Below are 57,671 nucleotides of genomic sequence, written 5' to 3'. Positions count from 1 at the left end.
GTAATCTAGCCCAGGGAGATCTTCGTAGTGGTTCTTGAGCGCTGCATCTGAGTCTGGTGGCGTCGTCGCAGCGAGTTCAGTGCAACCGATAGGGAGATCAGGGAGATCTGAGAGCTTCATACTCTCAACTTTCTCAGGGGTATGTAAGAGGCTTCGTCAGACATGGATTATCTAGGAGGGGTCTTTACATGGTTGTACTCCGTTCCAGCGAGATTCCGAATATTGACGGCCGTGATCTCCCGCGCATTCCGGCTACTACCGAAGCCTTTAATCTGGACAGCCGGTATCTGATTTTCAGAGACGGTGAATGTGCTCCTGGTAGTATCGAAGGCAGGAGTCTTGGGAACGAACTGATGGGAGATCTGACGAAGCCTTAATACGACTATCATATTAGTAAAATTCGCTATGATATGTGTACAACATCTATCTGCTCAATTTGCGGTCCAATCATCTATCGAACAAGGGGGTGGTCAGTCATGAAGACGCCCCCTTGGACGAACTGCGAATTGAGTTTCAGGATGTCATCACTGATGCTGTTCCTCGCGTCTCTCGTGGTGATACATATATGCTTGATGAGTATGTCCTCCTTCTCCGGGAACTCGGTTATGATGTCGATTATGAGAACATCTACGATGGCAATGGGTTCCTCGCACAGGTGACGATCAACGGGGAAAACCACGCCCTCTGGCAGGGAGGTATCATGGGTATTGACCACAGTGTATTGGTGGTCCAGAAGTCGATCGGCAGGTTTGAAAAGTAACAACAGATATTGACATAGGAATTTCTCGTCCGATTCCTCCTGATCGGAGTGACTTCGGACTATCAGTATGTTTCCCAAGCCCTTATACGTGACAACTGTTCCTGTATAGAATGCTAGTCATGGAAATAGTACAAATTGGTAACGAAACGGTCGATCTGGAGGACTATCTCTTTGACTTCTTTGACCCGAGTATTTCACAAGAACAGTTGGCGGCGTTCAACCGACTCTACTGCCCGACTTGCCAGATTATGATGGGGCCATTTTCGATAACTTCATCTGGAAGCTTTCGATGTGACGAGTGTGAAACTGTCTTTCAAGAAGTAGACTGGGCAGGAGATGATCGCGTGGCGATTCGCTCCTACCCGTTCAAATGCCCTGAGAAGTGCCAGGGGCGGACGCTGGCAGATCGGGTCCGAATACACGTCTACGATGGATATTACGAGTCGATATGTGTTGACTGTGGAGAGACGTGCTACTGCGGGAATACATCTCGTAAGAAAGCTATGGAAAAACTCCGAGAGGTTGCTGAAGGGATGAGCGACGTTGATCAGTTCAAAGAGTTCGTTGAATCCAAAGATTTCAGTGAGACAATTCCACTCAGTGAAGTAAAGGGATAGAGTCTATCGGCTGAGCCTTCCTATAACAGAAGGCGGTCACTTTGAGCCGGACTTGTAGCGTAAGTAGAGGGTGTCATAGAACTCTTCTCACACCGTGATGATCGTGCTTCCCGGATTGTCTCCTCGTTCGTAGTTGGTGATTGCGACGACGAGACGCAGACACAGCGCGAGGAACACCTGCGCTCGTGCATGGACGCAGCCTCGGGCGTGCGTTCGCCCGAGGCCGCAGCCCTTGACCGATTCGCTGGAATTCGTTCTCGATGTACTCGCGGCCGAATGTTGGTCTCATTGTGGTAGTGGCACCTCGTAGTCAGCCGCCAACTCCTGGAACTTGTCCCACTCCGGGAGCCGGTCGTCGTCGACCTCGCCGTACGTCTCGAGGTAGCGGAGCAAGGCGTCGATTTCGTCTTCGAGGCCATACTTCGCCGCCTGCTTTCGGAGATCCTCCTCGTCGACGTCGACGTGGCTGAGCAGGAGGAGACAGTACGAGCGGTGGCGGCTGCCGTCGTCGATCAGTAGCGTGTGACAGCAGAGCTCCGCCGGCGAGACTGCGTCGAGGTCTTCGGAGTAGACGTAGTAGCGGTGGCCGGTGAGCAGGAGCTGGAGGTCATAGGCCGCGAATCGAGCAAGGCCGGTTTCGTGGAACGCCTCCGCGTCGATCTCCATCTCGGCCTGGAGGAGGAATTCGTCGTAGTCCTCCCAGAGAATCGTGCCCTTCGGGGCAACGGCTTCGAGGCGTTGGCGATGCAGATGGTGTGCGAGTTCACGGGCGAACGCGTGTAGGCGGTCGAAGTCGGCATTGAACTCGTAGCGGCCGTCGGCCGTCCCGACAAGCCCACGGTCGCGAAACCGCTTGAGGATGCGGTTGACCGTGTTGCGGTAGTTGTCGCTCCGGTCGGCGATCTCGGAGACGGTTCGCGGCTGGTCGAGGTAGTACAGCACCTCGAGTGACTTGCCGGTCAGTAGCTCGGGGAACTCGATGTGGGAGTGCTGGCGGACGAGGTCCCGATAGAGTTCGACGGCGCGAGCATCCGACGGGACGACTCGTTTTCGCCGCCCGTCGCGTTCCGTGTAGATGAGCCCTTTCTCAACGAGGTCGGCGACGGCACGAGAGAGGTAGCTCTCGCTGTGGTCGAGCTTCGTCGCGAGTTCGGAGATCGTGTCGCCGCGGTCGACCGTGGCGAGGACCTCGAGTTCGATGCGCCGGAGCACGGTGTAACATAGTACGAAACTTGTGTATAAAGAAGTTTCGAGTAGTGTTACAGCCAGCAATCGCGAGAACCGTCCCCACCGTCTCGCTCTTATGCAAAGCTGCGGAAAGACCGTATTGTTACACTGAGCCGGCGCTAATCTGGCAATATGTCTTCTGCTCAGCCAGCGTTCGGAGCGATGTTTCGAGAGCTGATCGAGCTGGGCGTTGTCGAGATCGACACGGAGCCGCTCGATGTCCGCATCGAGCGGCGACTCAAGGAATTCTGGGAGAATACGTCCTGTCCACGGTGCGGCCACCAGAGCATCGTGACCTGGAAGAGTATCGACCGAATCTGGTGCCGTAACTGCAATTTTAAGCCGGTTTTCACCTACGGAACGCCGTTCCACGAGAAACACCTCGCCTGCGGGGAGGTGCTTCTCGCGTTCACGCTGTACGCCGATACGTTGCTCAGTATCAACCAGATCGCGCCGTTTCTCGGTCGAGCCTATAGAACCGTCTACACAGCCATTCGAGACGTGGAAGCCGCGGTTCAGCGCGGCTTCCCCGTCGTCTGGAGCCTCCTCGATCAAACCATCGACGGACCGACGCAAGTCGACGAATCTGGCGAGGTCTGTTCGGGCTACAAAGGCCAAGAGCCGCCGCGGAACAGCCGTTCTCGCGGCGGCTCGTCCCAAACTGGTCGATCTCGTTGGCGAGGCCGCCACGGTGATCAAATAACGCTCGTCGCGGTGTGCCGCGACTCGCTTCGCGTGATTCGCGGCCAACTTGGGATCGACTACAGCAGCGATCTTGAACCGGTGATACAGGAGGCTAAAGACCTCTCCCAGCCGCTGAGAGAGGTCTGGACCGACGGACTCCAGGCGTACCGACAGATGGACTTTGACCACCGAACGGTCATCCACAAAGAGAGGTATGTATCGCCAGAAGGCGTTCATATCAACCAAGCTGAGTGCCTGTTTTCGCTTGTTCAGCCGTGGTTGCGGAAGTTCCGCGGCCTGTCCAAGCAGGGCTTGGAACAGGCCGCTCACACCTTCGGAATCGTTCGCTCATTCAACATAGCGGGTGAATCCGTCGAGTCAATCGTTGATTGTCTCGTTATCGGGGTTTTCCGCAATTCTACATAAGAGCGAGAAGGTCTCACTCACAGTTGTGGCACGGTTTTTGATTTCGAATCAGAGCGTCAAGTCATCAATTTCCCAGTCACTGGCCAGGCCGTCATCAATTCTCTCCTCAGCTACGAGATCTCGGATCCGTTGCTCAACGTCGTCGTCCAGTTCAAACTGATAGTCCACCTCGTCATTCCAGTCCCAGTACCGTGGGATGGTCGGCGAGAAATCACTCACAGCTCCAGCGGGTGCATCTAAGAGATTTCGTGTTTCGGATATTTGCCCACGAGAATATGTGATACGCTCTTGAATCGAGTCATCACGTGCGATTCGCTCCAGCAAGTCCATAGCCAAGTGTTGGTCTGCGTAGAATGCGTGTTCGAGCATTGCATTTACGACGAAGATGTCCGTGGAGGCGTGTTGATGGATGTCCTCGGCAACCGAGTGGTTGGGATGTCCAATCCCCCATCCGTACGGGTGCATCCCTTCGAGGATGTAGTCGTATCCTTCTCCATCGAGTCGGTCGAGAATCGAGCTAAAATACTCCAACGCTTCGACTGGAATTGCCTCCACACCGTCTGACAGTCGAGTACGAATGAGGTAACGACCTGTCACGTTCTGCAGTATGGTCGTCACGTGCGGGAACTCGTCTGCTATCTCTGGATGGTATGCATCGAGAAAATCTGCAAGAAACTCCCAGCCTTCGGACTGTGTCACGTCGTCCAATACGGTAATGAGTTGCCCCCTATATGCTCTGGAGATACCTCGGTAGCGGTCGGATTCATCCGCTTCATGTACTGACGCCAATCGTGCTTCGTAGATTGCGACCGCTTGTGTGAGTGCGGTTACGTCTCCGTTATCAGCATCTGCTAACTGTTGTTCGAGCCCCTCCAGCTCAACCTCATCAGGTCGGCGATCTGGTGTCATTACCCTTGGGTACAGCAACTGGAGCCGTAACGTTTGTGCCACAGAACGATGACGATAGCGTATGACAGAAACGTATGCTCTCAGTATTACTGTACAGTCGTACGAGTTCAGCGGTGAGTTCTACATCGTCGGTGATGGGTACGGAACTGGTGGAGAGGTACTGAAGTACGTTGCATCTGACCACATCTTGGTAATGAAGCAACGCCCACACGTCGCCGAATACCTCCTTGAGACACTCCAAGATGGTGAGAATGTGAGTGAGTCCGAGTACAAACAGGCAGACCCAGATGTCTCCTGTGGACTGCACTTCGATGTTGACCACCAGCAGTTTCGGTTCTGGGTTGGTGACCACGGGGTCGAGATCGGAAGACAGCCGACAAAGAGCGAGCTTCGGTCAATCGCTGATGGCCTTTAGGTATAGCTCACCCGTGCGTTCTGTTTCCTCCAGCAAGGACAAGTAGCTCGCCTACCGTAGGTGAGACTGAATGCGTCTCTTGTTTGATGATGGCACACTCCTGCTCGAAGACGCCTCCGAGACTGTCCCGTATGCCGAGTGGGACGACCGTGTCGATGAGTATCGGGCACGGGCACAGCATTACCGTGACATTCGAGTGGGCGACAGAACCCGATGGGCAGGCAACGCTTGAAGAATCCACAGCGACTGTGGCTGACCGAAGACGACGCCCGTGCCTACTCCGAGTTCTACCTCACGCCGTCTGTCGCTATCGAACCACGAGACTATCAGCAGGAAGCCCTCTCGGCGTGGCAGGACAACGACCGTCAGGGAAGCGTCGTTCTACCGACTGGGAGTGGAAAGACGTTCCTCGCCGTCCAATCGATTGCCGATGCAGGTGTCAGCACCCTCATCGTCGTGCCGACTATTGATCTGATGAATCAATGGCACGCAACGCTCACGAATGCCTTTGGCAACCAACTTCCAGACGGCGTCGGCGTCCTCGGTGGGGGCGGCCACAACGTGACGGATATTACCGTGACGACCTACGATTCTGCCTACCGCTACATCAACGAGTACGGCGACCAGTTCGGGCTTCTCGTCGTGGACGAAGTACATCATCTCCCTGCCCCGACCTACCAGCAAATCCCCGAGATGACCATTGCTCCATACCGACTCGGACTCACAGCCACGTATGAGCGTGCTGACGGCAAACACGACGAACTGGAGGATCTGCTTGGTACAGTCGTTTATCGAGAAGCAGTGGACGAGCTTGCAGGCGAGTATCTAAGTGAGTACGAGACAATCCATCTCAGCGTAGAGCTAGCTTCCGATGAACAGGAACAATACAACGAGGAGTACCAGATCTACCGTGACTACGTGGACAACCACGATTTTGACCTCTGGAAGGAAGACGGGTATCAGGAGTTTCTCAAGCGAACATCCTACGATCCGCAGGGACGGAGAGCCCTCATCGCCAAGCAACGAGCAGAGAACATCGCCCGCACAGCCGAGAAGAAACTCGATACGCTCGATAACCTTCTTAAACGCCATTACGACGACCGAACCATCATCTTTACTGCGAACAACGAGTTCGCCTACGAGATCTCTCAAGAGTTCGTCATCCCCTGTATCACGCATCAGACTGGCACCGAGGAACGCACGGAGATTTTGGAGCGGTTTCGGACGGGGGAGTACTCGATGCTTGCTACCTCGCAAGTACTGGACGAAGGGATTGACGTGCCATCTGCGAATGTTGGTATCATCCTCTCGGGGAGTGCGTCGAAACGGCAGTACGCCCAACGGCTGGGACGGATTCTGCGTCCAACAGATGACCGCCAGCCAGCCCGTCTCTACGAGATTATCACCGAAGACACGATGGAGACCTACGTCTCTGAACGGCGACGACAGGGGTGAATACAAGTGCTGACAGCTGACATCGCACGCTCACGCACGTACGAGGATACCATCTCCCCGCTGTTCATCGACACCGACGACCAGCGGTATCGAGACACCGCTGACGAACTTATCCAGATATTCGAAGAGCATCTCGGCGAACCAAAGGGCGAACTTGAAGACACTATTGACCAACTCACTATCGCAGACACGGACTACAAAATCGTACAGGGGTTGGCGAAACTGCTCAAAGACGAGTGTGAGTTCGAGACGATTGCTGCAGTTGAGCCACGAGATATTCGGCAACGCCTCTTTGAGAAGGCGAACGAGTCGTATCCGATTGTCCGCCAACCAACACTTGGCGAAGACACGCAAAAGTTGGAGGTGTACAGCTCGGTTACTGACCAGTTGGACATCACGCTCGAAGAGTGCTATCGAGGGATGTATGCTGATCTGGAGGAGAACAAACGACTCGTGCGATTCGGACGCGGTGTTTCCGATGAATATGACGATACGGACGACTCATCTACTACGACACGACTCACGGGTGATAGCGAGGAATCCTACGCTGAAGATACGATCACCGTCGATTGGCTTCTCACACGGTATAATCTTGCACTAGCACAGACGGTGCTGTACGATGCCACTGAGATGCGGATACGAGTCTGGGACTCATTCGGAACGGTGTTCAGCTATGTCAAACTGTTCGGGCTGATGCACCGTATCTATCCAATCGACAACAACGGGAATCGTGTCTCAAGTTCCGACGTTGCTGACGGATATGAGGCGATTCTGGATGGGGCAGCTTCCCTGTTCTCGAAATCACGGAAGTACGGCATTCGTATGGCGAACTTCCTGCCCGCTCTCCCCCTGTGCGACCGCTGGGAGATGGAAGCCGATATTCTTGATGACGAAAGCGGGTCATCCCGTCCAACACTCTCGTTTGAGCTTGACCACACTGATGACCTCTCTTCACATTACTCTGCTCAGGGTGACTTCGATTCTGATGTCGAACGGACGCTCGCACAAAAATGGGACCGGTCGAACACTGACTGGGAGTTGGTACGAGAGGACGATGTGCTGGACTTGGGGGCGGAGGTGATGCTCCCTGATTTCGCCATTGAACACCCAGACGGACGACGAGTCGTGTTCGAGATCGTGGGGTTTTGGACGCCCGAATATCTCGATGAGAAACTGCACAAGATACGAGAAGCTGAGCAGGACAACCTTATTGTCGCGGTCTCAGAGCGGTTGGACTGCTCGCCAGGGGATTTTGCGGGGATGGATGGCCGTGTCTTGTGGTTCAAATCGGGGATTCACGTCTACGATGTGGTCGAGTTAGCAGAGAACTACGCTGTTGAAGTCTCAGCGTCAGAATAATGTCGGGGTCCTCTATCACTTTCACCGTGCTCTCCTGAGAGATTTAAACGTTCAGTGTGAACACTCAAATGGAACTTGGAATCTTGTCACACGCTCCAAGTTCCTCTTCCCACCCCTATGTCAAACACAGCCTCGGAACTTGGTACGTGTCCGTTCTGCGGGTCGGCTATTTTTGAGGAGCTCTCCTCGTCGAATACGAAGCTGAGGGGGAGGCACGAGTGTTTGCGGAATGCTTCAGAATGCGAAGAGCCCGTTCAGCCACAGTAGCTGTGGATTGTGAGATGGTTCGTTCGCCTCAATCACCGATACCTGTCCCTCAACGGTTTGTACTCAGGAACTACAGGGTGAAGTATGCCCAATCTGGACACACCAATTTCCTCGCTCCCAGCTCACCCGATTGAGATGGAACAGCTCCAAGAGAGGCTCGCTACCGCTACACAACCGAGGTCTGAGGCTTAGCTAAGTACAGATACTCATTGGGAACAATGTACGAAGCAGCAACAGTCTGTACAGGGTGTCATAGAACGGTTGGCATACCCCTCTTTTGCACTCCCGAATCGTTCAGTACAGGGCGCACACATACCGTGTCAGGAGACAACCTGTCTGGAATCCATCAGAACATCGGTGAAACATACAGAGGATCTATTCGGCAGCAAACACGACACCGGTAATTTCAAACCGCGCACCACCATCAGAACCTTCAGTTAGGTGGATCTCCCAGCCGTGGGCATCGACAACCTGCTTGACGATGCTCAGCCCGAAGCCAGTCCCCTCATCGCTTGTCGAATACCCCGCGTCGAACACGTCCTTATGTTCGGCAACTGGAATACCTGGGCCGTCGTCTTCGATGTAGAAGCCGTCGTCCAGTTCGCCGATTCGTACCGTCACTTCGCCACCTCCGTGTTCGACAGCGTTACGAATGAAATTCTCGAATACCTGACTCAGTCTACCTTCATCGGCTCGAATCGTCCGATCGATATCGGTGACGATGCTGGCGTCTTTGGTATCGACGTTACGCCAACAGTTCTCCGCAAGCCTTGAAGACTTGATCGAAGTTATATCAGTCGTACTTTTGCCCTCCCGAGCGAGCGCCAGCAAATCAGTGATCAGTGTATCCATCCGACCAAGTGCTCGACCGATTGGATCGAGGTGGTCATTGTCGCACTCTTTGTTCACCATCTCTAAGCGACCTTCAGCAACGTTGAGTGGATTCCGCAGATCGTGGGACACGACTGACGTGAATTGGTCTAACCGTTCGTTCGTCTGTTGGAGTTGTTCTTTCGCTTCTCGGTGTTGAAGCTCATAGCTCACCCAGCGACTCATGAGATCTACCAGCGTGACTTGCCACTCGGAGAACTGATCGGAGCGAGCCTCGGTCCCGTAGAAACAGAACGACCCATAGACCTCGTCCCCGGTAAACACTGGGGCTCCGAGATAACATGAAATTCCCCACTCGGTGAAGCCCGCCCGGTCAGTCTGCTCCGGGGCATCGCGTTCGATATCACCGGCCACGAGGGTTTCTTCGGAACTGGCGACGAGTTCACAGTTCGTGACTGAGACCGGGACTACGTCTCCCGACCGAATGCTGTCATCGTCCGTCGCAACGAACTCGAACAGGTACTCGTCACCGCGGATCTCTGACAGCGTCCCGTACTCCGTGTTGAGTTCACTTCGACCGAGTTCCAGGAGTGCCTGCACTTTGTCTTCGAACGACTGGTGTCGATCTGAGATAATATCATACATCTCGCGGAGGGCGCGATCGCGTCGTCGTTGGTCGGAGATATCCTGCTGGAAGCCAACGTAATTGACGACCGACCCATCATCATCACGGACGGGTGCAATCGACACCCGGTTCCAGAACTCCGTGCCGTCTTTCCGGTAGTTCCGGAGTTCGACGGAGACGCTGTCTTCGTTGTCAACGGCCTCTCGCATCCTCGCAACCAGTTCGGGGTCGGTGGCTTCGCCCTGGAGAAAGCGACAGTTCCGACCGAGAACCTCCGCGTCCGAGTAGCCAGTCAGCTCCTGGAATCGGTCATTCACGTAGATGAGGGGATTGTCCGCTTGGCTCGGATCGGTAAGCGTGATGCCGATGGGTGCCTCGTCCATCGCGCGGGTATTGCGTGTTAGTACCTTCTGTTGTTTCTTGCGCTCTGTTACGTCCCGGGTGTAGAACGTAAGCCCTCCGTCAAACTCAGGATAAATCGCAATTTCCAGACCGGTGTCTATCTCTTCCAAATACCCTTCGACACTCGTTGATGAGCGCGATTCCATTGCGTTCCGGATGATCGATTGGAATTGCGTGTCTGCAAGAGTCGGAAACACATCCCACAAACGTTGACCCAATACTGTAGCCGCCTCTTTGTCGTAAATGCGTTCAGCTCGTTCGTCGAGCTGCGTGACGGTAAAATCGGCATCGACTTCGATTATCGCATCGGTCATCCGATCTTTGATCGTCTGCAACCGCTGTTCACGCTCTTTCAGCGTGGTGATTTCTTGCCCAGTCGAACCGATTTTGGCAAGGGACGGGAAATCAACTGTAACGCGTGTCCCTGTGTCCGTTATCTCGATGGATAGCTCTCCCTCGACTCCCTCGATCAGCCATTTACTGAGCCATAAGCCGACACCCTGACTGTGTGTGAGCGGTGTTTCGGTCCTCTTTTCGAAAGCCTCCATTTCCTGAGTATTGATTCCCGGCCCGTTATCCTCGATTACCAATCGTGCACCGTCATCGTCTCGGACCTGAATATGCACCCACGGTTTCGTCGCGTCATTATGTCGTGCAGCATTGTCGATCAGTTCCTCGAACGCACGTTGAATTCCGTCTCGGGCACGAATTTCACACGTTTCGGGAACATCGAGTTCGAACGTCACGTCAGAATGGTCTTGTCGGACTCGTTGAACCGCCTTTGTAGTGATTTTCGAGAGATCGAACGTAGACAACTCGGTATCTCTTCCGAGTAGTGAACTGTAGGTTCGAGCAGTATCGCTCATCTCGGAGAGGGCGTCCGCGTTCTCGATAATCGTCTCTACTGACTCAATTTGCTTTTGTGATAGTGTTTCATCTTCCGTTAGCAACTCTGCATTTCCTTGGATGACGTTGAGGGTGTTTCGCATATTGTGGCGGAGATATCGCGTCAAAATCTGTCGAAGCAGATCGAGTTCCTCTTCTCTGTCCTCCAAGTCTTGTTCTCGCTGGATCCGCTCGGTGATGTCACTAAGTACGATGACGAATCCCTCGGTTTCGTTTTTCACATCCTGAAGTGCGGTAGCCGTCGCATTGACCACCAGCCGTTGAGAATCCTTGCCTTCGATAATGAAATCACCCTCCCATTCCTCCTGATCCGCCAACGTCTGCCAGAACTCCTCGTCGAAGACTCCGCCAGCCCCTTCGGGCAAGAGTATCTGTGGGGACTCCCCGAGGACTTCGTCTTCAGTATATCCGGTAATCGATTCGAGAGCCAGGTTCATGTACTCGATTGTGCCAGCGGAATCAGTCATGACGATCCCGTTTCCGGTCGATTCGACAGCTTGCTCGAAACGGCGGAGGCGTTGCTCACGCTCCTCCAATGTCGAGACCTGCTGCATCAGCTCCTGAGACTGCTGACGGCGGACGAGTAACGAGTTCAGTCGCCGAATCAACTGGGGTGGGTCGATCGGTGCATCCACCACCTCGTCGTAGGGGACCCCTCCCCCGTGGGCAGATGGGTCCTTGTTTTCCTGCGTTAGATCCGTACTCTCGCGTTGAATCAGAACCACTGGACAGAACGCCGGGTCCTCTTGCTCGATCCGGTCGCGTAACGCCACTCTATACTCGGAGAAACGGTGATCTTCGATGAGATATAAATCGGCGTCCGTTACTGTCTGGCTCGTCTCCACCTCGAATCGGTCGTCGAGCATTCTACTGATTGCCGACCGGTTTCCAGCATCGGCGACGAGTAATTGAACCGTCTCGGATGTTTCGCTCGGTCCGATGGGGGTGTCCCTGGTTGCGTCATTATTCTGACTTGTGGCCCCTTTGCTGTGGTTCACCGGCCTGTGGTGAGCCGTGAAGGATTCCGCTGTATTCCGTGAGGGTTCACCAATTTGGACACCGTTCGCGGTGATTTCGAATTCACGAAAACTGGAGTCGAACCCACCAGTTCGCTTTTTGAGCACGCCGATAACTTTTCGAAGCGAACTCTGAATTTCCACGTAACTGATAAATGTGAGATTGTCTGCGATTTGACTGATATCGTGGCTCGTGGCGGATGAGAGTCCTGTTACCTGGTGGGTTGCGTCGGTCACGAAGACGGTCACTTCCCTGTTGATAAGATAGCGAGTCAGAGACTGGAGATCCCGATCAAGACCGTCTTCGCTGCCTTTGATTACCGAGGTGTAGCCGCTCACGCCATCAATCATCACCGTCTCTGCATTTTCTTCCTCAACCTCTCGTCGCACCTTGTGGGCGAACTCTTCGGCGGAGAGTGTCCCCGGTTCGATTACGTTGATCGAGAGGCGTCCCTCTTCCCGCAATTCGTCGATCGGAATCCCGAGAGATCGGCATCGGTGTTCAGAATGTTTCGATCCGTTCCTCGAAGAGATAGATCACCGATTTACCCAGCTGTCGTGCCGCTTGGGCGAGATATACTGTCGCAAGCGTGGTTTTCCCGACGCCAGTTGGACCGCTAATGAATGTCACCGTCCCACGTTCAGAACCCCCGCCAACCACCTCATCGAGTTCGGGGATACCCGACCCGACAGGGGTCGGATCGAACTCACGATCAGACGGTTCCGGACGAATGCGGGGATACACTTCGAGTCCGTTGGAACGGATTTCAGCTCCGTGATCGCCTTCGATTTGGCCAATTCCCCGATTTTTCTTTACTTCAATGCGCCGTCCATCGGCGACACGGGACAGTGTGACGACGCCATCACTCAGCGAGCGGATATCTGCGGACGCGTTTTGATTCTTGTTTAGGGTGGCTGTGGCGAGAATTGTGACGCCTCGCTTTTTGAGAAACCGGATGAACGAGAGGATCCGTTTGCGGTAATGATAGTCGGACGTTTCGAGGTAGCGGAGTTGGGTGATCGGGTCGATGACTACTCGTTCGGGGTCAATTTCTTCGATTGCCTCGTGAATCACCTCGGTGTAGCGTTCTTGATCGATATTACTGGAATCGACGAGATCGAAGGACGAATCTTCGGTGAAAAAGTCCGAGTCGGGGCCGAGATCGAGAAACTCGACAGCGCTGATATCGATACCGAACTGGGCGGCATTAGTTTTGAGTTCCTCGGCGGACTCTTCCCCGTGGATATAGAGGACTGTTTCGTCGTTGGCAAGTCCTTCGTGGAGGAAGTGCATGGCGAGCGTCGTTTTTGCGGTTCCTGGCTCTCCGGTGACCAGGTACATCCGATTCTGAATAAATCCCCCTCGTAATAGTTCGTCAAGACCCCCGACTCCAGTGCTTATCTGCGAAATTGGTGTGTCATTTAGGGACATAGTGGATCTCCTAAAAGAGACGATACCAATACGGATATGCCTTTGTGAAATTTATTTTGAGAGTAATTCAGAAAATTTCGATTTAAGAGAGTAAGTCCATCTACCGCGATATTCGGTTGCGCACGTTGTGGCGTAACACGCGCCCCTACACCTGCAAGCGCTCTTCCTGAAATTCCCGCTCGGTGACATTCCGTCTACGCTCTTGTGTAGAACATTGTTGGTGGAGAACTGCCCGGCGATTTTCTGCAGCTCGACTCGGTGACAATGTTTTCCAGAACCGGAGCGAAGGAGGCTGAACGAGGATATGTACCGGCTCGATTTAGACTACGGAACCATCACCAACAATCTGCTTCACAAGAGCGTTCCGTCTATACCTGCCGACGGGTGCGGTCATCGATCAGTTCGCAGTCCTACCCAACGGCTGTTTCAGTAGGAAAAGTGTCGGACTAATAGGATTTCACCTATGGAAACGCTGCAGCCGACCAAACTACGTCAGCGACAAAATGGTTACGCCGTCCGGGGATCTGCTGTTCTCACAACCGGCAGGCGGTCGGAACGTGTCTGCGGTGCGGTCGCTGTCAGCGATAGCAGATGCTAAAGAAAGGCTCCGACCGACCGCTGAGGGCCGCCGGTTTGGCGGCCCTCAGCTCCCTCGTCTGTCTGCCCGGCCAGTGGTCATCATCGTTCGGAGAGGCGATCTTGTGACTCGGGACGCCAGCACGTGAAGCAGAGATTCACCTATTCGGGCTTTCCCGGATGCCGCGGGGCGCGGCATCCGGGCTGTAGCGCCCATGGCTCGACTTCTTTCGCGCATGGACCAGTCAACAGAACGTGCTCGATGGCACGGAATCCTTATCGGTCTCTTGCGCCCCATATCTTGTTTCACGTTCTCCAGGGATAGCAGCGTTTCCATCGAGTCAACAGAGCCGATCGTGAGTATCGCAGTTATTGGCATAACCGTCGCGGTGTATGCCTGGTACCAGACCAACCTGACCGGTATACAACAACTGACCAACAGTGTTATCTCTCTACTCGTGAGTATCGGCTGTGCGGCGGCTGGAACAGTCGTTCTGAAGAAATTAAATCCAAACTGGTATGCCTCATGAGGACACACGACGAGTAACCTACATTGCCTGAGAATGATCCTATGACAGGGTTTTGTAGAAAATATATGATTTAAATAGTGTGCTGTCGATAGCAGATTTCAACCATCCATTGGGATCCTCAACTAGATCGTAATTACTGCTAAATCTCGGTCTGAGTAAAATGACATATGTCTACCACTCGTCGACGCGAGTTCATGGCACTGGCCGCTGGCGCGGCACTCGGTGGCGGCGCGGTGATGGCGCAACAAGAAGGGGAGTACGAGTTTAATATCGAGATCCATGACCGCCGGAGCTTCACCGTGAGCAGCCCGGACATGTGCGGGCCGGTGACGCTGGAAGTCGATACCGAGTTCTTCCTCGAACATCCGGATTGCGCCCCAGCTATCGATACGATCAAAGAGTACTACAACGAGGTCTGTCTGCCGTTCACAGTAGATTTTGACCAACTCGAACCGATTGGCGCAACGGACAGGATCTACACAGGAACGACTATCTTGGACCCAGAGGGCGGTGTACTCGGCCAAGTTGGGCCATCGCCAGAACAGCGGGATCAATGGTACGACGTGATCGATCAACAGCGTCTTTCGAACTGCGAGGACGACGACTCGAACGACACCGACGATCCATCCGACAACGCCGACAGGCTGGCGTTTATTACGTCAGACGATCCCGACCTCGAGGACGTGTTTCAGCAGTACGAGTTTACCGTCGCTGAGGGCGACGTTGAACGCGATCAGGACGGCTATACCCATCCGGATACTGGCGGTGGGGTACGGGGAACCTCAAACATCACGATTGACGGGAACCAGGTTGAAGGTGAGAGTGGCAACGGCTCCGGTGACTCGTTCTGGCTGTCACCGGAGGGCGAGTGGTCGCTCCAATCCATCTCGATGGACGACACCGTCTGGGTCGAACTGAATCAAACCCCCGTCGATCCCGCGGATCTGCCGGGTATTGAGGATGATATCGACCCCGGCAACGGCGACGACAGCAACGGTGACGACCCGAACGGCGACGACAGCAACGGCGACGACCCGAACGGCGACGACAGCAACGGTGACGACCCGAACGGCGACGACAGCAACGGTGACGACCCGAACGGCGACGACAGCAACGGCGACGACCCGAACGGCGACGATCCAAACGGGAACACCAATGGAAACAGCAACGGCAACAACGACGATCCGAACGGAAACGACAACGACGGGAACGACAACGGCGACAGTAATGGTTCGGACGATCCAGATGGATCGGACGACAACACGGCAGACCAACTGAATGGATTCGGGATCGGTGCTGCAATAACTGCAATCGGCGGGATCTTAGGTACCAAACGGTATCTTTCTCGTAGAGACTCAGAAGACGAGTAGTTAGTCACCAATAGCGGTTTTTAGTTTAGAGCCAGTTCACCTTCCGCCGTTCTTGCTACTGAGCCTCCGGCGAATACGTCCCACGGTAGTGTTCCAGAAACATCTCTAGTTGACTTCTCAGAGAGATGTTAGAAGCGGCGTGCAAGGCTTAGTTAGTGATGAAGTGGTGGATATGAGTACCGGCTAGTTGGCGCAGCCAGTGGTCAACCGTTTCCGCCGTGGAGAACACGGCCACAGTAGTGGAGCGGGGACGTTCAGACGAATTTCGAGCAGCCACGAAGCTTAAACTCCCAAAGCAGCCTCAATTGTGAGGTGGGATTCCTGCCGCCTTCAGGCGCTGGAGGACGTCAATTCCAATTTCCATTCTTTCGAAGGCGATACTCAGCTGCGTCTTTTTCAAACCCTTCGGATACAGCATCCGAAATAGCGGCCGCATTTCCAACGAGTTTCACTGCAGCCTGCCAGAGATCATCGTAGAGATTTATGACACCGGTGAAGTCCCCACTATCACGTGCGTGCGTCATCTGAGTGAGAATCGTTGTTCCGCTTTGCTGAAGGTGCTCTGCGCAGGCTCGAATCTCTGGTGCATTGCTGGGATTCCGGGGTAGCCGCTCAGCAGCAAGTCGCGCACCGTGGGCCTGAGTCGTCACTTCTACTTCTTTTCGGCCTGTCAGCCACCATATAGCGTCCTGGATCATTTTATCGCAGTCCCGAAGGGGATCTTGTAGTTGAGTAAGAGGGGGCTCAAGGGGCAGTTCAAGGATTTTTTGGCGGGCTTTCTCCGCTTCAACAATCGCATCGTACGCACGTCGCGCACGGCTTTCGAGAGCTCCACGTAACCCGGCAGGACCGGTCTTGTACTGGCGTTGTGTGTTATCACTCTGATAAATTCCAATTGGATCTGTTGGGGAGGGTGTTTCTGTCATCATCATCTTCGAGTGCTGAGATAGCATTAAGAGTTTGTCAGACAGCCAACTCCCAAGGGAGTATCACAGAGAATCTGGAAAGGGACCGTAATGTTCGGAAGCTATGTCCAGCAGTACCAACGCCTTACGAGTCGTAGTTTCGATAGACCGCATAACTGTCGGCTACGAGAGCGACGACACTATATATGACACCTGGGGCTCCAGCGATGACTGGTAAGAGACCGTCCCGCCACAGGACAAGTGCACCCGCTTCCGGGTGTCCTATCCAAGCGACTAATAGACCGTCCCACTATTTTGGCCGGAAGGCTATCCGGTCGGAGAACGACATAACTCTCACCCATAGCTACGAAACAGCGAGCACAGGGTTCGTCCCCCGGTGTTAGAGCTGTCATCGGAACAGGACGACGACGTGTGCACCGTCTCGTTTCGCGACGAGTGGGGATCGACGTTCTTCGTGACGTTGCCCGTCGAGGGTGGCGCCTGAGCGCGATGTCATGGCCATGCTGTGGTAGTCAGACTATATTTACGTCCGGGAAGATATGTCAGGGCATGAACGACGACGTCCCGGAGTCGATAGCCGACATCCAGTCGCTTCACGTCGGGACCTACGAGAGCAACCCGGACCGCATTGAGTCCGACGCCGGGACCGAGCGGCAGGACCGCGCGGACTACGAGGGGCGGTTCATCTTCGAACTCCTGCAGAACGCCGTCGACGAGATGGACGAGACGGCGACGCCGGCGGTCAAGATCCTCCTCACCGACGACCGGCTGCTGGTCGCCAACAACGGCGCTCCGTTCTCGATGGGGGACCTCTACGCGCTGACGCTGACGACTCGGACGACGAAAGCCGGGGACACTACGATCGGCCACAAGGGCCGGGGTTTCACCTCCGTGCTGGGTGTCACCGACAACCCTCGTGTCTTCTCAGAGTCGGTACAGGCTCAGTTCCACCGGGGGCATTCCGCCGAAACCCTGATCCAGAATCAGGTGATCGCCGGCGCGTTCGACGGGGAGGTCGAAGCAGATCAGGTTCCGCTGCTCTCGCTCCCCCACCCGGCGGAGCCGCCCGCAGATGTCCAGTCACTTCTCGAAGAGGACTTCACGACCGTGTTCGAACTCCCGCTCCGAGACTCGGCACAGCACCACGGCGCCATCCAGCGAAAGCTCCAGTCACTGGGCGCCAACACGGTCGCACTCCTGCCGGAGCTGGCACGTATCGACATCGAGTGTCCGACCTGGGAGCGGAGCTGGCGCCTCTCTCGGCAGGAGTTTCGAGATGAGGAGAACGCGACGCTCATCGAGGTGGGACGGGAGACCGTCGACGGTGGGTCGACGTCGGCGACGACCGACTGGTACTGTCTCTTCGAGCGCACAGAGATCGACAGCGACCGCGTCGCCGAGCGAGCGGAGCTCACCGACCTGGAGATCAACGCGATGGGGCAGTTACGCGTCGGTGTGGCGTTTCGCGCGACGCCCGCGACCAACGCGCCGGCGGCCGAGATGAGTGACTGGGCGCTCGATCCCGTCTACGGGGAGTCCCGGACCGCCCGCCGATGGTCCACGTCTTCCTCCCCACGAAAGAGCGTAGTCCGATCCCGGCGCTGGTCACAGGGACGTTCCAGTCGGACACGTCACGGCGGAACCTGACGCTCGATCACGACGGTGAACGTGGCTACGAAGGGCAGTTCAACGGCTACCTCTTCGAGGAGGTCGGGACGTTATTCGCCCAGCGAGTACTGCCGTTCGTCAGCGCGTCGGCGACCACGCCCGCAGCGTTCGTCGACGCGCTCGACCCCTCACTCGGTCAGCGGCGGGAGTGGTCGTTCACACCCGGCGACGTCGACCACTGCCTCTTCGAGCAGGTGAACGCCGCCGTCAGCCCGGTCCCGTTCCTACCGAGCGCGTTCGGCGACGATAGCGTGAGTATCGACGCCGTCCGTCTCCCGCCGACGTCGACCGAGCTCCCGACGCTGGGCGAGCAGTTCGTCCAGCTCCTCCAGACCGGAGCCACCGTCCCGCAGGCGCTGGAGGGGCTCCCCGAAGCGACACTGCTGGCTCACCGGAAGACACGGGCGCTCGAAGCGTATGGCGCGAGCCGACTCGACACCGCGTTGGTCCCCGAACTTCTCGCGGACGCGTCCGTCAACCCCCCGCTCCGGCTGACAAGCGAGGAGGAGTGGGAGATTTCGGTGCCCGAGGACGCCGAGCCGTGTCGGCTCCTGATAGACCCCGTGCTCGAGTATCTGGTCGCCGTGCGGAAACCGCTCGAGAGCGACGACGACCGCGCCGCGTTCGACGACGCTTGCCGTCGCGTACCGGTGTTGCCGACAGCCGTCGAGTGGGACGACGAAACGGCACAGGCGATTCGGCGCGCCAACCGTGACGGGACCGTGTTCATGCCGCCCGAGAACGACATCGCGGGCGGTGCGCTCCCGGATATCCAGTTTCTTGCAAGCGAACTCTACCACGGCAGCGACCCGAACCGGGCCAAACCGCTCAGGGAGGCGGCGCTCCCGGCGGAGTTCGGGTCGGACCTCCGGACCGTCTGGAACGTCAAGGAGTACCAGTTCGCCCAGGTGTTCGACGCAGCCATCAGCCCCCAGCTACCCGGGCCGAACTCCCCGAAGCGGACCCATCGACGCTCCACCAGCTGGAGACCCTCGGAACGATCCGTCGGATGGCAGCGGTCCAGTCGCCCGAGAACGACCGATCGCCCGACGCCCCGCTGCTCTATCAGTCCTCGCGGAAGCCGTTCTCCGCGCTCGCCAGCCTCGGTCCCGACGGTCGGCCCGGACGACTCCGTCGAGTGGCAGCCCGCCCACCGAGTCTACTTCAGTTCGGCGTGGCAGACCGCGCTCGGCCGGCCGGAGGACGCACACGTCGAGGAGCTGCTCCGGGCGGTCGGCGACGTCACCGACTCAGACCGGTTCGAACCACGCTTTCTCGCGCCGCCCGAGTGGTTCGGGCTCGACCCGGCCGAGAGCGAACCTCCCGACCAGGAGCATCTCGCCTGGGCAGCGTTCCTGCAGTGGCTCGGTGTCGCCGAACACGTCCGGCCGCTCCCGCTGTTCGCTCCGGACGCCGGGACCCGGCACCGCTACCGCGAGACAGGGGCTCAGCCGCCCGCCGCGGTCGACGATCAGCTCGCATTCGGCGCTCGAAACCGAGTCACGGCCGGTCGACCACCGCTACCGCGGGTTGACCGAGTCCGAGTGGACAGCCTACCGCGAACAGCTCGCGTCCCAGGTTGACCCGGAGATCCCCGACAGTAGCCAACAGTATCTCTCCCAGGTCAACGCCACAGAGTACGCCGACGAGCTGACGAGTGCGGCACGCGAGGAGTCGGCAGTCGGCGTTCGGCTCCTGCGCCATCTGGTGTGCTGGTGGGACAGCGGGCTCTCGGCCCACCGCCACGCGGAGGTGGCGGCGTTCACCAACAAACAGTGGCGTGGGAGCAACCTCAGCTACTTCTTCACCACGGACGAGCGCGAGCGCCTGGGACAGAACCTCTGGGTCTGGCAGCTCCGGCAGGCAGCGTGGGTCCCGACGACGTTCGGTGCGGTCCGGCCGCCCGACGCCTGGCGGCTCCCCGACGCCGACGAGGAGCGGTTCAGCCTCGACGTCTCGGGGGAACGCCCGTTGCTCCCGTTCGTCACGGCGGGGTTCCCGGCCAGGGAGACGGACGAATCCGAGGCAGTCTCGATGCTCGCCGAGACGCTGGGAATCGGCCGGCGCCTCGATCAGGAGTCGTTCTCACCACAGGATGCCTACCACGCTGTCAACCGTATCGGGGAGCTGCTCGAGATCTCCGAAGACCCCGCCCAGTTCGCCAGCACCGTCGAGCTGCTGTACACGCGCATCGCGGAACTGCTTCCCGGGCTGGAACAGGGTGAGCCGCTCCCGGCGGAGTGGCGCCCAGACGACACCGGGCTCGGGGACGTCGACCTTCTCTGCCGGGTCGACCAAGAGTACAGACTCGTCCCCGCGAGCGAGGCGTACTACGTCCGGTCCCGAAGCAGCCGTGACCGGTACGCGAACCTCGGTGTCCCCATTCTGGCGTTGTTCAAGCCGGAGGCGGCGAGCTTCGGCAGCTACTGTGGGGCGAGGGACCTGCGAACGGCCGTCCGAAGGGAGCCGGCGTACGAGGACTGCCCACCGCTCCCCCTCTCGATGGGTGACGCCGACGTCGATCAGGTGTGGCTCGAGACGTTGCTCGCTGCGCTCCTGCTCCGGCTCCGGACGAACCGGCAGTCGGCGTTCCTTGTCGACCAAGACCGCAGCGCCACCCGGACGTTCTACGAGCAGCTGACTTTCGTCGAGAACCTCGACCTCCGGATCTCGCTGGCCGACGGGAGCTGGGACGAGAACCGGCCGCCGGAGCCACAAGCGTACCACCTCGAGCGGGATGGAGACCGCATCGTCCGGGTACTGGTCGACCGGACGCTGGACCGCGGGGCGCTCGTCGATGCTCTGACCGGTGCGTACACGGAACGGCTCGACGTTCCCCAGTACTACGAGGCAGTGAACACGCTCGTCGACCACGCATTAGGTGAGCCAGAGCCCGGGACGACGCTCGAAAATCGCTTGCGGACCGTGGGGAGCGATGTCCCCTCCGGACAGGTCGAAGCGACCCGGAAAGAGCTATTTGCCGAAGAACGGGACGAGCCAGATATGGAAGAGGAGGAGCTGGAGCCTGTCGCCCCCGAGCCGTACATGGCCGACGACACCGAGGAGGACGACCGATCGGAACACGAACCAGCGGAGCGGACCGTGAGCACGGAAACCAGCGGTACCGCCCACTCCGCGCAGGTGCCGGCTATCGATTCGGTGACGAGCATCGGTGACCGACGGATAGCGGAGTCGTTGCTTGAAGCCGCTCCCGCGAGCCGTTCGTCCAGGGACTCCACAGGGGGACAGGCACAGACGAACGGAGGAGGTGGTGGCGGAGGGGCCGGCCACGGGACGTCTCAGGAGTACCGGACCGAGATCGATGCGTTCGGGATGGAGCTGACAATGAAGGCCGAACGAGAGCGGCTCCGTGAGGCGGGCGAAGCCACTCCCGACGAGCAGGTATTCGACGTTCACACGCCCGAGATCTACGATCAGATGCGGGAGGAACACCCGTCGCTCGACGATGCCATCGAACGGTTCGGGGACGAACGAGGACTTTCCAGTGCGGAGAACCCACTAAACAGAGGATTCCCCGGGTTCGACGTCCTCACGCTCCGCACGGACGCCGACGGACGAGCGATCGTTGACCGCTGTATCGAGCTCAAGACGTCTGGCGTGAACACACGCAAACCCTCCCTCTCGTGGAACGAGTGGAAGGCCGCCGGGGGTCCGCTAAGTGAGTTCTACTACCTCTACGTCGCCCGGAACATCAGGACTGGCAACAGCGGCGACGCGGAGCTCCTCGAGATTCCCCGCCCCTTCGAACGGCTCCGGAACCGGACAAGGGAGAAGCGAGAGCGGAACGTCCAGGTCGACCTGCGGAGCTTCGACTTCGACGCGGACCCGATCATCCGGCAGCCCATCGAGTGGGAAGAGTGAGCGGCGACCCGTAGCGCTCAACAACAGCCCTGCCGGGAGGGAAGATGGTACCACCCCGCCACGCCAACCCACTGATATCCCAGAACTCGATCGGATCAGCCTCTATCCGGTAAAAAGGGGTCGACAGCGTCGACGTCGTCGACGAGTCGTGTACCTGTCCCGACTGGCAGCAGCGCTCACCCGAGGGGGCTACAAGCATCTGCGCCGCGTCGATCACGAAATCAAGCGCGGCCTGTGCCTCGCCCAGATGGCCGGCTTCCCTCTGCGTAGGGGCGGAGAGAGGACTATTCTCTCGGGCGAACAGTCCCGTCATCTCGACGGACCCGGTCGAACGTTGAGAGATACGCGATCCGGTCGTGAACCTCCTCGGCATCCAGCTCCAGTTCGGCGGCCAGTTCGTCGACGGTCATCGGCTCGTCGAGTGACTGGAGGACTTCGAGCCCCCGGTAGTACCTATTCGTGAGCTCTTGGACGCGGGCCTCGATCGGCGTGGTCACCCCGTACCGCTCCTTGAGTTCGACCAGGGCCTCATTCGCGAACGTGGCGAACTGATCGTCCCCCAGACGTTCGATCTGGGCTTCGAGTTCATCCCGGACGACGTCGTAATCGAGGCCGGCCTGCACGAGCATATTCATGTCCTCGATGTCGTCGTCGCGGCCTGCGATCGCCTTGAACAGGAAGATATCCTCGTTGCTGACCAGCCGGATCGTCAGTCGATCCAGGTTGAGGAACGGCTCACTGCGCTCTTGCATACCGTCGGTGAGCACGAGCTTGTTCGCGACCTGCTGGTTGAAGATGTCGAGGCGACACCCATCGTCGTTCTCGACGCAGCTCGTCGCCCCTGCGCCCGGTAATCTGGATCCAGCGATTGAACCTCCGCATACCCGAGGTCCATCAGGACGGCCCACAGCTGGCCGTACGCATCGCCATCTGGGACGACCAGGTCGATATCTTTCGTCGCCCCCTTGAAGTCGCGCAGCGACATCGCGCCACCACCGATCAGGTAGACCGTGAGCGGTTCAGATAGCCCGTCTCCGATTCGCTGGAATTCGTTCTCGATGTACTCGCGTCCGAATGTTGGTCTCATGATGGTAGTGGCACCTCGTAGTCAGTCGCCAGCTCCTGGAACTCGTCCCACTCCGGGAGCTGCTCGTCATCAACCTCGCCGTGCGTCTCGAGGTAGCGCAGCAAGGCGTCGATTTCGTCTTCGAGGCCATACTTCGCCGCCTGCTCTCGGAGGTCCGCCTCGTCGACGTCGACGTGGCTGAGCAGGAGGAGACAGTACGAGCGGTGGCGGCTGCTGTCGTCGATCAGTAGCGTGTGACAGCAGAGCTCCGCCGGCGAGACTGCGTCGAGGTCCTCAGAGTATAAGTAGTAGCGGTGGCCGGTGAGCAGGAACTGGAGGTCATAGGCCGCGAATCGAGCGAGGCCGGTTTCGTGGAACGCCTCCGCGTCGATCTCCGTTTCGGCCTGGGCGAGGGATTCGTCGTAGTCCTCCCAGAGAATCGTGCCCTTCGGGGCGACGGCTTCGAGGCGTTGGCGATGCAGATGGTGTGCGAGTTCCCGGGCGAACTCGTGGAGGCGGCCGAAGTCAGCGTTGAACTCGTAGTGGCCGTTGGCCGTCCCGACGAGACCACGGTCGCGAAACCGCTTGAGGACGCGGTTGACCGTGTTACGGTAGTTGTCGCTCTGGTCGGCGATCTCGGAGACGGTTCGCGGTTGGTCGAGGTAGTACAGCACCTCGAGTGACTTGCCGGTCAGTAGCTCGGGGAACTCGATGTGGGAGTGCTGGCGGACGAGGTCCTGATAGAGTTCGACGGCGCGAGCATCTGACGGGACGACTCGTTTTCGACGGCCGTCGCGTTCCGTGTAGACGAGCCCCTTCTCGACGAGGTCGCCGACGGCACGAGAGAGGTAGCTCTCGCTGTGGTCGAGCTTCGTCGCGAGCTCGGAGATCGTGTCGCCGCGGTCGACCGTCGCGAGGACCTCGAGTTCGATACGCCGGAGCACTGTGTAACATAGTACGAAACTTGTATATAAAGAAGTTTCGAGTAGTGTTACAGCCAGCAATCGCGAGAACCGTCTCCATCATCTTAACCAACAAAACTATGGATTCGTGGGCCATGTTGGTTAACACGTGACGCTCTTATGCAAAGCTACGGAAAGACCGTATCATTACACTGAACCGGCGCTAATCTGGTGATATGGCTTCTGCTCAGCCGGCGTTCGGCGCGATGTTTCGAGAGCTGATCGAGCTGGGCGTCGTCAAGATCGACACGGAGCCGCTCGATGCCCGCATCGAGCGGCGACTCAAGGATTTCTGGGAGGAGACGTCCTGTCCACGCTGCGGCCACACCGCCGTTCAAACGTGGCCGCATCTCGACCGTGTCTGGTGCCGTGACTGCAACTTCAAGCCGGTGTACACCTACGGAACGCCGTTTCACGAGAAGCACCTCTCTTGCGGCGAGGTGCTTCTCGCGTTCACCCTCTACGCCGATACGTTGCTCAGTATCAACCAGATCGCGCCGTTGCTCGATCGGGTCTACACTACCGTTCACACGGCAATTCGGGAGGTGGAAGCCGCGATCCATCGCGGCTTCCCCGTCGTCTGGCGTCTCCTCGACCAGACCATCGACGGACCGACCCAAGTCGACGAGTCTGGGGAGGTCTGTTCGGGCTACAAGGAAAGAGCCGCCGCGGAACAGCCGTTCTCGCGGCGGCTCGTCCCAAACTGGGCGGTCGCGCTGGCGAGGCCGTCACGGTGACCAGCTGACGCTCGTCGCGGCGTGCCGCGACTCGCTTCGCGTGCTCCGTGGACAGCGTGGGATTGACTACAGCGGCGACCTGGAACCAGTGATCCAACTGGCTGAAGACCTCTCCCAGCCACTGGGAGAGGTCTGGACCGATGGCCTCAAGCATACCGCGAGATGGAGCGTGACCACCGAACGGTCGTACACAAAGAGCGGTACGTATCGCCAGAAGGCGTCCATATTAACCAAGCTGAATGCCTGTTTTCGCTCGTCCAGCCGTGGCTACGGAAGTTCCGCGGCCTGTCCAAGCAAGGCTTGGAACAGGCCGCTCACACCTTCGGCATCGTGCGCTCACTGACTCTAGCAGGTGCATCCACCGAGTCAATCGTTGACTGTCTCATTATCGGGGCTTTCCGCAATTCTACATAAGAGCGACACGTGAGTAGCCCATGTCCTACGAACCCCCGACCCCACCGGCGAACCTCCCGACGGAGATCGTCAACACGCTCAATGAAGCCACACCGGAGCATCTTCGGGACGTTGCCAGCTACGCTGAGGCGTTGGCCGAACACAAAGAGCGGGAAGCTCGTCTCGAGGAGGTGGTGGACGACGCCGACGTGGAGGAGCGCCCCGATGACCTCCCAGAGGACGTGCCGGCAAAGGCGACGATCACGATCAAGGAAATCAACGACAACCGCTACTACTACTGGCAGTGGCGGGAAGGAGATTCAGTGACGTCGAAGTACAAAGGGCCGGTGAATCCCGACGAGTAGACGAGATTGAACTGGAGCCAGATGTTCGTTTCAACGTGATTCATAGCATAGCAGATGACACCCCCAGAGTGTGAATGGGATCGGTTTACCCGACACCCCTCGGTGTGAATGGTCTACCAACTGCCACTCTCTAACGAGACTTCATGCCGAGAGAAGACAGAGCAACACGGGGATAGATTACGCCTCGTTTACCCCCACACCCCTCAGTGTGAATGGTCTACCAACTGCCACTCTCTAACGAGACTTCATGCCGAGAGAAGACAGAGCAACACGGGGATAGATTACGCCTCGTTTACCCCCACACCCCTCAGTGTGAATGGTCCACCACCCAGGGTACCGCGATTAAGAAGCCCTTAACAGCAGAAGTCCTCACGCCGTAGGGAGGGTTCTCGCCTCAGTGGCGAACCTTCGGCTTCGGCACAAGGCCTCGCCTTTCAGAATGCAACTACTCGGAGGACTGTTTAGACTGTAGTATAATAAAGATAACTACAGCTGCGGTGCGGTGCAGTAGCGGGTCGGGTCAGCTGCCGGGGAAGAACGTGTAAGCCGCTCTCCGTGCCGTACTAGGTTCTTCAGACAAACGACCCTGCTTCCTCGACTCCTGCTCTATCTCTACAACCGTCGTATCCTATGGGGGACCATTCACACCGAGGGGTGGGGGTGTCACCATCCCATCAACGTCTGGAGTTCCGGCGTCGAGTTGATCAGTCCAGTTCGTGTACTCTCGACGTCTCCTTGGAGCGAATACGACCTGAACTTCCCCTGATCTCCGCCTTCCTTCTTTTTCGATTCGAGAACTCCTGTCGTTACGTGCTTGTTCAGAAGCTCAAGCGCACGATTGTACCCCTTGGGCTCTACTTCGACATCCCGTGCTACTGTTTGGTAAACCTCGTGAATCTCTGACGTCCGGAACCATTCTTTCTCCGGGTTATTCCGGTCAAGACGTGTGAGAGCAAACAGGAGTAATTTCCCGGACAACGGAGTCCCTTTCACCATCTCCATAAAGAGCTCAACTTCGACGAGTTCGTCAGCTTCGAGAACGTGATTCGCGGTCACGATATCATCGCCTTCTTCGTCGGCGATCTCGCCCGCATTCCGGAACAATCGGACTGCTCGTCGAGCGTCACCGTGTTCTTCAGCTGCGAGTTCAGCTGTGGTTGGAATCACTTCCTCATCGAGGACACCGTCATAAAATGCGTCCCGTCGATTTTCGAGGATTGCAATGATCTGGTCTTCTTCGTACGGCGTGAACGTTCGGTGTTCTGGCTGGAGAGTCGATTGAACCCGTGACTCGATTTCTCCTTTGAATTCGATGTCGTTCAGAATCCCGATTGTAACGACTGGGAAGTCAACGTCGTCTTTTGATTGTGTCCGTGATAGCGTGTAGAGGACCTCGTTGACTTCTCCGTGCTTGTCGATTTCATCAATGATGACGACGAGGCCGCCAGAGAACTCCCTCTGAACAACGGGCCACAATTTCTGATCCCGATAATGCTCGGCTGAGAGGCCCTGATAGGGGACATCAAGCGGGTTCTCTGCTTTCGCGTTCACCTGCTCTGCAATCTTTCGGAAGGTGGAGGTATACGTAGAGATGGGGTCCGGGTTAATGTATGCGGTAACGATCGGGGAGTCCGTTCCTGCAGTTGCTGCTTCGAGCCGCTCGCAGACGTGTCTTGCAACTAGTGTCTTCCCCGTCCCGGTTTCTCCCCACTCCAGGACGTTATCCGGGACGCTGTTTGTCCGCATCTTTCGGAGATTCTTGGCCAAGAACGTGATACGGTCGTCTCGTCCGACAATTCGATTGGCGTCAGGAACGTTATCGATCTCGAGCAACCACGGTTTCTCAAAAATATCCGATTCATCTTCGCTATCCCCCTCGTCGACATTTAATATCTCGTCGACGGTTGTTTGCGTGGAATCGTTGTTTGGCATAAGCAGACCAATTCACCCCATTCACATATAGGTTGTCTACCCTCGGTGTGATTGATTTGCCTCCATTCACACTCCGGGGGTGTTCCAGAGAGCAGGACCCCCCAGAGTGTGAATGGGATCGACCTCGTCGCCCACTTGTGATTTTGCTCACCTCAAAAGAGATTTGAGACTACTCATCCGTTCCGGGCTGCTGTAAACTCCGTCAGCTCCAGCTCTCGTGTCTCTGCGAGTCTCCGTCGAATGTCTGTCCGATCCCAGCCAAGCGGTGCCAGCACACTCTCGACCGCTCTGACGAGTTGCGTCTCGTAGTACGCCGCATCGTACGACTCTACCTCTTCGTGGGCCAACGCGACCCGCTCTCGCGAACTCTTCTCGTCGTCGACGACCACGTACTCGATGTCCTGTCCCGGGTGGATAGCGAGGTCCTGGGCCCGAGCCCGCTTCAGCGCCGCCACGTTCTGCGTGTTCTGCGTGTACCCTTCCAGCGGCTTGGAGACACGATTCCGTTCGACGAGCTGCTCGACCGGCACCGTTCCAGCGTGGAGGCGCTTGATCGCGTCCTGGAGACAGTCGAGGACGGCGTCCGGAGATCGAGTTGCATCGAGCCGTTCGAGACAGTCCCGCTGGATGTCCTCGATGAACGGTGGGGTTGAGCGCTGCCGAGCTTCGATACCGCGTATCTTGAAATCGTCGTCGCCGGCGACCTTCCCGAAGTACTTTGTCAACGCGCCGGCGTCGCTCTCGCGCTGCGGCACGAACGCCACCCAGTCGTAGTGAGCTTCGTGTTCGAGCCGGATCTCGACCTCTTCCGTGATTGCCGTCGCGAGCGTCTCGAGGTCCTCGCGGTCCTCGTCGTCGACGTCAGGGTCCGGGGTTACCCAGATGGAGTCGACGATGCCGTGGACGACGCGCCAGCCGCCGGCTTCCAGCCGTTGTTTCGCCGTCAGCAGAATCTCGCGAGCAAACGCGTTGATTACCTCGTGACACTCGATACGGCCGAACTTCGCGTTGCTGAACCCCTGATACCCAAAGCAGGCGACGAGGATCCACTTCAGCGCTCCCGACCGCCCCTCGAGTTCCGCCAGCCGATCCTCGTCAGGATTGTCCAGATCCTTCTCGCGACGGATGGCCGCCTTGATCTCGTCGCGAGCGTCGATGACCGGCTGTAGCACGTCGACGAGGTAGCCCCGGTCGTCGCAGATCGAGTATCCGAGGCCGGGGATGTCGTCGCGGTCGCTGTGGCAGCTACATCGGATGACGTCCGGCGAGACGTTCCGCGTACAGATGATGTTCGGATACAACGAGGAGAAGTCGAGTTCGTGGACGTTCTCGTGGAGGCCGACCTCGGGCGCGAAGATGAAGCCGCCTCAGCGATGTTACGAAATTCGCCGATTTTGCACGTGCCATCATCCACATGGTGTACGAGGACACGAATCTCTACGCGTGGCAGTGGCTCACCGCTGAGGGGATTCGATACGAGCAGCGCAAGGAGATGGAAATTCACAGCGCACTCGACGACGACACGATGGGTGTTCGGGCCTTCACCGCACTCAAAAATATGCTGCTCGAACTCGGCTATACCGGTATTTTCGTCTTCGTCGACGAGTTCGAGAGCATCGCACGACTCTCACCTAAGGATGAACAGGCAACACTCAACAGTATTCGGCACCTGATGGATCAGAACAGTTCGGGCCTCTGTATGTTGTTCGGGTGTGCTCCCGAAGTCTGGCAGGACGTCATGAGCGAGTATCACGCGTTCTCGGAGCGCATCGGCGAGGAAGTGGCTCTGAAGCCTCTCACCAGTGAGAACCTCTATGAGTTGGTGAGTGATTATTTAGATCAAGAGAGGGTCACTTCTGATAAAAATGAGGGGATAGACCCATTCTCTGAGGAGGCGTTGGATTTAATTCTCCAAACATCACAAGGCAATATCCGACAGGTCCTATCTATGTGTAGCCGCATCCTCGATGATGCCGCAGAATCGCAGGAAAATAAAATTACAGCTGCTTGGGTCGAAGGAAAGGTCTGATACTCAATAATTCAGGCGTTACCATTTCGGGGATCGTCCACGAATTCATAAAGCCCCTCTGTGACCTTTGTTATCCATCCAGCAGCGATGAGTTGCCTAAGTGCATAATTTATCTGCTGTTTGTTTAGTCCGGTTTGTTCCCGTAGGAATAATGGATTCGCTCGTCCCCAGGGTTGAGATGAACTCCGCCCTTCTTTCAAAACATTCAGGATTTCTTCCTCGTTTTCGCTCGGAGCGTATTCCTCATTAGTCATGTGTGACGAATACGCATCAGTTCGTATAGTCGTATCCTTCTGCATTTTTCTAACAGAGCAATTTACTACGTTAGAATTAAGGACCTGGGAGAGAGTGGATGGTATGAAGCGCGGTCCCTCAGAAACGAGGGCGGTGCTGGAGACACCGCACCCGCGCTGCCTGAGACAGACAGCATGTCCATCCAAACCGACAAACTGCAAAAATCCGACGGTCAGAATCGGAATAAGCCACCGACTGGAACTCGAGGAGATCGTGTATGACGTCTACTGTTCATTACCCCGGTAGCGTGTCGAATGTCCTTGGAATACTCGGAAATAAACGGCGAGTCTTTCTATTAAATTACTTATTCCTATTCGGGTATGAACAGGATATCGAAGTCAGACATCTGGCAGGGTGATTGGAGGCGTCGAAAATGGGATTTCACCACGAGAAGTCACTACCGAAGATTATGAATCAGTATATAATGGGTTAATTCAGAACCACCTGCCAAAGCTTGCCAAATACGATATTATTGATTACAACGACCGCGCGAAAGTCGTAACAGTCACTCCTCGTATTGAGGAGTATGTGATCCTGATTGTAATTGCTCGAAGTATATTTCCAAATCGGTGAATGAGTATGAGTACGCTCCTCCCCGCTGCACCTTGTGGGGTCATCAGTCATCACTCCATCAACACGCCAGCATTTTGTCGTACCTTACCCGTGTACCCGATCGCGTGTGTTGACTGTCTTGGATATAGGTAGTAGCTATAGTTATAGAGTATAGTTATATTTTATACCTATAGCATATTTCTCTTCGGTGTTATTTTTCAATAGAACATGTTGTGTCTGCCAGTTAGTGATTATAGCTATGGAGTATAGTTGTAATTTGTAGTTATAACGTCTGACTGAGTTTTATATATATGGGCTACAACTATCTGGTAGATGCTCACCTATACACCTGTGTCTGAGGCGGGCGGCGTCGGCAAGACGACGAGCGCTGCGACGCTGGCAGTCGAACACGCTCGCGCCGGACACGATGTGCTGGCGATCGACATGGACACTCAGAACGGCAGCTTGACGTACTTTTTGGGCCGGAATACGACCGCGGCGACTCGTCGCTTGACAACCTCGTTCGCCACATGGCTGGTCGTCCGGGCGGCGACTTCCACGATCTCGCCCACACGGTCGAACACGGCGTCGACCTAATCCCGTCACACAACATGCTCGAGGACCTTCCCGAGTTTCTGCTCAACGAGAAAGAGCAGGCTGAACGCCTCGGGGATTCGTACAGCATGTATCACCAACTCCACCGGGTGCTGAAAGAGGCGAACGTCAGCGACCACTACGACGTCCTAATCGTCGACACGGCCGGAAAGGCAGGGCCGGTCCTGTATAACGCGCTCGTCGCGGTACGAAACGTCGTGATTCCGTTCGAGGCGACGGCGAAAGGCCAGGAATCGATCAGCGGTCTTGACGATCTTGTCAACGGCCTCGAACGCGAGGTTGATGTCGGCGTCGGCGTTCTCGCGGTCGTCCCGGTCGGCTATTCCGGAACAAATGACCAGAAGGAGATTCTCGACGAACTACAATCGAGCCCATACCCTGTCCCGGTCGTGATCGGTGAACGCCGGTCGCTCATGGAAGGATGCTGGAAACAACAATGTAGCCCACAAATGTATGTCGACAAGCACCGAACCCGCGAGCGCACGCACGAACTCGATACACTTGATCAGTTCGACGATCTTGCACGCCACCTCGAAGCGCAGGCCGACCTCGATGCGCCGGAGGTGACTGCTTAATGGGCCTCAAATCCGGCACCGAGGACGCGGGACTCGGAGAGGACTCGGACGACTCAGAGGACGACGACTCTGAATCGGAAGCGGTCGATGAGCCGATCCCTAACGAGTACGCAAGCGATACGTCCGACGCGACGTCTGCGCAGGACGCCACCCCGTCGGGCAGCTCTGATCCTGACAATCGCCTTGATCGGTCGTCGATCCCGTACACGCTTCGGCGGGAGAACGTCAACGCTGACCGCGAGCAGGTGCCGTTTTTCCTCCGCGAGCAGTTCACTGACGCCGAGGAAGATGCACTCGATAAGCTGGAGGAGGAACTCGGCGAGATGGTCTACAAGTCTGATTACCGTGAGGCGGCAATCGCGGTCGCACACGAACACCCTGATCTGATCGCGTCAAAGCTCCGCGAATGGGGCTATGATCTGTAACAGTTGAAAAGGAACAGCCCTCCGCCAGTTCAGTAATACCTGTTTTCTAAAATGTTGTTGTGACCGCCGACTAATTCCGCTATACTGGCGTCGCCTCATGTTTATCTATTAGGGTGAGAAAGGAAGCCATAGATGACAGGTGGCACCTTTGGAGGTCCGCACGGGTTCTCACTCGGCGGGGCGCACGGGGCAACACTGGGAACAGCACCAACGACTTCTCCTGCTTGGATTGAGATTCTCTTTGAAATCTTCTACCTGATGTTAGATGCCCTGACGAACCCCACGAGCGGAGTATAGGGTCTATAGCAAGAATACTCATCCAGGGCGCAAAGTCGCTACTAAATGCATTGTTGCTCGCACTCGAATTGTTCTAAACCGGTCAATATTTTGTATAGCAGGATATGGTATATAGATGTCTACTGCACGATAATTCGTCCTCTGTGGGTCCTATACCCTGGAATCTATCGATACTATTGATTTAGAGAATGATCATGATTACGCCGGTAATCACGACCACTTTGAAGTACCCCGCCGCCGTCGGTGAAGCACGAATGCTGCAACCGCCTCACGACGGCGCTTCCCCCGGGTAGCGGCACCGAGACCGGGTCTACAGGACGGTGGAGGGCCGGTGGATGCCTGATCGAGCGCTTTCGACGCCGCTCGACGATAGCTTCGAGCGCTACCTCCAAGACAAGGGGAAAGGCCGCGGCGGCGACGGTGGGAACTATCGACGTAACGCTGCACGCGAGCTCGAACGGTTCGCCGAGTGGGCCGCCGGCGACCGCGGCGCCGACGACTGGACCGGGATCGTCTCCGACGATGTCGACCGCAAACCAACCTTCGACGATCTCGACGAACGCGTGTTTCGGGAGTACGCCCGACATCTCGGTGGAGATCGGGGACTCAAGCAGAATACGGTACAAACCTATTATCGCTATATCTCTGCGTGGTGCGGCTGGTGCGTCAACGAAGGATATCTTGAGGCCCACTACGCGCAGCGGGCGAGTGCGATGGCGCCGTTGCCGGAGGACGACGGCCGCAAGCCCGGTGACCAGCAGGCCTGGACGTCCGAACAGCGCCACGCCCTCACCCGCCACGTCGACGAACGGGCTCGTGACGCCGTCGAGGCGTACACGACACTCCCAGAGGATACTGACACTCTCGACAAGCAGCGAGCACGCTACGAGGCGCTGAAGGCGGCTCGTGACCGGGCTTTGGTGTTCGTTCTCGCGTACACCGCCGTTCGGGTCGGGGAACTCCTTCGGGACCCAAACGACCCACGCCGGCGCGGCGTCCGCTGGGAGGACCTCTCCCTTGACGACGGGAGTATGGACGTCTACCGGAAGAAACAGCAGTGGGACGCCGCGAGTCTCCCCGATCCAGTGATTTCTCCGCTGCGAAGTTATCGCCAGCTGATGAACCCACCGACGGAGCGGTGGCCGGTGTTTCCGACGTTCGACCAACGGACGCTCGCGGAGCTCCTCTCGGAAGAGCTGCCGAACGAGGAGAACGCCCGGATGCAATCGACGAGCGGCGTGAGGTGTACGCTCGGGACCTCCTGCTTGCGCTCGATGAGGACATTCGGCCGCCGTCAATCACGACGGACGGCGCACGGTCGATTCTCCAACGGTTCTCGGAGGCCGCCGAAATCGACATCGCCCATCCGAAACACGACTATCTTGCACCTCATGGGGGGCGCCGCGGGATGGGTGAGGTGCTCGTCCGGGCTTTCGGATACACTGTAGCAGCCCGTTACCTCGACAACTCGGAGGAGATGGTTCGGGAGCGGTACTCGCATATTGAAGCTGGTGAGCTCGGAGACGTAGCTACTGAAGCCCTCGAAGAAATTGATTTGTGATTGAATTATCTATTGTCTCGTACAGTGTTTGCTCTTAACGGCTTACGAAGCTTTTTCAGCCGGCCATAGAATTCCTACATGTCTTTCGTATCGGAGTCGATACGCCAGACGGTGATGACATATGACAGACCTGATCTTACGAAGTCCGGCGTTCGAGGATGGCGGTCGGATTCCGGATCGCTACGGCTATACGGAGGAGAACATCAACCCGCCACTGACAATCGAAGGTGTTCCAGCGGAGAGCGCTTCGCTGGTGTTGATCGTCGATAGCCCGAACCCCAGTTCCTCGAGCAAAGATGTCTGGAACCATTGGCTCGTGTGGGATATTCCGCCAACACGGGAAGAGATTCCTGAAGGGTGGGATCCCGAACAGGCGACAGAAGGTCAAAACGACTTTGGAGAACACGGATACGGTGGACCCAACCCGACCGGCCAGGAACAGACCTACCGCTTCCGTTTATACGCCCTAGAGACCACGCTCGGGCTCCCCTCTGTGACAGAAAAAGAGGAACTCGTAGATGCAGTTGTCGGGAATATCCTCGATAAGACTCGGCTCGAGGGCACGGCTGCTCCATAGGTGCGCTACTGACAATGGCTGACTCAACTGTAACCTGCCCGGACTGCAGTACCCAACAGGAGGTTGAGACCGACGAGTATGGAATTTTCACGCTGGTGTGTGAGAATTGTAGTGCCCGATCGAAGGGCGAATACACAGCTACATCCGGCGAGGTTGTTTGGCGATGGACGCAGTCGAGCGACAAATCGAGTGACTAATTCCCACACGAAGACGACTTCTCAACGCTTATCCGCGACTTTCGTAGAGTAGTATGTAGCGGGATAGGATAGCTCGGAGATTCCACCAGGCTCATGACCTGGAGATCGGTGGTTCAAATCCACCTCCTGCTATTTCACGCCGACACAACCGCTATTCGTAGACCTCGTCCGGTTCAAAGACTTTCTCGCCGACGGTCTCGCCTTCGATCGTTCGATAGAAGCAGGAGCGATAGCCCGTGTGACACGCTCCACCTTCCTGGTCGATTCGATAGAGAAGCGCATCACCATCACAGTCGACGCGGATTTCCTTTACCTGTTGGACATGTCCACTGGAGCCGCCTTTCTGCCAGAGTTCGTCGCGACTCCGAGAGTAGTAGTGAGCAAGCCCCGTGTTCTGGGTTTCCGCGAGCGCCTCCGGGGACACGTACGCGAGCATCAGCACGTCACCCGTCTCGGCGTCCTGTGCAATCGCGGGAATCAGTCCATCCTCACCGAAGTCGAGTTCGACGTCGAGGCGTTCGTCCTGCATACTCTTACGATACGACAGACTCGGGAAACCAGTTGTTATTTCCCGAGCTGATCTCTTCGCTTGAGGTTAGACCAACTGGAGGATGTTCCCGTTCGAGGTGACGTGGAGATCACGCCCCAGTTTGTAGCCCTGCTTTGCGGCGAGGTCGACATAGCCAGAATACCCCTTCATGTCCTGGTGTGACGGGATCACGTGCTGCGGTTGAAGCGCATCGAGCATCGCGTAGTGGCCCTCCTGGGAAAGATGGCCGGAGACGTGGACGTCGTCGTAGATACGCGCACCCTGCATCCCGAGAAGCTTCTCGGACTGGTAGCGCTGCCCCTCGTTCGTCGGCTCCGGAATCACACGAGCCGAGAAGATGACCTTGTCGCCGTCGTCAAGTTCGTACGGGGTCTCGCCGCGTCCCATCCGCGTGAGCATCGCGCGCGGCTCGCCCTGGTGGCCCGTTACGACCGGGAGGTAGTTCTCCTTACCTTCGTTCATGATTCGCTTGAAGGCCCGATCGACGGACTTCCGGTGCCCGTACATGCCGAGGTCGTCGGGGAAGGTCGCAGCGCCGACGCGCTCGGCCGTCCCCGAGTACTTCTCCATCGACCGGCCGAGCAGGACGGGCTGGCGCCCGATCTCTTCGGCGAATTCGACCAGACTCGTGACGCGAGCGATGTGGCTCGAGAACGTCGTCGCGACGATCCCGCCGTCGTAGTCTTCGAGGCTTTGGATGACGTCCCGGAGTTGGCTCCGCGCGACAGCTTCGCTCGGCGTTCGTCCCTTCTTGTTCGCGTTGGTGCAGTCCTCGATGTAACAGAGAACGCCTTCACCCTCGCGGCCGATTTCGCGGAACCGCTTCATATCGATGGGGTCACCGATAACGGGGGTGTGGTCGATGCGTTTGTCCAGCCCGTAGACGATGGCACCTTCGGGCGTGTGGAGGACTGGGTTGATGGCGTTGATGATGGAGTGCGTGACGTTGACGAACTCCAGTTCACACCGTTCGCCGATTGGCATCGTCTCGCCGGCGTCCATCTCAATGAGGTCGTTCTGGACCTGGAACTTCCCCTCGTCTTGGATCTCTTCCTTGACGAGTTCGAGGGTGAACGGCGCGGCGACGATCGGAGCGTCGTAGCGATGCGCCAGTTTGCTGATTGCACCGATGTGATCGAGGTGACCGTGCGTCGGGACGATCGCTTGTACGTCGCCCTCGAGGTCGCTCATCACCCGGTCGTCAGGGATGGCACCCATGTCGATGAGGTCGAGCGAGTGCATCTCCTCCGTCTGGAGGTTGTCGTGAATCAGTACTTTCGAGAGGTTGAGACCCATGTCGAAGACGACGATGTCGTCGCCGGCACGGACGGCTGTCATCTGGCGGCCGACTTCCTCGTAGCCGCCAATAGTTGCGATTTCGATTTCCATAGTCGGGGTCCGATCAGAGCGATCCCAGAACTCGTCAAAGTCCGCCTGGTGAAGGAGAGCCGGTGTGAAGCTGGCTTCGACAGCAGGTCAATCTGTGACCATTAGTCGATGTATCTGGACTTCTTGACCTTCCCGGGGACAACGCGTATTTCGGTTACGTGAAAACTGGCGGTCCCAACGTAAATACCCGTGGATTCGGGCGTCGTATATAGTATCGTTACTCTGGGGCGTACTCTTCGTGGATTCGATCCATTCGTGCCGCCATCACGAAGTCGGTTTTGTGGAGGCCGTCGATCTTGTGCGTCCACATCTCGATTTTTACCTCTCCCCACTGGAGGTGGATATCTGGATGATGCTATTCTTCCTCGGCGAGTTCGCCGACTTCGTAGGTAAACTCGAGTGCGTCACGAAAATCGTCGAACTCGTAGGTCCCTTTGAGGTGGTGTTCGTCTACTACTTCCCACACGTCTTCGTCGAGTTCGGCAAGGTACTCCGAGTATTCAGCCTCGGTGAGCGGCTTATCCTCTGACGTACACGCTTCACACGCTTCGTCTGCCAGTGCCGATGCCATATCTCCGTTTACACTCGCCTCCTGTTTGTACTTTGGTCGTCGTCGGAAGGGTTGACGATGCCAGGACTTACACTTCGATGACGGGGAGTAGGAACGGTAGCTATTCTGATCCCTCAAGGAAGTATGCTTTTCTTGATTCAGTAAAACAAGACGTATTGTCCGATTCGGCTGAACGATCTACTAACGCGTTTCCCGGAACGTCTCCTCCAGTAATGATTTGTCTACGGCCGGTTCACCTTCTATGCTGAATGGCTGTGTTTCAGAACATCCGGCGTGTCCTCGGACTCAGTGAGTCGTCTGCTACAACACATCATTACTGTTGTACTGAATGTAACACGGAATTTGAGTCTCAGACTGCTCCCCAGCGCATTCAGTGTCCAGAATGCCTTACAACAAAAGTTACAGAACTTGATAACCACTGACTGTCTCTTTCAGATCCATCTTGTTCCAGCAAACGGTATCCTGTTGCGGGCTTAAAATCGACATACAGTTCAGGCCGCAACGAATTGAGTCGGGGGTTCGTTGGTAGCCCGTAGACTAGTGATTATGCATTAACGGATAGAACATCAATGAGGGAATATATTGGAACACCATCGATATCCTCGACTCCCTGTTTATCGATCAGTACAGCTGCAGCGACTGGGTTTCCCCCTGTATCGGTTATCGCCTCAATAGTTTCGCGTAACGTCGTTCCACCAGTAATCGTGTCATCAACGATATGGCAATCGTATCCATGGACACTGGAAAAATTCCGCGAGAAACTACCCTCGAGACCCTCGATATCACCGTTCTCCCATTGATGTTTGCGTGGCGTGTACGTAGCGAGACCAGTGTCGAGTGTTTGGGCCACGACGGTTGCGAGCGGTGTCCCGGCTTTCTCAATACCGACCGTGAGTGCTGGTTCTTGATGTTGGTTTGGGAGCATATTAGCCATCGCGTTTCCAATATGCGTTAACCGTGTGCTATCACGCCCGATGGCATTCCAATCTACATGAATATCGTGAGGTTTCTTTGTGTCTACCGATTGAGTATCTCGGGTCGTCGATTTACTCCGTTCGACCAACCAGCTGGCAGTTTCACGAGAGACGTTCAGCTCGTCTGCGATTTCGCCCTTTGACACCCCTCGATTGGCTAAGGAAGCAGCATCCGAAATGAGATCATCAACATTCTTCATCTGTCTCGAACTTGGAGTGGTACGTTTTACGTGTGTCGGCCTGGCTGCTCGTCCTAAAAGGTACAGTGTGAAGGACTATGGACGTTTGAGTGCTCCTTCCTTGTCGAAGAGGCTGTGACTATCCTTTGGCTCTCCGGGATACTCACGAGCCGCGTCCGGATGGAATGTGACACCGAGTCCCGGTTCATCTGGCACCTCGATAACTCCATCTTCCACGGTGTACTCGTGTTCGATGATTTCGTCACCCCACTCGACGTCTCGACTCATATGTTCGAGGACTTCAAGATTTTCGAGTCCGGCACACAGATGGACTGACGCAGCCGTACTGACACCGGCGTTCGGGTTGTGCGGTGCGATCGTCATGTATCGAGCGTCCGCCATCGCTGCGGCGTGCTGGACTTCTCGGAGGCTTCCGTAGTTCGTCACGTCCGGCTGGATGATGTCGCAGGCCTGCTTCCGGACGAGATCTTCCATCGTCTCGTTATTGTAGATGCGCTCGCCGGTGGCGACGGGCATATTGACGTGCTGGGTTACGTCAGCCATCACTTCACGGTCTTCGAGTTCGACCGGCTCTTCGAGGAACATGATGTCGTACTCTTCGAGCGCGTCTGCGACCTCGATTGCTCCCCGGCGGGTAAACCGACCGTGACAGTCGAGGGCGATACCGATATCCCACCCGACGGCGTCTCGAACGGCGTCGAGGAGGTCGGCGACTTCGTTGAGCTGCGCATCGGTCAAAGAGTGTTCGTAGTGGGCGAACGGGTCACACTTCAGTGCTGGATATCCTTGTTCGTCGACCGCCTTCTCGGCATGATGGGCGTAGTTCTCTGGCGTGCGGTCGCCGATGTGCCAGCCGTTTGCGTAGACGGGGATCTCGTCGTGAACCTTGCCGCCAAGAAGTTTCCAGACCGGTTCGCCGTAGTGCTTGCCGGCGATATCCCAGAGTGCGATGTCGATTGCCGCAGCGACCGCGTTGATGAGCTTCCCGGCTCGCCACGCGAAGGGATAGCGCCGGAGCTTTCGATTGATTTGTTTCCGATTCAGCGGGTCCTCGCCGATCACGTAGTGCTTGTGTGCTTCTGCGGTGGCTTCGAGGGCTGCGGTCAGTCCTTCACCACTTAGTGCCTCACCGACACCGGTGATACCTTCGTCTGTCTTGATCTGGACAAAGAACCAGTTCCGCCAGTCGGCGTCGACGACGAACGTCTCGACGTCAGTTACTCGCATAGGGATACTTTCTGAAGGATTGAAAAAGCCGTTCCGACTTCGATACAATCAGAAGAAATCTGCTGGAATCGCCGGACAGGAATTTCACGGTGATTTTATATCGGGAGCAGTTTCGTTCAGATAGGTGCGCTCCCTGTGAGTTCCGGGACCGGTTTGATTCCCCTCGTCGTGACCATCTTAGGGCTGGGTGTCGCAGCCCAGGTGTTAGCCGACCGGCTGGAGATCCCGAGCGTGCTCTTTCTTATTCTCGCTGGAATTCTCGTCGGTCCTGAGGGTCTCGATGTTGTTGGCCTCGAAGCCTTTGGTGGCCCCGAACCCCTCTCGGCCATCGTCGGTCTCTCGGTCGCGATCATCATTTTCGAGGGCGCAGATTGAATGGTGCCATCCCGAACTCCACGGATGAGCGAGCGGGGACAGAGTATCGGGGGCCAGCGATGTACGTCTACTCTGATTCGACTTCGGTTTCGGAACCCGTTTTGCGATGTCGACGAAATCCTGACTTGATATGGCTGTGACGAACGACGAGTTGCAGTTTTCCTCGCTCTACCTCACTCGATTCGCCACCAGTTTCGGGTTCATGACAGTCCTGACGCTTCTGCCGGACTACATCGATGCGCTCGGGGCAACCGGCGTGACGATCGGCCTCTTCATCACCGCGCTTGAACTCGCCCGGACGGTTGGTATCGTTCCACTCGGCTGGGCGGGTGATCGGTATAGCAAGCGGCTGCTCCTCGTTGGGGCGCTGATCGTGAGTGCCGTGGCATATCTGGCGCTCGCCCGCGTCACGACCATCTCTGGATTCCTCGCGGCACGGTTTCTCCAGGGATTCGGTCTCACAGGTACAGGACTGTTGGGGCTCGCCCTCGTTGGAGAACTCGCCCCGAACGACGGCCGTGCGAATCTCATCGGTAAGTACAACGCCTTTCGGATGGCCGCGGGTATCGCGGGGACGATCGGTTCCGGTATTCTCTTCGCACTCACCGGATTTGATATCCTATTTGGCATGTTGACGGTCCTCTTGGTTGTCGCCGCTGTGAGTATCTGGCTGTTCGTCGACAGTGATGAGACCACGATTACCGGCTTCGCATTCACCGATCTCGCAGTGAATCGCCGGATCGTGACGCTCACCAGCTTTCGCGCTCAGTATGCCGTCGCTGTCTCCCTCGTTCGCAAGTGGGTGCCCATTTTCGTCGGCGTGTCGGCTGCCCAAGGCGGGCTCGCGTACGGTACTGTCGTTGTCGGTGCAGTCCTCGCAACCGAGAAGGTGACGAACATGGTCTGTCAGCCGATCACAGGTCGGTTCTCGGACCGGCAGGGTCGAGCGCTGTTCGTCTTCGCCGGTGGCGGCGCCTACGGGCTGATCGCACTCGCGTTCCCGTTCGCGTCGACGTTCGATGGACTTCTCACGTTCTCCGTCCCGATGGCAGGAGAGATCACTGGTGCCGTCGTCGTAGTCCTGATTCTGAATGGATTGCTCGGTATCGCAGACGCATTCCGGGAACCTGCGAGTATGGCCCTATTCGCGGACGAGGGGAAAGGCGAGGGCATTACGAGTAGCTTCGGCGTTCGCTCACTGGTCTGGAAACCCGGAAGCGTCCTCGCCCCGCTCGCCGGTGGGTGGGTGATGGGTCAGTTTGGCATCGAGTGGGTGTTCTTCGTCGGCGGATTCGCCGCGCTATCGGGCGTCGCAACGTTCCTCGGAATTCTCTCGTGGGAACACGGGTCACGCGCCCTTCGTCAGTGGTGAGTGGCCATTCTGAAAACCAAGCTCTGTCTCAATCCTGAACTATTAAGAGACCATCACATTACCATCTATTTGAGGGGTGACTGCCCTGTCTGTCGCCCACTACGGAGGTCGATAGGATATGTCAACACCACTCCACGGAGATATCGAGCAGCAAGACGATCTTCAACTGACGAGTTTTGCCTTCGATGACGGCGAACCGATGCCTGATTCGACCGGCTACGTCAACGAGAACGCCAATCCACAGCTCGATATTAGCGGCGTTCCGGCTGAGGCTGAAGCCCTGGTGTTAGTGCTTGACGACCCCGATGCACAGCCCGTCGCCGGCCACACGTGGGACCACTGGTTGGCCTGGGACATCGACCCCAATATCGGAACGATTCCGGAGGATTGGGACGCTGTTCGCGCTGTCGAGGGTTACAACGACTACGTCGAACAGGGATACGGTGGACCCTCGCCGCCGGAGGGAAGTCACGACTACCGGTTCAAGCTCCTCGCGCTCGATTCTGAACTTGAGATGCCCGAGGAGACGCGGAAAGCACGGCTGGGGTCGGCGATCGCGATGGAGGCTGAGATTCTCGCAGCGACGCAGCTCGTCGGCACCTACGAGGCGTCTCAGGGAACCGCCTTTTGAGGATCGGTCCCAGTATCGGGGCGCTTATTCCGTCCAGTGAAGCTCGTATTCGAGCTCGTATCGTTGTTCTCCGGTTTCCGAGTCGGTGAGACGTTCGAGCTCGACTTCGAACGTCGGTTCCTCGGGAACAGTGACAGTCTCTGATTGATCCGTACTCTCTGCTGGACTGTCCCTGCTTCGATCTGCTCGGCAGCAGCGACGAGCGTTTCGGCGATCTCCGACCGGGAGCGCGATTCTTCAGTCTTGAAGAGTACTTCTTCGGGCATCAGTTAGCTCTACGGCCCCTAGCCTAATATGGTATGTCCCTCGTTCTCATACTCAGAGATCGTACTCCAGAGAATTGTCTCGGCTGGAGTTTTCTGAGCTCTGGCTGTTTGTCCTGCACATCTTAGTGCCCCGTTATTGAACCAGTCCGTATGGTCGATGTACGGGCACTGACGGTCGACGCTGTAATCGTAATCGATGGAGAAGTTGTCCTTCTCGAACGAAATCATCCACCGTTCGAAGGATCGTGGGTCCTTCCCGGTGGACTCGTCGAACCGGATGAAACTACACGGGAAGCGTGTATCCGAGAAACGAAGGAGGAAGTCGGTCTCGACGTAACTATTGACGGGTTCGTCGGCCTCTACGATGATCCCGACCGAGACGAGCGCGGAAACGTGAGTGCAGCGTATCGATGTACGCCTCGTGGTGACCAAACACCGACGCCTCGTGAAGAAGCCGCGCAAGTGGAGACGTTCGATCCGGAGAATCTGCCCGAGATGGGATTCGATCACGAACAGATCGTCACTGACGCGTTGCGTGAGTGACCGGTGTGTTGCCGGCGTATCGTTCTTCGTAGTAGCTCTCGAAGACGCATATATGGACTCCCTCGAGGCGCTGTTCGACTTCGACTCCGCACTCGTGTTCGGTATCGGTGGGAGCGGCGATATCGTCGGGAGTCTTCCGACCGCTCGGTTACTGGAACAGCACGGACTCGATGTCCTCCTCGGCGGTATCGCGTGGGAACCCGTGCCGAAGGATACCCGTCCTGGTCCGCGGTCCTTCGACGAGATCGGTGGTCTCGACCGTCTCAGCGAGACAGTCGGGCTCGCGAGCGCTGAGACGTGAACGCAGGACGGGCTCGAATTCACGGAGACGCTCGTCGCTCGCCACTACGATACCGACACGGCACTCATCGACATTTCGCACGGTGTCGATGCCGTCCGCCGGGGAATCGATGCGGCTGCCCGGCAGCTGGACATCGACCTCGTCGTCGGTGTCGACGCGGGTGTGACGTCCTCGCGAGGGGAGACGAACCAGGCCTTCGGAGTCCGGTGACGGACGTATCGGACTGGTCGCCCTCGACGACCTTGAGACAGCCGATTGTCTCGGCGTCTTTGGGTACGGGAGCGACGGTGAACTCACACTCGACGAACTCGAAGTGCGATTCGAGGCGATTGCCAGCCGCGATGGCCTGCTGGACGCGTGGGGGTTGACACCCCATGTGCGAAATGAACTCGAAGACGTGCTCGCTCACGTCGAGACTGAGGCGAGCGGAGTTCCCATCGAGGCGGCTTGAGGGAATTTTGGGCTGCGGCAGATTCGGGACGGCGAGGTTGCGGTTCAACTGACTCCGACGAGTCCTGTCACGTTATACTTCGATCCAGCACCCGTGGCGACATCGTCCCGTATCGCGGCTTGCGTTCGAGGGACGGACTGAACGAGGCGACGACAGCACTCAACGAGATGGGACTCCAGACGGAATTCGAGACGGAACGCCAGCGGCTTACCAACTCCTGACTCACACGGCGGAACTCAGCTATCTGGAACCAGCGGCTCAAGTATCTCGACGGATTCGTCAGCCTGGCGAATCTCGATCGGTTCGCCAACGGTCAGTTCGTACGTCTCTTCAGCGTTGTCTCGTGTGAGGACCGCGCTGGAGGCGTGCTCGGATTCCAGCATTTCGACCTCGACGACGGCGTCCGCCGAGAGCACTAGATAGTCCGGCGTCTCGACTGGCGTGTGGACGTTGTTGAATGCGACGCCGAGCCCCTCAGAGAACGTTCCGTTAGTGATCGACTGATAGTAGGCTGTCGATCCAAATGGCGTCGCTACGAGTACCCCATCACCGACGATTCGATCGAATTCATAGTAATCGCCTCCGTCTTGAATCCGCATCGTGAGCACTGCTGCGAGAGTCGGCGACGAATGGTGGACACTCACCTCGTTTATTGCGGTGAATTCTCCGCGGAGTTGTGTCCCGTCGTGGTAGGCGGCAATCTTGCGGTGCTCTCTGATTGTGTACGTATCTTCGTTGGTTTCCGATTCGAGCCTATCGAGCGTCTCTACCAGCTGGTCACTATCGAGCTGTGTCTTGAACCCTTTCGAGTCGCCTGTTCGCACCGGCAGGATCGTCGGATCGGAACAAGCCCTTGTAGCGTAGAGAATCGTCCCATCGCCACCGAGCGTAATAATGATCGCGTCGGGGTCGTACTCCTCGACGACATCGAATCCCTGTTCTTCGAGTGTTGTCTCCCACTCCTCCTGGTGGGTCTCGTCATTCGAGATCACGTAATAGCGCACGGTAGTCCTCTTGTTCTTACGCAACCGAGGTTTTGTAGGTGTCCGTTCGGTCGTTGCTGTGTCGAGAGGGCACTGTCTAGTTGAGGGATTGAGAAGTGAGCAGGCCGTAGCGAGAGGTGCTCATGTCACTCGCAGACCTGCTCAGAGAGACGTTGGAAATGGACAGTCAAGACGTTTGGGAGAATGAGCGCACCCCGACACCCGTCCGGTGGTTTGGGGTGCGTCTCCATACGGCGGGGCTGTCGATCAGGGAGATGGTCGCTATCTTAGAGCTGTTGGGTGTCGATCGCTCTCACGGTGCAGTCTGGAACTGGGTTCATAGGCTATCTGAAACACAAAGCGACCCGCCGACGGCGTCGCCGTCGCGGGTCGCGGTCGATGAGAAACAGATCGAGGTTGACGGCGAGAAGAAGTGGTTGTACGCCGCTGTTGACACTGAATCAAAGCTGCTTCTCGAAGTTGACTTGTTCAGCCGCCGCGGGACTGACCCCGCGGCGGCGTTCCTGCATCGGCTCACTCAGAAACACGATGTCGCCGATTCAGTGTTTCTCGTCGATGCTGGCGGCTATCTGACTGCCCTCTCACGTCACGATTTGAGCGGTCGGCTCGACTACCGAATCCGGAACCACATCGAAAAATGGTTCCAGACTGTGACCATGCGAATCGACCGCTTTCACTCCTTCTGGAGGGGCAGTCAATCCAGCGCGAAACAGTGGTTACGACGCTTCAGACACCACTACAACCACGAGAGACCCAACCAAGCACTCGATGGACGAACGCCAGCTGAGGTCATCCAGAACTAGACAGTGCCGTCGAGAGGGTTTTGTCGTATCCTCGACTATGGAGAGATGATGCCCGACATCTCAGTCAATGAAGAAACAATCGAGCGACTCGACGCACTTCGCATCGAGGACGAAAGCTACGACGAGATCATCAACGAACTCATCAACATCTACGAAACTGAGGAGCTGACGCTGTTTAAGACCGAATAATCGTACTGCTGAGATTAAAATTAGTCCGTAGCCACTGATGGACTCTCATAGTGGCGAAGTTACTCCTGGTTAGGGGCGATGTTGCTGATGCACTACTCGTTGATTCTTTGTTCGAGTTCTGTCTGTAACTCTTCAGTCTCTTTTTGCAGGCCGTCGCTGATCTCGACCGTATAGGATTCGGGGTTCTCGATTTGTCGAACTGTCTCCGGAATCCGTTGCCGTCGATCTCGTGCAGTCTCGCGAATCTCCTCGAGATCAGGGAGCTCAGTCACTCGTTTACCGTTCTCGATGACGGTCACGAGCTGTTCTTCACCGGATAGTGACTCGTCACGGAGTCCAACGATATCGCGGACGTACTCGTCGTCTTCCTCAATCCGCCGGACGCTCTTCGCACCGGGATAAGTCAGCTTTCCCGTCGAGAGTTTCATCGTCGGGCGCATCTCGCCGTCGCGTTGGACTGCGACGAGCTTGTAGACTCCTTCGACTTTCGGCGAATCCGTACTCGTGACCAGTGCCGTCCCCGGACCGAATCCGACCCCAACGCCGTCGCGTTCGAAAACTCCTGAATCGCGTATTCGTCGATACCCGAGGAGATGTACTGGTCGAGATCAGGGGTCACTTCGTCGACTTCCTGGGAGAGCGCGGGTAGATCCCCGGAATCGAGTCGTACGCCGCGCACGTCCACGCCGGCGTCGTCTGCGACGTCTTCTGCGAGCTGTGCACCGCGTACTGTGTCGTATGTGTCGATCAGTAGGATGCTGTCGGCGCCGTGCTCGGCCACGAACGTCTCGAAAGACTCGCGCTCGGACTCAAAGCTCTGGACCCACGAGTGTGCCATCGTCCCGAAGACTGGAACGCCGAATAACTCCCCAGCAGCGGTATTCAGAAGACCCCGCGAATCCCCCGATATACGCGGCTCGTGCGGCCTTGATTCCCGCGTCCGTCCCGTGGGAACGTCGTGAGCCGAAGTCGACCAGCCGCTGGCCGTCACCCTGTCGGTCGATCACGTCGCGCATCCGACTCGCTTTGGTCGCGATAAGTGTCTGGAAGCCGATCTGGTTGATTAGGACCGTTTCCAGCAACTGCGCCTGTAAGATCGGTGCAGTGACCTCGAGCATTGGCTCGTTTGCGAAGACGGGTGTCCCCTCGGGGAGTGCCCGTACTTCGCCCGAAAATTCGAGTGACTCAAGATGTGAGAGGAACGACGAATCAAATCCCTGTTGGTCCAGGAAATCGAGCGCTCGGTCACCGAACGAGATGTTTTGAATGAAGTGAATCGCCTGTTCGAGCCCCGCTGCCACCATGTATCCGCGATTCTCCGGTAAGTCACGGAAGAACAGACTGAACGTTGCCTTTGGATTGTGGTTCTGATTGTAGTACGTCTGTGCCATCCGCAACTCATACAGGTCTGTAAAGAGCGGTGCGTTTTCTGGGGTGAGATAGCCGAAGGTCGTTTGGGTCATGGTACACCAGCGTCTATAGGCCACTTCGTGTTAAAACGACGAGCTACGGTGCCTCGAGTCAGGCGTTTCTAATTATCTGATCATAGACCAATAACGTCCACCGTATCGTCTGTCGAGCTTTGCCCCAACGTTCATTCTCTGACGAGTCGAATCGTTCGTGTATGGCATACGATCCAGAGAGCACCGCGGTTATCGTGGTGGACATGCAGAACGGGTTCTGTCACCCTGACGGCAGTCTGTATGCACCGGCGAGCGAGGAGGCGATTGATCCTGTGAACGAGGTCATCCAGGCAGGCCGCGACGCTGGCGCATCGATCGTCTTTACCCGGGATGTCCATCCGCCCGAACAGTTCGATGATGCCCACTACTACGACGAGTTCGAACGCTGGGGTGAACACGTCGTCGAGGGGACGTGGGATGCGGAACTCGTCGACGACCTCGACGTGCGAGACGAGGACCACGTCGTCGTCAAGCACACCTACGACGCGTTCTATCGGACCGATCTCGAAGGGCATCTCGATACGCATGGTATCGACGACCTCCTGATCTGCGGGACGCTCGCGAACGTCTGTGTCCTCCATACGGGAGGGAGTGCCGGGCTCCGCGATTACCGACCGGTGGTCGTGCAGGATGCGCTCGGCTTCATCGAAGAGGACCACCGCGAGTACGCCGTCGAGCACGCCGACTGGCTGTTCGGCGAAACTACCGACCGCGTCGATATCGAATTCCAGTAGTGGACGTCTGATATCGTACTTCTCTCAGTGTAGCTTCAAGCCTGAAAGTGTGAGTTCTCGTCGCCGATATGCAACTGCCAATACGTGGAATTTCTCTGACGCCGTCCGAGATACACTCAGTAAGAGCAGTTGCCTGAACTCCACGACGGATCGAAAGTTAACACATATATCCGACAACCGTGTACTCCTATTTATATGCAGTTCTGTGATGAGTGTGGTTCGATAATGCACACAGAGGGCGACACGTGGGTGTGTCGCTCCTGTGAGAACGAGGAGCCGCGAGACTCTCACACAGAAGCGGCGATGACGACCCAGAATGGACAGCGGGACGACGGAGCACCCGCCGTGGCCGACGCGACCCAGGACGCCACCGAGACGATGCAGGAGCCCTGTCCGGCCGAGGACTGCGACAGCGACCAAGCCTACTACGAGATGATGCCGAAGCCGGGCGGCTCCTACGAGGTTCGGCTGTTCACCTGCGTCGAGTGCGGCCACAAGTGGCGCGAGTCCTGACGGCGCATCTCGCAAACTCCGTGGCTACTGAGCGGCTGGTTCAGCGTCTTCAGTACAAAGACGCAGCCGTGCCGCATGTGACCTCTATATCGGTCACACCCCTTCTATCAGTTGTTGATACTACCTTCCCTCCGTTGGAGTAGCGGACCCACGAGAACAGGTTTGAAACACCACTCAGTCGACCCGTCTAGGGGTGCTACTGGTCGCTCACAAGCTGTCGTAGGATGTTTCGCTCTCGGTCCGAGTAGGCGATAACACGAACGTCTTCGAGTGTCGTCGGTTCGAACGCTTGGATCTCGTCGCAGATGAGGGATGCGCCTTCGTGTGTGGAACCCGCCGGAGTCACAGCCAAGCAATGGCTATACCAGCGATTCGCAGCCGGGTTCATCGGCCGTTTCGAGGGAATTTTGCGTGGCCTCGCGAATACTCTCGGCAGTTGCGATTGGGTACGGGCCTGAATGGGACATCGCAGCTGTGTGGATCACGTAGTCGGCATCGAGATCGTACGCGTCCGTGACGATCACGTCTCCCAGTTCGACTGGTCCACGAGCGACTGCGTCGCGTTCGAGTGGCCCGTTTGCTACGTCGAGAAACGCGCCGGCAACGCCACTTCCCATCTTGCGCGAGGTTACCGCAGCGTTCACCAGTGCGTCCGCCTCTTGTTAGGCAATGTCGCCTTGGAGGACGCGGAAGTCCATCTGAATTAGAGAGTATCGATCGGAGAGCTAGCGACTGCTTCGTTCGATTCTCCGTCACGAAGAGTCCGTCTCAAAGACATCTAAAGTGGTCGGCAGTCTCCGCGAACAACTCTCGCACATCGTCCTCCACTACGCCGAGAATCGAATGGCGGTACTTCGGGAACCACACGAAGTAATACTTGCAGAACTAATCGAATACGCATGACTGCGGTATCCCTCCATCCCTAATCCCTATATTTATGATAGTATGGAACAACCGTCAAAGTATGGGTGAGGAAGCCACGAAAACCATCCAGACGCGCCTCCACATAACGTCTGGTGAGCGGTCGTGGCTTCACGATGCCCGCCTCGCCTCACGCGAGATATTCAACGACACCATCCGCCTCAAACGGCAAGGGTACAATCGCACCGAGATACAACGGGAGGTTGACCGCGACGACTTCTTGCGGAACAACAAGTGCGCGGTCGTCGGCAAAGCCCTCCAGACGTGGGACTCCTACCATTCGCTTAAAGAGTGGTGGGAGAATCAAGACGACCCTGATGACGGCAAACCGACGCCGCCGAGTACGGACAAATCTGGTGCGTACCCACTCGTGCTGGCGCACACGGAAGGCTACCGCCTCACCGTGGCCGACGACACGAACCGCGTCCGATTTCGCATCAGCCCGAAACCCTACAAAAAGGTGAACGGACACCTGCGCGGCGAACCGGACACAATGGACGAACTTCAAGACGCCCTCACGTCGGATGAGGTGGATGTGGGGCAGGCCGAACTCCTGTACTGCGATGGCGTGTACTACCTACACGTCACGGTCACACGCGAGTTCGACGTGCCCGAACCTGATACTGCCGATACTGTGGTTGGCGTGGATATCAACGAGCGCAACGTCGCGCTTACCGCTCTCGACCGCGAGACGATGCGGACGAAGGGTACACTTGTCCTCGGCTACGGATGGGTGAAGCAGGAACGCCAACGCTACCACACGATCACCACTCGCTGTCAAGAACACGGCAAGACGAGCATTCATCGGAAACTCGGCGACAAAGAGGAACGATTCGCCGAATGGGTACTCCATCGCCTTTCCCGTGCTGTTGTGGAGTTCGCAGCGCAGTTCTCGAACCCGGTTATCGTGTTCGAGGATATGAGCGGTATCCGCAAGGAGATGCAGTACGGGTCGTATATGAACCGCCGGTTGCACAAACTGCCGTTCCACAAGTTCGAGACGTTCGTCTCGTACAAGGCGATCTGGCGAGAGATACCCACGGACACGGTGGATGCGTACTACAACTCGAAGACGTGTTCGTGCTGTGGTGAACGTGGGGTTCGGAAAGGCCGCAGGTTCCGGTGTGCGAATGACGAGTGTGCCGTGGTGCAAGACCACGCCGACCGGAATGCGTCGGTGAACATCGCGTGGCGCGAGAAGGCGAAAATCGACGGGACTGATTCGGATTACCGGACTCACAAAACCCAACCGCAAGTCCGGTTGGTGCGTCTGTCCGGGTCGGGGCGCGTAAGCCGCCCAACCTCATCCCGCTCGCTTGCCGAGCAGGGAGTGCTAGCGCACGACTGAGGGAACTACAAAAGCCTCGGGCCACCGTGCCCGAGGCTGTTTACTTGCCGCTGATCGTGGATAGTCACGCCCTCTGGGGTGTGTTCGTTCAGCCGCTCGATTAGCTCTGAGGGGGACATACCCTTCCTCGTCTCTCCAGGCAAATAAAATACATTATAAATTATCTGGTTTCTCTACGCTTGATCGACCGTCGGTTGAGTGGTGTCACTACTGCAATTCGGCTTTTATTCGAGAGATCGCAGTGTCTGTGTCGAAATCACCCGCGGATGGGCCAATGACGCCGACCTCTTCGTCCGGGAGAAACCATATTCGGGCAAAGCCCGTTGTAGCGTCGATCCCGTCGACGTTCCAGATCTCTTTCTGCCAGTAGCTGGCAGTCTTTCCCGCGTGGAGTCGATTCACGTCTTCGGGGATCGGTTCTTCCTTTAGTTCTGTATAGCCCGCCTCGGTGAGCGTTTCTCGATCCAGATTATCGATCAGATTGGCCGTCAGTCGGGTTCGGAACTCCTCAACGGTCGCCTGATAGACGTCATCGGCGTATTGCTCGACGTCTCTCGACGGGATTTTTGGCTAACGTGGTCGAACACCGCATCCGGATCGTCGACGGAGAAACTCGCGCTGTAGAGTGTCGCTTCGACCGTTTTCATTACTGTTCCATCAGGATGCGCATAGAGAATCACGTCGACAACCGGGTAGTCACCGATCTTCGGAGCGGTCGGATCGGGGATTTCGATGAGCGCGTTCTCAGAAATAGTCGTGATAGACTCGTAGTTGTCCTGGAGATATGTGAAGAAGGCACTGACCGCCTGTTCATTCGGATTCGCATTGAGGTGCTGGAGATATCGCTGTATGTCTCGTATTGCCTCGGCGTCGTCTGGGATATCAGAGAGCATCCCGATGTGCTTCTGAAAATCACGAACAGCTCCCCAGATCACTTCTCCAGGAATGTTCCCTTCGCCGCCCTCCGCGAGAAGCATCTTGTCAAACTCGTATGTAGAGATACGGTCCGTCTCGATATCCTGAACGAACCGGTCGACATAGTGATCGATAAACTGTTCCGAGTCGATATGCGTGAAGAGTTTCTCTTCGTCCAAATTCCTCACAATCCAGTTAGCCCTCGTTCGGGGAGGCGATAAAATCTTACCTCTCAACTATCAGTCTCTCCTCCCGATAAAACGAACGCACGTAGGGAAGGCCACGTATCGCAGACTATTTTCAAACAGCCATCCTACGCCAAATGGATCTGTCCGATATGTCGACCTGTGACACGGAGGGCGTGTCCGATCTGGCGCCGAGTGCCAAGCTTGTCTACAAGGTCCTCGAGTACAACGGCGAACTGACCCAGAAACAGATCGCAGAAAAATCTCTATTGTCTCCACGGACGGTACGCTATGCACTAAACGAACTCGAATCCGCCGGCGTCGTCGAGGACGATATTTACTTCGCAGACGCACGACAGCGGCTCTATCGGCTCACCGAGTCGGATACTACTGGGGCGGAATAGATTCCTTCTGGTACTGCGTCTTGGATACGTCTTTGATGAGGCGGATATCGAAACATCTCTGGCAACGCGGTGATGCACGTTCAGTATGAGACTCGTATCCAGGGTGGTGCTTTCGTGACCGAAGACATACTCGACGAACTGTTTGCGATCATCGAGGACCGAAAAGAGACGCTTCCTGACGGTTCCTATACGGCGTCGTTGTTCACCCACGAGAAGGGAGACAACGCCGTCCTCGAGAAGCTGGTGAAGAGACGACCGAACTCGTCTTGGCCGCCAAAGACGAAAATACCGACGAGATTGCCGCCGGGAGTGCTGATCTCGTCTATCATCTGTTAGTACTCCTCTCGATGTACGATCTCACGCTCGACGATCTTCGAGCCGAACTCGAACACCGTCGATAAGTGGGTCATAGAACCGCGAGTTACTTTTCGTAGTCCCGTCTCGCATTCTAATAGGTAAAGTGTGAGTATGGACGAACTTGATCAGGTTGTGACCAATGCAACGCCGGAGGAGCCGGACTCGGTGCGAACAGTCGTTGCTACGTACGAGGAAGCACTCACATCGACCTCGAATTCATCATCGGATCTCCGGTCACTTCGCTGGCAGTACTATCGCCCGATCGCAAACTTACTCAAAAAACTCAGCTTTGCACGTTGAAGTGGTAGCGTGACGTAAGCGGTGGCAAAGACGGATGATGCCGATCACGGACTTCCTATCATGTACGCGCGTGTTCGACGAGTTCGACTCGCTATCACCAGCACAACGCCGTCACGCCAAAACCTACGCCACAGGTCTTGTTGCGGCCAGCAACAAGACCGTGGCGGGCATCGCACGCGAAGTTCTTCCAGCCAGCGGAAAACGAGCTCTCAACAAGTTCCTCACCGAGTATGACTGGGACGAACAGCAATTCAACCACGAACGTCTCGAGGAACTCCAGAAACACGGTGAAACACGCTGGTCAAAGGATGGCTACATCATCCTCGACGACACGATCACCGAGAAAGCCGGGGACGACGTCCCCGGCGTCGGCCGGTTCTACGATCACGCTGAAGGTGACACTGTCTGGGGCCAAGACCTCATCTACGCCTTCTACGCCGACGACAAAACCGCCTACCCCTCACCTTCCGCCTCTACGAACAACAGGACGACAATGACCAAGACCACGACACTAAGTACGATCTCGCCCGCGAGATCGTCACGGAACTCGAAGAAGAGGTAGGTGTGCCTGCGGACACCTACCTCTTCGACTCGTGGTTCGCTCACGATTCTGGCCTTCCTGAACACATCGAATCCTACGGCAAGGACTGGATCGGCCCGCTCCGCAGCAATCGCAAGGTGACCTACGCCGGCGAAGAACTCCGCGTCGATGCGCTGGCAGAGCGCATCGACACGGTCGAGCGCGATGTCGATGAGGAAACCTACCATATCTGGACGAAGAAGCTTCCCGTCTCCCAGTTGGGAGACGTGAAGCTGGTTATCGCCGAGAAAGAAACCGAGGCAGACGAAGAGAATCCGGTCAAGTACCTCGCCACGAACAAAATCGACGCACCGACCGAGCACGTGATTCGCTCCTACGGAATGCGATGGCGCATCGAGACGTTCTTCGAGGACTCGAAGCAGGATCTCGGCCCAGGAGACTGCGAGATGCAGACCGACGAAGGTGCCAGTCGGCACTGGCACCTTCTGATGGCCGCCTACAGTCTCGTTCGTCTTGATCCTGACTCGAGCGCCTTGGGAACGGTTCGCTCGAAAGCGTCATCGCTTCGAGCGAACCTCGAACACTCCCTGAAAGAAGCCGTCTACAACCTCCTCTCGTGGGTTCGGGACAACGATGACCAAGGCGTTGATGACCTCATGGAAGAGATCGACCACCTCTTCGTTCACTCAACAGCTGACGCTAACGTGCAAAGCTGAGTCAAAAAACTGCGCTACAGCATGGGTGGGCGTTCTACGACAAGCTGCTCGCAACGTATTCACCGCGTGACCAGTTTGGCGTTCCCGCCTGTAGTCACGTTCTCGTCAACGGCGTCGGGCGGTTCGTCATTCGAACCCGATATCAGGACGATGTCGAGGCGGTTCCAAGTACGGCACTTCGATATCTCCGTGCCTATTCGAGTGCGTCCGAGTATTTCCTTGCTCGCCAAGAAGCGTGGACGTACGGATGGGGTATCGGACATCCCTCCCATTCTATCGCATCGTATTTCCAAGGGAGTGTCGAGGATAACCCTCGATGGGTGCGCTCGGCGCTCGAACTAGCGTTTTATGCCGATCAGATGGCAGCTACAGACCTTCTGAGAAACTCCTCAGAGGATGCAATTGAGTTCTCTGTTCAGCTTACGCCCGATTTGACGGTCACAAAGGAGCGATTTCTCGTCGAGTGTCTCGTGGGCCCCGATACTGGGTACGATCCGACTGTTCCCCGGTACTGGAGTTGGTGGGAGGAATCTGGGTACTCGTTTGATTGGGATTGCTCTATTGAGTCTCGTCTCCGCGATCGTATCACAGAACTCGAACTAGATCTACCCTCAGACTGGACGTTTCAGGATCTTCGATTCTAGGTGTAGCGGTTCAGAGCTTGCCAGCCTGCCGGAGCTGTGCATGCTGATCTTCGGTCAAAATCGTTGTTCCACATTCCGGACAGGTGGTATCCGTGAGCCTGACGATATCCAGTTCGACATCGCGACTCCTGAACTCGCAGTTGGGACAATCGACACCCGCTGCTTTCCCGCCCAAGAAGATAACACGGTCTCGGATGGTGTCGTCCAAAGGCACCTAGGAGTCTAATAAACCGTCTGGGGAAAGGATTTCGGAACTCTTCTGAATGGGGATTTCAGTAAAACGAACTCCTCCGAATTGGTTCGATATCAGTAATTCTGTGATCTGTGTGGTATACGAAGGACCGTACATCGTCGGTATTATCAATTTGAGTTTGATATCGTCATCTGCGGGCGGTTAACTCAGTTTGGATAGAGTATCTGGCTTCGGACCAGATTGTCGCGGGTTCAAATCCTGCACCGCCCGTCGAGGACCAGTGGTCCTGTTCGATTTATAATGATCCACTCGGAGCTTTGCGTTGCACGGCTGAGTCGACTGTATGCCTGCAAGCCATCTGTTTTGTGACACTCTTATTGAGGGTTGTTTTGGCGAGTTCAGTATCGAGAGAATCGACAGTCGCCTTTCACAGGAGGTAAATCGGTGATGGCGGAACTCCTGGTATGGACGAGATTTTTGCTCCGTGGCGGATCGAGTGGATCGAGCGAGAGGATAAGAACCCCGATGTGGACGAGTGTATCTTCTGTGAATTCCCCGAGCGAGACGACGATCGGGAGCATCTGATCGTCGCGGAAAACGACCACGCGTTCGTCATGCTCAACAACTACCCCTATAATCCAGGGCACGTCATGGTCATTCCGCGAGCGCATACAGGGGCGTACGAGGAGCTTTCAGACGTGGTGTTGCTCAGTCATGCACAGCTCAAGACGCGGACATCTGAAGCGATGAGAAAGGCGTTCGACCCCGATGGGTTTAACGCTGGGCTCAATCTTGGGGAGGGAAGCGGGGGGTCGATTGGTGACCATTTGCACACCCATATCCTTCCTCGCTGGGAAGGAGATACGAACTTCATGCCTGTCATCGGAAATACCAAAGTTATCGTCCAGGCTGTCGAGGAAACGTACGACCGCCTCCATACTGCATTCGCGGGCCTCGATGATACTCGAGCTGTTGACGGGGAGACTGCAGTTCGAGTGGACAGCTAACTAGCCTCTTCTCGGTCATCAGGGGCAGTAGTGAGGAGAAATCACGATAGAGATGGCATCGAGCGTATATCGCTACTGATTAAGCGTTTCTTGCTCTGGCTTCTACTGTGCCGTGGTAGCTCAGTTGGCCAGAGCAGACGCTTTGTAAGCGTCCAGTCGAGGGTTCGACTCCCTCCCACGGCTTTCAAGCGGTGTGGTATGAGAACGCGAGAGACCCAGTCACCCCCGCCCTTTACGTTGTAGACTCAAATATTCAGTATGTACTATGATATTGTCCAGGGCGACATCACTCGGCAGACCGCCCATGGGCTGGTGAACACTACCGATCCCGAGTGTCGGATGGAGTGTGGTGTTTCGGGTGCGTTTCGAGATCGAGTGGGTGACTCAATGGTCGAAGAGGTAACGCGAGAGCAGCCTCTCGATGCTGGTGATGTCGTCGTAACCCAGGCGTATGATCTCCCTGCGCTCTACCTTCTCCATGCAGTCCCTGTTTCAGGAGCTGGACTAGCGACAGAAGCCAGCATTCTGAACAACGACCCGGACTGTTCTAGAGCGGGCTGATCACTTGGGATGTCGATCTCTTGTCCTTCCGCTCCTTGGCTGTGGAGGCGGAGGAGTCGATCTTGAAGCAGGGGCAACGTGCATCTGTGGGGAAATCCAGCAGTTTGATCCCCAATCTCTGGCCGATGTCCGCGTGATTTGCCATTCTGAGAGTGATTTCGAGAGCCTTGTGGACGCCACTCGTGAAGTTAGAGCTGTTCAAGGGCACTGGTAAGGTACCTCCTCGTACGAGTTCATGCAGGAGGTAGCATCGGAGTTCCATCTGCCTGAGGACCGAGAGTTGGTCCGTTTGGCGGATCGTCGGGGTCGAGTCGTCGGAACTGCTGATAGTCTGTCGACCGTTCGACTGGGATCCGACCGATGGCAGTGATCATCTCGACGTAGTCCTGGAACAAACGGAACTCGCCGTATTCTCCGCCTGCCCGCTTGGTTATCTCCTCGGAGAGGATCGTCCCCATGAAGTCGTCTGCTCCGCAGGAGAGCAGTTTTAGCCCCTTCGCATTCCCGAACTTCACCCACGACGACTGGATGTGGTCGATATTGTCGAGGAACAGCCGTGAGACGGCGATCATCAGTTCGTCCTCGGCATCGGAGGCCCCAGTTGAGACCATGCCGCGGTCGTAGAGAGGCGTTTCCTGATGCACGAACGAAAGCGGGACGAATTCAGTGATGTTCCCGGTCCAGTCCTGGAGTTTGCGAATCCGCTCAAGATGGAGAACGCGATGCATCTCGTTCTCGACGTGACCGTACATGATTGTCGAGGTCATCGGCAGGCCAACATCAGCTGCTGCGGTCATCGCGTCGAGCCACTCGTCGGTACTTATTTTCCCGGGACAGATAACCGACCGCACTTCGTCGACAAGGATTTCAGCAGCTGTCCCCGGAACGGAGTCAAGTCCAGCTTCCTTCAACCGCAAATAAACCTCTCGATAGCTCCAGTCCGCCCCGCGCTGGGCGTGATATGCTTCCTCTGGCGTCATCGAATGCACGTGGACGCCACCGACGTCCATCGCTTCTATCTGGGCGCAGTAGGTGCTGGGATTCGTCTCGTACTCGCTAGGAGGACGGTAGTTCAGATCGCCGCGGTCGCTCGTATCGAGAACTTCGCGATGTTCATCGTCGAGTGCAAACGCTGGATGCAGACCTGAAACGGACGTTACCTC

40 protein-coding genes, 3 tRNA genes and 18 pseudogenes (1 of these 61 only partly in view) are annotated in these 57,671 nt (G+C 56.8%); 36 read left to right on the top strand and 25 right to left on the bottom strand.

The annotated features are described in order from the left end of the window. Positions 1-412 precede the first annotated feature (412 nt). A complete protein-coding gene (locus ACFQH2_RS19570; protein WP_377077200.1) occupies positions 413-760 on the top strand; it encodes a hypothetical protein in 348 nt (115 codons plus the stop codon). 110 nt (positions 761-870) lie between these two features. Continuing rightward, positions 871-1,377, top strand: a complete 507-nt coding sequence (locus tag ACFQH2_RS19565; protein ID WP_377077198.1) for a hypothetical protein — start codon at positions 871-873, stop codon at positions 1,375-1,377. An 87-nt stretch (positions 1,378-1,464) separates the two neighbouring features. On the opposite strand, the pseudogene ACFQH2_RS19560 reads toward ACFQH2_RS19565, so the two are convergent. Together ACFQH2_RS19560 and ACFQH2_RS19555 are read right to left on the bottom strand one after the other, a co-directional pair. Then, positions 1,465-1,635: pseudogene (locus tag ACFQH2_RS19560) on the bottom strand (IS5/IS1182 family transposase); the annotation flags it as partial. A gap of 27 nt (positions 1,636-1,662) precedes the next feature. Next, positions 1,663-2,589, bottom strand: a complete 927-nt coding sequence (locus tag ACFQH2_RS19555; RefSeq protein WP_377077196.1) for a helix-turn-helix transcriptional regulator — start codon at positions 2,587-2,589, stop codon at positions 1,663-1,665. A gap of 147 nt (positions 2,590-2,736) precedes the next feature. Here ACFQH2_RS19555 and ACFQH2_RS19550 point away from each other — a divergent pair, with 147 nt between their 5' ends. Beyond that, on the top strand, positions 2,737-3,714 hold the full coding sequence (locus ACFQH2_RS19550) for an IS1595 family transposase (RefSeq protein ID WP_377050860.1): 978 nt from the start codon (positions 2,737-2,739) through the stop codon (positions 3,712-3,714). A 48-nt stretch (positions 3,715-3,762) separates the two neighbouring features. On the opposite strand, the gene ACFQH2_RS19545 is transcribed toward ACFQH2_RS19550, so the two are convergent. Continuing rightward, positions 3,763-4,623, bottom strand: coding sequence for a hypothetical protein (locus ACFQH2_RS19545; protein ID WP_377050862.1), 861 nt, complete (start codon positions 4,621-4,623; stop codon positions 3,763-3,765). A 61-nt stretch (positions 4,624-4,684) separates the two neighbouring features. Here ACFQH2_RS19545 and ACFQH2_RS19540 point away from each other — a divergent pair, with 61 nt between their 5' ends. The 3 genes and pseudogenes from ACFQH2_RS19540 (at position 4,685) to ACFQH2_RS19530 (ending at position 7,852) form a co-directional block, all read left to right on the top strand. Next, positions 4,685-5,038: a hypothetical protein gene (locus tag ACFQH2_RS19540; RefSeq protein WP_377050864.1), complete on the top strand. Its 354-nt coding sequence runs from the start codon at positions 4,685-4,687 to the stop codon at positions 5,036-5,038. A 70-nt stretch (positions 5,039-5,108) separates the two neighbouring features. Continuing rightward, positions 5,109-6,513, top strand: a pseudogene (locus ACFQH2_RS19535) (DEAD/DEAH box helicase family protein). Continuing rightward, entirely contained in the window at positions 6,500-7,852 is a 1,353-nt protein-coding gene (locus ACFQH2_RS19530) for a DUF790 family protein (protein WP_377050868.1), read from the top strand. Before ACFQH2_RS19535 ends, ACFQH2_RS19530 begins: the two are co-directional and overlap by 14 nt. 642 nt (positions 7,853-8,494) lie before the next feature. Here ACFQH2_RS19530 and ACFQH2_RS19885 read toward each other — a convergent pair. From ACFQH2_RS19885 to ACFQH2_RS19520, 3 genes and pseudogenes are all read right to left on the bottom strand, one after another. Continuing rightward, positions 8,495-10,018, bottom strand: a pseudogene (locus ACFQH2_RS19885) (PAS domain-containing protein); the annotation flags it as partial. A gap of 24 nt (positions 10,019-10,042) precedes the next feature. After that, positions 10,043-12,364 (bottom strand): annotated as a pseudogene (locus ACFQH2_RS19880) (PAS domain S-box protein); the annotation flags it as partial. Between the two features lie 37 nt (positions 12,365-12,401). After that, positions 12,402-13,331, bottom strand: a complete 930-nt coding sequence (locus ACFQH2_RS19520) for an ATPase domain-containing protein (RefSeq protein ID WP_377077192.1) — start codon at positions 13,329-13,331, stop codon at positions 12,402-12,404. Positions 13,332-14,604: 1,273 nt separating this feature from the next. Here ACFQH2_RS19520 and ACFQH2_RS19515 point away from each other — a divergent pair. Further along, complete coding sequence (locus ACFQH2_RS19515) at positions 14,605-15,807, top strand: hypothetical protein (protein ID WP_377050874.1); 1,203 nt, start codon at positions 14,605-14,607, stop codon at positions 15,805-15,807. Between the two features lie 347 nt (positions 15,808-16,154). On the opposite strand, the gene ACFQH2_RS19510 is transcribed toward ACFQH2_RS19515, so the two are convergent. Next, positions 16,155-16,739, bottom strand: coding sequence for a hypothetical protein (locus ACFQH2_RS19510; protein ID WP_377077190.1), 585 nt, complete (start codon positions 16,737-16,739; stop codon positions 16,155-16,157). 543 nt (positions 16,740-17,282) lie between these two features. Between ACFQH2_RS19510 and ACFQH2_RS19505 the strand changes: the two genes are divergently transcribed. From ACFQH2_RS19505 to ACFQH2_RS19495, 3 genes are read left to right on the top strand one after another with little or no spacing between them, the layout of a single operon-like run. Beyond that, complete coding sequence (locus ACFQH2_RS19505) at positions 17,283-18,380, top strand: sacsin N-terminal ATP-binding-like domain-containing protein (RefSeq protein ID WP_377077188.1); 1,098 nt, start codon at positions 17,283-17,285, stop codon at positions 18,378-18,380. Then, complete coding sequence (locus tag ACFQH2_RS19500; RefSeq protein ID WP_377077186.1) at positions 18,287-19,984, top strand: hypothetical protein; 1,698 nt, start codon at positions 18,287-18,289, stop codon at positions 19,982-19,984. Before ACFQH2_RS19505 ends, ACFQH2_RS19500 begins: the two co-directional genes overlap by 94 nt. Then, complete coding sequence (locus tag ACFQH2_RS19495) at positions 19,932-22,283, top strand: hypothetical protein (RefSeq protein WP_377077184.1); 2,352 nt, start codon at positions 19,932-19,934, stop codon at positions 22,281-22,283. The genes ACFQH2_RS19500 and ACFQH2_RS19495 overlap by 53 nt, the downstream gene beginning before the upstream one ends. 284 nt (positions 22,284-22,567) lie before the next feature. Here the strand turns inward: ACFQH2_RS19495 and ACFQH2_RS19490 are convergent. Both ACFQH2_RS19490 and ACFQH2_RS19485 read right to left on the bottom strand, forming a co-directional pair. Next, a pseudogene (locus ACFQH2_RS19490) lies at positions 22,568-23,370 on the bottom strand (DUF6036 family nucleotidyltransferase). Next, positions 23,367-24,293, bottom strand: coding sequence for a helix-turn-helix transcriptional regulator (locus ACFQH2_RS19485; RefSeq protein ID WP_377050882.1), 927 nt, complete (start codon positions 24,291-24,293; stop codon positions 23,367-23,369). The pseudogene ACFQH2_RS19490 and the gene ACFQH2_RS19485 overlap by 4 nt, the downstream one beginning before the upstream one ends. A 194-nt stretch (positions 24,294-24,487) precedes the next feature. Between ACFQH2_RS19485 and ACFQH2_RS19480 the strand changes: the two are divergent. Then, positions 24,488-25,462 (top strand): annotated as a pseudogene (locus ACFQH2_RS19480) (IS1595 family transposase). A gap of 20 nt (positions 25,463-25,482) precedes the next feature. Next, positions 25,483-25,806 (top strand): hypothetical protein, encoded by a 324-nt coding sequence (locus ACFQH2_RS19475; RefSeq protein ID WP_377050884.1) that lies wholly within the window; start codon positions 25,483-25,485, stop codon positions 25,804-25,806. 663 nt (positions 25,807-26,469) lie between these two features. Here the strand turns inward: ACFQH2_RS19475 and ACFQH2_RS19470 are convergent. Together ACFQH2_RS19470 and ACFQH2_RS19465 are read right to left on the bottom strand one after the other, a co-directional pair. Continuing rightward, a complete protein-coding gene (locus ACFQH2_RS19470) occupies positions 26,470-27,738 on the bottom strand; it encodes an orc1/cdc6 family replication initiation protein (protein ID WP_377077182.1) in 1,269 nt (422 codons plus the stop codon). A 173-nt stretch (positions 27,739-27,911) separates the two neighbouring features. Then, a pseudogene (locus ACFQH2_RS19465) lies at positions 27,912-29,105 on the bottom strand (type B DNA-directed DNA polymerase); the annotation flags it as partial. Between ACFQH2_RS19465 and ACFQH2_RS19460 the strand changes: the two are divergent. Further along, a pseudogene (locus tag ACFQH2_RS19460) lies at positions 29,102-29,767 on the top strand (BREX system ATP-binding domain-containing protein); the annotation flags it as partial. The pseudogenes ACFQH2_RS19465 and ACFQH2_RS19460 sit on opposite strands and share 4 nt — an antisense overlap. Before the next feature lie 11 nt (positions 29,768-29,778). Here ACFQH2_RS19460 and ACFQH2_RS19455 read toward each other — a convergent pair. Beyond that, positions 29,779-30,021: a MarR family transcriptional regulator gene (locus ACFQH2_RS19455; protein WP_377050888.1), complete on the bottom strand. Its 243-nt coding sequence runs from the start codon at positions 30,019-30,021 to the stop codon at positions 29,779-29,781. Between the two features lie 925 nt (positions 30,022-30,946). On the opposite strand from ACFQH2_RS19455, the pseudogene ACFQH2_RS19450 reads away from it, so the two are divergent. From ACFQH2_RS19450 to ACFQH2_RS19430, 5 genes and pseudogenes are all read left to right on the top strand, one after another. Continuing rightward, positions 30,947-31,803, top strand: a pseudogene (locus ACFQH2_RS19450) (ParA family protein). Further along, positions 31,803-32,228, top strand: a complete 426-nt coding sequence (locus ACFQH2_RS19445; protein WP_377050892.1) for a hypothetical protein — start codon at positions 31,803-31,805, stop codon at positions 32,226-32,228. Before ACFQH2_RS19450 ends, ACFQH2_RS19445 begins: the two are co-directional and overlap by 1 nt. Before the next feature lie 632 nt (positions 32,229-32,860). Beyond that, positions 32,861-34,086, top strand: a pseudogene (locus tag ACFQH2_RS19440) (phage integrase SAM-like domain-containing protein). Positions 34,087-34,207: 121 nt separating this feature from the next. Continuing rightward, the gene (locus ACFQH2_RS19435) at positions 34,208-34,663 is read left to right on the top strand and encodes a YbhB/YbcL family Raf kinase inhibitor-like protein (protein ID WP_336331143.1); all 456 of its coding nucleotides are present in this window, start codon (positions 34,208-34,210) and stop codon (positions 34,661-34,663) included. 254 nt (positions 34,664-34,917) lie between these two features. Then, positions 34,918-34,992, top strand: a tRNA-Met gene (locus tag ACFQH2_RS19430). A 19-nt stretch (positions 34,993-35,011) separates the two neighbouring features. On the opposite strand, the gene hisI is transcribed toward ACFQH2_RS19430, so the two are convergent. From hisI to ACFQH2_RS19405, 5 genes and pseudogenes are all read right to left on the bottom strand, one after another. Beyond that, positions 35,012-35,389 (bottom strand): phosphoribosyl-AMP cyclohydrolase, encoded by a 378-nt coding sequence (gene hisI, locus ACFQH2_RS19425; protein ID WP_336331142.1) that lies wholly within the window; start codon positions 35,387-35,389, stop codon positions 35,012-35,014. 66 nt (positions 35,390-35,455) lie between these two features. Further along, complete coding sequence (locus ACFQH2_RS19420) at positions 35,456-36,799, bottom strand: ribonuclease J (RefSeq protein ID WP_336331141.1); 1,344 nt, start codon at positions 36,797-36,799, stop codon at positions 35,456-35,458. A 217-nt stretch (positions 36,800-37,016) separates the two neighbouring features. Further along, positions 37,017-37,370 (bottom strand): annotated as a pseudogene (locus ACFQH2_RS19415) (4a-hydroxytetrahydrobiopterin dehydratase). Between the two features lie 544 nt (positions 37,371-37,914). After that, entirely contained in the window at positions 37,915-38,544 is a 630-nt protein-coding gene (gene gfcR / locus ACFQH2_RS19410) for a transcriptional regulator GfcR (protein ID WP_377077180.1), read from the bottom strand. A gap of 75 nt (positions 38,545-38,619) precedes the next feature. Then, entirely contained in the window at positions 38,620-39,771 is a 1,152-nt protein-coding gene (locus tag ACFQH2_RS19405) for a mandelate racemase/muconate lactonizing enzyme family protein (RefSeq protein ID WP_377050897.1), read from the bottom strand. A 135-nt stretch (positions 39,772-39,906) separates the two neighbouring features. Between ACFQH2_RS19405 and ACFQH2_RS19400 the strand changes: the two genes are divergently transcribed. The 3 genes from ACFQH2_RS19400 to ACFQH2_RS19390 all read left to right on the top strand — a co-directional run bounded on the left by ACFQH2_RS19400 (position 39,907) and on the right by ACFQH2_RS19390 (position 42,149). Then, complete coding sequence (locus ACFQH2_RS19400; RefSeq protein WP_377051045.1) at positions 39,907-40,146, top strand: hypothetical protein; 240 nt, start codon at positions 39,907-39,909, stop codon at positions 40,144-40,146. Between the two features lie 136 nt (positions 40,147-40,282). Then, positions 40,283-41,518 carry an MFS transporter gene (locus ACFQH2_RS19395; RefSeq protein WP_377051039.1) on the top strand — a complete coding sequence of 412 codons (1,236 nt, stop codon included), beginning with the start codon at positions 40,283-40,285 and terminating at the stop codon, positions 41,516-41,518. 118 nt (positions 41,519-41,636) lie between these two features. Beyond that, on the top strand, positions 41,637-42,149 hold the full coding sequence (locus ACFQH2_RS19390) for a YbhB/YbcL family Raf kinase inhibitor-like protein (protein WP_377050899.1): 513 nt from the start codon (positions 41,637-41,639) through the stop codon (positions 42,147-42,149). A gap of 24 nt (positions 42,150-42,173) precedes the next feature. Here the strand turns inward: ACFQH2_RS19390 and ACFQH2_RS19385 are convergent, their stop codons facing one another. Both ACFQH2_RS19385 and ACFQH2_RS19380 read right to left on the bottom strand, forming a co-directional pair. After that, positions 42,174-42,383: an amphi-Trp domain-containing protein gene (locus tag ACFQH2_RS19385; protein WP_377077274.1), complete on the bottom strand. Its 210-nt coding sequence runs from the start codon at positions 42,381-42,383 to the stop codon at positions 42,174-42,176. Beyond that, positions 42,362-42,415, bottom strand: a pseudogene (locus ACFQH2_RS19380) (amphi-Trp domain-containing protein); the annotation flags it as partial. The pseudogene ACFQH2_RS19380 and the gene ACFQH2_RS19385, both read right to left, overlap by 22 nt. Positions 42,416-42,565: 150 nt before the next feature. On the opposite strand from ACFQH2_RS19380, the gene ACFQH2_RS19375 reads away from it, so the two are divergent. The 3 genes and pseudogenes from ACFQH2_RS19375 to ACFQH2_RS19365 all read left to right on the top strand — a co-directional run bounded on the left by ACFQH2_RS19375 (position 42,566) and on the right by ACFQH2_RS19365 (position 43,710). Continuing rightward, the gene (locus tag ACFQH2_RS19375; RefSeq protein ID WP_377050903.1) at positions 42,566-42,958 is read left to right on the top strand and encodes an NUDIX domain-containing protein; all 393 of its coding nucleotides are present in this window, start codon (positions 42,566-42,568) and stop codon (positions 42,956-42,958) included. Between the two features lie 52 nt (positions 42,959-43,010). After that, positions 43,011-43,469, top strand: a pseudogene (locus ACFQH2_RS19370) (DUF1152 domain-containing protein). A 7-nt stretch (positions 43,470-43,476) separates the two neighbouring features. Continuing rightward, positions 43,477-43,710 carry a DUF1152 domain-containing protein gene (locus ACFQH2_RS19365; protein ID WP_377077272.1) on the top strand — a complete coding sequence of 78 codons (234 nt, stop codon included), beginning with the start codon at positions 43,477-43,479 and terminating at the stop codon, positions 43,708-43,710. 236 nt (positions 43,711-43,946) lie between these two features. Here the strand turns inward: ACFQH2_RS19365 and ACFQH2_RS19360 are convergent, their stop codons facing one another. Next, the gene (locus tag ACFQH2_RS19360) at positions 43,947-44,702 is read right to left on the bottom strand and encodes an NAD(+)/NADH kinase (protein ID WP_377077178.1); all 756 of its coding nucleotides are present in this window, start codon (positions 44,700-44,702) and stop codon (positions 43,947-43,949) included. 134 nt (positions 44,703-44,836) lie between these two features. Here ACFQH2_RS19360 and ACFQH2_RS19355 point away from each other — a divergent pair, with 134 nt between their 5' ends. Together ACFQH2_RS19355 and ACFQH2_RS19350 are read left to right on the top strand one after the other, a co-directional pair. Next, positions 44,837-45,517 carry an IS6 family transposase gene (locus tag ACFQH2_RS19355; protein ID WP_377050907.1) on the top strand — a complete coding sequence of 227 codons (681 nt, stop codon included), beginning with the start codon at positions 44,837-44,839 and terminating at the stop codon, positions 45,515-45,517. 45 nt (positions 45,518-45,562) lie between these two features. Then, positions 45,563-45,706 carry a DUF7557 family protein gene (locus ACFQH2_RS19350; RefSeq protein WP_377077276.1) on the top strand — a complete coding sequence of 48 codons (144 nt, stop codon included), beginning with the start codon at positions 45,563-45,565 and terminating at the stop codon, positions 45,704-45,706. Positions 45,707-45,798: 92 nt separating this feature from the next. Here the strand turns inward: ACFQH2_RS19350 and ACFQH2_RS19345 are convergent. Beyond that, positions 45,799-47,169 (bottom strand): annotated as a pseudogene (locus tag ACFQH2_RS19345) (nicotinate phosphoribosyltransferase). 161 nt (positions 47,170-47,330) lie between these two features. Here ACFQH2_RS19345 and ACFQH2_RS19340 point away from each other — a divergent pair. Continuing rightward, a complete protein-coding gene (locus ACFQH2_RS19340) occupies positions 47,331-47,903 on the top strand; it encodes a cysteine hydrolase family protein (protein WP_377050913.1) in 573 nt (190 codons plus the stop codon). A gap of 195 nt (positions 47,904-48,098) precedes the next feature. Beyond that, positions 48,099-48,416, top strand: a complete 318-nt coding sequence (locus tag ACFQH2_RS19335; RefSeq protein WP_377050915.1) for an RPA12/RPB9/RPC11 RNA polymerase family protein — start codon at positions 48,099-48,101, stop codon at positions 48,414-48,416. 196 nt (positions 48,417-48,612) lie between these two features. Here the strand turns inward: ACFQH2_RS19335 and ACFQH2_RS19330 are convergent. Next, positions 48,613-49,063, bottom strand: a pseudogene (locus ACFQH2_RS19330) (macro domain-containing protein). Between the two features lie 133 nt (positions 49,064-49,196). Beyond that, positions 49,197-49,336: pseudogene (locus ACFQH2_RS19325) on the bottom strand (IS200/IS605 family transposase); the annotation flags it as partial. Positions 49,337-49,380: 44 nt separating this feature from the next. On the opposite strand from ACFQH2_RS19325, the gene ACFQH2_RS19320 reads away from it, so the two are divergent. After that, complete coding sequence (locus ACFQH2_RS19320; RefSeq protein ID WP_377050917.1) at positions 49,381-50,685, top strand: RNA-guided endonuclease TnpB family protein; 1,305 nt, start codon at positions 49,381-49,383, stop codon at positions 50,683-50,685. A gap of 488 nt (positions 50,686-51,173) precedes the next feature. Here the strand turns inward: ACFQH2_RS19320 and ACFQH2_RS19315 are convergent, their stop codons facing one another. Further along, entirely contained in the window at positions 51,174-51,788 is a 615-nt protein-coding gene (locus ACFQH2_RS19315) for a hypothetical protein (RefSeq protein WP_377077176.1), read from the bottom strand. A gap of 149 nt (positions 51,789-51,937) precedes the next feature. Between ACFQH2_RS19315 and ACFQH2_RS19310 the strand changes: the two genes are divergently transcribed. From ACFQH2_RS19310 to ACFQH2_RS19280, 7 genes and pseudogenes are all read left to right on the top strand, one after another. Next, complete coding sequence (locus ACFQH2_RS19310; protein ID WP_377050921.1) at positions 51,938-52,189, top strand: winged helix-turn-helix domain-containing protein; 252 nt, start codon at positions 51,938-51,940, stop codon at positions 52,187-52,189. 72 nt (positions 52,190-52,261) lie between these two features. Continuing rightward, positions 52,262-52,590 (top strand): annotated as a pseudogene (gene hisE, locus ACFQH2_RS19305) (phosphoribosyl-ATP diphosphatase). 290 nt (positions 52,591-52,880) lie between these two features. Beyond that, positions 52,881-54,103, top strand: a pseudogene (locus ACFQH2_RS19300) (IS701 family transposase). A 1,032-nt stretch (positions 54,104-55,135) separates the two neighbouring features. Further along, positions 55,136-55,210 (top strand) — tRNA-Arg (locus ACFQH2_RS19295). A 194-nt stretch (positions 55,211-55,404) separates the two neighbouring features. Further along, positions 55,405-55,947, top strand: a complete 543-nt coding sequence (locus ACFQH2_RS19290; RefSeq protein WP_377077174.1) for an HIT family protein — start codon at positions 55,405-55,407, stop codon at positions 55,945-55,947. Positions 55,948-56,056: 109 nt separating this feature from the next. Continuing rightward, a tRNA-Thr gene (locus ACFQH2_RS19285) sits at positions 56,057-56,130 on the top strand. A 75-nt stretch (positions 56,131-56,205) separates the two neighbouring features. After that, positions 56,206-56,508: a macro domain-containing protein gene (locus ACFQH2_RS19280; RefSeq protein WP_377077172.1), complete on the top strand. Its 303-nt coding sequence runs from the start codon at positions 56,206-56,208 to the stop codon at positions 56,506-56,508. A gap of 233 nt (positions 56,509-56,741) precedes the next feature. Here the strand turns inward: ACFQH2_RS19280 and cofH are convergent, their stop codons facing one another. Continuing rightward, positions 56,742-57,671 carry the 3' portion of a 7,8-didemethyl-8-hydroxy-5-deazariboflavin synthase subunit CofH gene (cofH, locus tag ACFQH2_RS19275; RefSeq protein ID WP_377050927.1) on the bottom strand. The gene runs 432 nt beyond the window's last position, so the window shows 930 of its 1,362 coding nt (coding positions 433-1,362); the start codon falls outside the window, past its right edge — the gene reads right to left on this strand; it ends in the stop codon at positions 56,742-56,744.

This window comes from Natronoarchaeum sp. GCM10025703, from assembly GCF_042661985.1.
Lineage (GTDB): Archaea > Halobacteriota > Halobacteria > Halobacteriales > Natronoarchaeaceae > Natranaeroarchaeum.
Note: the sequence above shows the minus strand (reverse complement) of the source record. Positions and strands in the feature narration are given on the sequence as shown.

Coding starts and splice junctions, on each gene's coding strand:
- ACFQH2_RS19475 (WP_377050884.1), top strand. CDS start 25,483: ATGTCCTACGAACCCCCGACCCCACCGGCGAACCTCCCGACGGAGATC.
- ACFQH2_RS19375 (WP_377050903.1), top strand. CDS start 42,566: ATGGTCGATGTACGGGCACTGACGGTCGACGCTGTAATCGTAATCGAT.
- ACFQH2_RS19350 (WP_377077276.1), top strand. CDS start 45,563: ATGATGCCCGACATCTCAGTCAATGAAGAAACAATCGAGCGACTCGAC.
- ACFQH2_RS19565 (WP_377077198.1), top strand. CDS start 871: ATGCTAGTCATGGAAATAGTACAAATTGGTAACGAAACGGTCGATCTG.
- ACFQH2_RS19420 (WP_336331141.1), bottom strand. CDS start 36,799: ATGGAAATCGAAATCGCAACTATTGGCGGCTACGAGGAAGTCGGCCGC.
- ACFQH2_RS19515 (WP_377050874.1), top strand. CDS start 14,605: ATGTCTACCACTCGTCGACGCGAGTTCATGGCACTGGCCGCTGGCGCG.
- ACFQH2_RS19280 (WP_377077172.1), top strand. CDS start 56,206: ATGTACTATGATATTGTCCAGGGCGACATCACTCGGCAGACCGCCCAT.
- ACFQH2_RS19510 (WP_377077190.1), bottom strand. CDS start 16,739: ATGATGATGACAGAAACACCCTCCCCAACAGATCCAATTGGAATTTAT.
- ACFQH2_RS19310 (WP_377050921.1), top strand. CDS start 51,938: ATGTCGACCTGTGACACGGAGGGCGTGTCCGATCTGGCGCCGAGTGCC.
- gfcR (WP_377077180.1), bottom strand. CDS start 38,544: ATGAAGAATGTTGATGATCTCATTTCGGATGCTGCTTCCTTAGCCAAT.
- ACFQH2_RS19435 (WP_336331143.1), top strand. CDS start 34,208: ATGACAGACCTGATCTTACGAAGTCCGGCGTTCGAGGATGGCGGTCGG.
- ACFQH2_RS19505 (WP_377077188.1), top strand. CDS start 17,283: ATGAACGACGACGTCCCGGAGTCGATAGCCGACATCCAGTCGCTTCAC.
- ACFQH2_RS19550 (WP_377050860.1), top strand. CDS start 2,737: ATGTCTTCTGCTCAGCCAGCGTTCGGAGCGATGTTTCGAGAGCTGATC.
- ACFQH2_RS19390 (WP_377050899.1), top strand. CDS start 41,637: ATGTCAACACCACTCCACGGAGATATCGAGCAGCAAGACGATCTTCAA.
- hisI (WP_336331142.1), bottom strand. CDS start 35,389: ATGCAGGACGAACGCCTCGACGTCGAACTCGACTTCGGTGAGGATGGA.
- ACFQH2_RS19290 (WP_377077174.1), top strand. CDS start 55,405: ATGGACGAGATTTTTGCTCCGTGGCGGATCGAGTGGATCGAGCGAGAG.
- ACFQH2_RS19405 (WP_377050897.1), bottom strand. CDS start 39,771: ATGCGAGTAACTGACGTCGAGACGTTCGTCGTCGACGCCGACTGGCGG.
- ACFQH2_RS19520 (WP_377077192.1), bottom strand. CDS start 13,331: ATGTCCCTAAATGACACACCAATTTCGCAGATAAGCACTGGAGTCGGG.
- ACFQH2_RS19340 (WP_377050913.1), top strand. CDS start 47,331: ATGGCATACGATCCAGAGAGCACCGCGGTTATCGTGGTGGACATGCAG.
- ACFQH2_RS19540 (WP_377050864.1), top strand. CDS start 4,685: ATGACAGAAACGTATGCTCTCAGTATTACTGTACAGTCGTACGAGTTC.
- ACFQH2_RS19320 (WP_377050917.1), top strand. CDS start 49,381: ATGGGTGAGGAAGCCACGAAAACCATCCAGACGCGCCTCCACATAACG.
- ACFQH2_RS19470 (WP_377077182.1), bottom strand. CDS start 27,738: ATGCCAAACAACGATTCCACGCAAACAACCGTCGACGAGATATTAAAT.
- ACFQH2_RS19445 (WP_377050892.1), top strand. CDS start 31,803: ATGGGCCTCAAATCCGGCACCGAGGACGCGGGACTCGGAGAGGACTCG.
- ACFQH2_RS19355 (WP_377050907.1), top strand. CDS start 44,837: ATGTCACTCGCAGACCTGCTCAGAGAGACGTTGGAAATGGACAGTCAA.
- ACFQH2_RS19500 (WP_377077186.1), top strand. CDS start 18,287: ATGGTCCACGTCTTCCTCCCCACGAAAGAGCGTAGTCCGATCCCGGCG.
- ACFQH2_RS19545 (WP_377050862.1), bottom strand. CDS start 4,623: ATGACACCAGATCGCCGACCTGATGAGGTTGAGCTGGAGGGGCTCGAA.
- ACFQH2_RS19455 (WP_377050888.1), bottom strand. CDS start 30,021: ATGACTAATGAGGAATACGCTCCGAGCGAAAACGAGGAAGAAATCCTG.
- ACFQH2_RS19335 (WP_377050915.1), top strand. CDS start 48,099: ATGCAGTTCTGTGATGAGTGTGGTTCGATAATGCACACAGAGGGCGAC.